Below are 57,671 nucleotides of genomic sequence, written 5' to 3' on the forward strand. Positions count from 1 at the left end.
AGGATAGCGAAGGGAATTTTTGGGTGGCGACATATTATGGGGGCCTAAACCTGTTTGACCCGAAGACACATATTTTTAAGCGGCTCACCAATACGATAAACGACAAAAGCAGCTTATATGGAAATAACATTATTGCGTTAAATGAAGATAAAGAAAAGAATTTGTGGATAGGTACTGATGACGGCGGTCTGAATCGCTATAATCTTATAAAAAAAACATTTACGCACTATTTTATAAGCGGTGATAAAACCCCTGATATAAGGGTAGTATTTACTGACAGCAAAGGCCGAGTATGGGTTGGGCAGGAAGGGTTGTACCTTTTTAACCCAACTACAAATAAGTTTAACATTTATACCAACAAGGGTGGCTTATCAAGCGAGTTTATAAAGGGGATTACAGAGGACAACTTTGGTTTTTTGTGGATCAGTACCTCAAACGGCCTCACTAAATTCAATCCCAATACACGTGAGTTAAAGAAATACAATGTAGCCGATGGTTTACAGGGCCTTGAGTTTGAAGCCGGCGCATACATGAAAACTAAAAGTGGTGAAATGTATTTTGGCGGCATTAACGGCGTAAACCACTTTTATCCGAAGGACATTAGGGTGAATCACTTTGTGGCGCCGGTATATATCACCGGTTTACAGATCTTTAATAAAGACATACTGCCAGGCGATGAGAAATCGCCACTGAAAAGTGATATTAGTTTAACTCATGAAATCAAGCTGGATTACAAGCGGTCTACCTTGTCATTTGACTTTGCCATATTAAGCTACACTGCTTCAGAGAATAACCATTACGCATATAAACTAAAAAACTTTGATCAAGATTGGCAATACACCTCCGAACGGAAAGCCAACTACACCAATTTGAGCCCGGGTAATTACACTTTCTACGTAAAGGCATCAAACAATGATGGGATATGGAATAATAAAAGTGCCTACATTGATATCAGTATTTCGCCTCCGTTTTGGTCAACATGGTGGTTCCGGTTAATTGTTTTGTTTTCAGGTATTACGGCCAGCTATTATTTACTGCGTTTCAAAAAGAACCTCGATTTGCAAAAAATAGAAGAAAACAAACGTGAGGAAATGCACAAAATCCAATTGCAGTTTTTTACAAACATCTCACATGAATTTAGAACACCACTAAGTTTAATACTGGGTCCACTCGAAAAAATAATGAGCGAAGATAAAAGCCAGGTCTTTCGCCTGTATTATGATACGATACACCGTAATGCGAATAGATTGGTTTTATTAATTAACGAGCTTCTCGATTTTAGGAAGGCAGAAAGCGGATCGTTAAAATTGAAGGTAATGCCCGGTAATCTCGACCAGTTTATTTCTGAAGTGGTGGAAGATTTCAAGAGTCTTGCTTCCGAAAAACACATCGCATTGCACCTCACTACCCAACGCAATCTTGGAGAGACATGGTTTGACAGGCAGATAATTGAAAAGATCATTATTAACCTGATCCATAACGCCTATAAATACACCAATATAGGCGGCGAAATAACCATTGAGCTTTATGCCAACCCGGATGGATTTGAAACCGCGTATAAGCACTCCATGATGGTTAACAGTAATTACCGTGCAAAAAAATACATCTACATAAGGGTTTCAGACAACGGTATTGGCATCTCTAATGACTCGATCCATCATTTGTTTGAAAGGTATTATCGCATTACCGATGCGCACATGGGGTCGGGAGTGGGGCTTGCATTTGTAAAAACCCTTATCCTGATACACAAAGGAAGTATAATTGCTTATAGCGAGAAAAATAAAGGCACCGACTTTATAGTAAAAATACCCGTTGATAAAGCGGATTATGCAATTGAGGAAAGATGGATTAACAATGCTGATAACAGCGGGATACAATTGGAAAGCATCAGCACATTTCTGCACCAGAATTACAAAACAGCCGAAACTGATCAGGTAGAAAGGCGGGAAAAGGGGCAGTTGAATAAGATACTTGTAGTTGATGATAATGATGAACTGAGAAATTTTCTTCATCATAGCTTAGATGAGTTTTACGAGGTAATAGAAGCTGTAAACGGCATAGATGGCCTGGAAAAGGTAAAAACTGAATTTCCCGATATGATCATAAGTGATTTGATGATGCCTGGAATGAATGGCATCGATTTTTGCGAGGAAATTAAATCACATCCGGAAACTTGCCAGATACCGTTTATTATCCTTTCTGCAAAAGATGCGCTTGAGTCTAAAATTGAAGGCGCGGAGTCTGGCGCCGATCTTTATTTTCCAAAACCTGTAAGCATAAACCTGTTGTTGCTTTCAATCCATAACATATTCAGACAGCAGAGCACACTCAAAAAAAGTCATATAAAGAACTATTTCATCGAGGCACATGAAGCCACAGATCAGCAAAGCGATAATAGTTTCCTGGATCAACTGGTTCAGGTAATAGAGTCGCAATTAGGCAACCCGGATCTGGATGTGGATCATCTATGCCGTGAAATGGGCATGAGTAAAACAAAGCTCTATAATAAAATAAAGAAGGTATCCGGCTTATCCATCGGCGAATTTGTCAGAACGTTTCGACTAAAAAAAGCGGCTTATATTATCTCGCACGAGGATATTTTGTTAACGGATGTCATGTATCGGGTAGGCATACAAACGCAATCTTATTTTACCAAAGCTTTCAAAAAAGAGTTCGGTAAAACGCCTTCGCAGTTTTTAAGCGAAATTAAAACCGGAAAAAAAATGAATTAAGATTTTTTTGCTGACGATAGCACAATGCGAAAGCCACGCCATGCACTGTCTTCATTAGGCGGATTTGTAGCTCTGTTGGCACTTCGTTCATCATTGCTGCCGCTGCCAAAGCTGCCGCCCCGGTTTACACGGTATATCCCGGCTGCCGGGCCAACAGGATCCTTTACCTGCCCGCCGGGATATGGCCCGTACCAGTCATAACACCATTCCCATAAATTGCCAAGCATATCATACATGCCCCATTTATTCGGCAGCTTTGTGGCAACATTACGCGAGCCGGTAACAGGATTGCCAAACCCTTTGCCCTTATAATCTTTAAAACTATTACCGCCATACCAGGCTATATGATCAGTGGTACTGCCATATATTGCGCTGGTGGTACCAGCCCGGCAGGCATATTCCCATTGGGCCTCTGTTGGCAATGTATATTCATAGCCTGCGGGCAGTCTGTGTGCAGCACGTTCCTGGCTGGTAAGCATCTTGCAAAACTGCATAGCTTCGTTCCAGTTTACAAAATACATTGGTAATTCATCGTTTTCATTAGCCAATACTTTATCCGGATCATTTTTGTCAAAATGCATAAAATCCCTTATCAGCATCCTTTTTCCCATAAAATCATACATCGTTGTATCATTCAGTAGTTTATTAACCTTGTCCCGCACATTCATTCCTGTAACAGACTTCCACTCTCCAATAGTAACTTCGGTATTGCCTATCCAATAACCTTTAGTTAGCGTTACAGTTGTTTGAGGACTTTCATCGGGCTTTCGCCCAGCTTCAGTTTCGGGGCTGCCCATAATAAATGTGCCCGCGGGGATCCAGCTCATCGGTAATATTGCCTTTTCATTCAAAGATAATTGCCAGGCCTTACCGGCAATAGGGCCTTGTGAATCCGTATTTTGCTGCGCCGAAAGGTTGCCGGGATATAAATATAACGTGGCAAAAAATAAAGAGATCAATAATAATGGTTTCATATCAATATTTAAGGTGACTGAAGGCGTTTTATCAAGGCCAATTGCTGGTTAAATATAGAAAACACATTAGGCAAAAATTATCCCTTGAATTGCCGGTAAGTTTTCGGCAGGCGGGTATATCGTTCATTCAAAGCTCTAAATACAGGTATATTATTATGAGATTATAAATTTTAACCTGAAGGTGTTTTATTGAAAGGTTGTTTGATTAAGTTTCTATAAATCAATTTATTATATTTTAGATAGATATCTTGAAGCTAATTGAAATTGTATTTTTTATGCTGACGTTTAGTGAAAATAACACATTAGAAATAATAGCATAGATACACTTGTATTGGGCATTAAATAAAACCGATTGCATTAAAAATATGCACAATTGAACAATCGTTAAAAACCATTTTGGTTGTTATTTGCTTTGCGACCTGATTATAAACCACAGCGATCATTATATGGCGAGAGACGCGCAGGAAATGCTGGAAATAGCCGGATTGAAGCGCCGGTGTAACAAACTATATTCTTGAACAGGAAAATTATATCGATATTGACCCTTATATAAGCATTGCCAAAAGTGCAACCTACATTAAAAATAACTTACTCCGATAAATATCATTTGCAGTGAAAATAAAAAGCTTTGAATTATTCACAGTACCCCCACGCTGGCTATTTCTTAAAATAGAAACCGACGAAGGTATAACGGGTTGGGGCGAACCTGTTATTGAAGGTAAAGCAGCAACGGTTAAAACCGCTGTTGAAGAACTGATGAACTATATTATTGGTAAAGACCCCATGAATATAGAAGACCACTGGAATGTAATGTACAGAGGTGGTTTTTATAGAGGTGGTCCAATTTTAATGAGCGCTATCGCAGGCATTGATCAGGCGCTGTGGGATATTAAGGGGAAATATTACAACGCGCCGGTACATCAATTGCTTGGGGGGAAAGCCAGGGATAAAATGAAAGTTTATTCCTGGATAGGAGGAGACAGGCCTGCTGATGTGGGTAATGCCGCAAAAGAAATGGTTAAAGCCGGTTTTGGCGCGGTAAAAATGAATGCCACCGAAGAATTGCAATACGTGGACTCCTATGAAAAAATTGACCAGGCCATTAGCCGTATAGCAGCGGTACGCGAAGCTGTTGGTAATTATGTGGGCATCGGTATTGATTTTCATGGTCGGGTGCATAAACCTATGGCCAAAATATTAGCTAAGGAGTTGGAAGTATTTCGCCCCATGTTTATTGAAGAGCCGGCCTTACCCGAAAATAACGAGGTAATGCGCGAAATTGCCCGGCATACTGCTATCCCAATAGCCTGCGGCGAGCGGATGTTCTCTAAATGGCAGTTTAAAACACTTTTAAAAGAGGGCTATGTAGATATCATCCAGCCAGATCTGTCACATGCCGGGGGGATAACTGAATGTAAAAAGATCATATCAATGGCCGAGGCATTTGATGTGGCAGCCGCGCCGCATTGCCCGCTTGGCCCCATCGCGCTGGCCGCCTGTTTACAGGTAGATGCCACCTGCCATAATGCTTTTATACAGGAGCAAAGCCTGGGCATACATTATAATAAGGGAAGTGATATTCTGGATTATATCACCAATAAAGATGTATTTAAATATGAAAACGGGTTTGTAAGCATACCGGAAGGCGCAGGTTTGGGCATAGAAATAAATGAAGACCATGTACGCAAAATGGCAGCTATTGGGCATAACTGGACCAACCCGCTGTGGCGTCATGAGGATGGGAGCGTAGCGGAATGGTAACTGCGGTAAATAGCAATAAAAATAGCAAAGTCAGGTTTCGGGTATTGGCTTTTTTATTTGTAAACGTTATTGTCAATTATATGGACCGCAGCAATATTTCAGTCGCGGCCACTGCAATCAGTGCCGACCTGAAATTAAGCACTATACAATTAGGGCTGATATTTTCGGCTTTTGGTTGGATGTACGTCGCCTTCCAAATTCCAGGTGGAATTATTATTGATCGGTTTAGCCCCCGCGTATTATATGCAATAACATTATGCAGTTGGTCTGTTGTAACGTTGTTGCAGGGTATTACCCGTGGATTTTATTCTTTATTGGGCCTCAGGATGGCCACAGGTATGTTCGAGGCGCCTTCATACCCCATAAATAACCGGGTTGTCAGCAACTGGTTTCCTGAAAACGAAAGGGCATCCGCAATAGCTGTTTATACCTCGGGACAATTCATCGGGCTCGCATTTTTAACTCCTCTTTTAGCAGTTATTCAAAGTTACTGGGGCTGGCGTGGCTTATTTATTAGTACCGGCGTAGTTGGCATAATCTGGAGCCTGGTTTGGTATAGCTTTTACCGAGACCCCGTAATAGATGAGGCACTACCTGTTACAAAAAATGATACCCCGGCGGTTAACCTTCCCTCAAAAAAAATCACCCGAAAGGAATTTAAGCAGGTATTAACCAATCGCAAATTATGGGGCATTTATTTAGGCCAGTTTGCGGTTACATCAACCTTATGGTTTTTTCTAACCTGGTTTCCAACTTACCTGGTCAAATATCGCGGCTTTGATTTTTTAAAATCGGGGTTTTTATCTTCAATACCATTTTTGGCCGCATTTGCCGGGGTCATATTATCCGGTTTAATTTCCGACCGTTTAATAAAAAAAGGCATCTCATTCAATAAAGCACGCAAAACGCCTGTAATAATTGGTTTGCTGCTATCAACCTTTATTATTGGGGCAAACTATGTTAACAATACCACACTTGTAATTTTATTCATGACTATCGCCTTTTTTGGGAACGGCCTGGCATCTATAGCATGGGTGTTTGTATCCTTACTTGCACCCAAAAACCTTATCGGCCTTACGGGAGGTGTTTTTAATTTTATGGGCGGCTTGTCGTCAATAATAGTTCCGCTGGTTATCGGTTATTTAGCTAAAGACGGTAGTTTTACATCTTCCATACTATTTATAGGAATATTAGCCTTTGCAGGTGTGCTATCATACTTGTTTTTAGTTGGTAATGTCAACAATCCCGATCAGGAGAATCCAAATTTAAAATTACTGCATAATGAAACAGTTTCTTAGCTGCGATTGGGGAACTTCCAGCTTCAGGCTGCGGCTGGTTGATGTGAACGAATATCAAATATTAGCCGAAGAAACAGATAACAACGGCATTGCAGCCACTTTTGCTTTATGGAAACAAAGTGGGCAACCCGAAGAAAAACGACGTTCATTTTATCTGGATGTAATAAATAAATACATCAAAAAAATTGAAAGTAAAACAAGCTGGTCCCTAAGTGGTGTGCAACTCATCATTTCGGGGATGGCATCTTCGACGATAGGTTTTATTGACATTCCTTATAGTCAGCTGCCTGTTGGTACAGATGGAACGAATATTAAAACACAATCTATTTCTGCAGATGGGCATTTTGCGCATGATGTGATGGTTATTTCGGGTTTGCGGTCTGATGATGATGTAGTTAGGGGTGAAGAAACCCAGCTGATTGGTTGTATTGATCCATCACACGGAAAAATCGATGATGAATTGTTCATTTTCCCAGGCACGCATTCAAAACATATTTTTGTATCAAATGATCAAATAACTGGCATCAGGACCTATATGACCGGGGAGTTTTTTGAACTGCTGTCGCAAAAAAGTATATTGAAGCTAAGCGTTGAAAATAATGATGAGCAAACAGATCCACAAACTTCGGGCAGCTTTAGGATGGGAGTTAATGATGCGATTGATGCTAACTTACTAAACGCTGCTTTTAAAGTAAGAACAAATAGCCTGCTGAACAAGCTATCAAACAGGGAGAACTATAATTACCTGAGCGGTTTATTGATAGCAACTGAACTAAAGGATTTAAAAACCTCCGGCATACAAAAAATAAACCTCCTTGGCGGCTCAAATTTGGGTGAGTATTACCGGTGCGCCCTGGAAGAATTGGGCCTTTCATCAAAAATACGGGTAGTGAATTCAATCTGGGCTGATGAAGCGGTTGTGCGCGGTCAACATAAAATTTATAAAACAACAATGCAATGAACAACAAATTTTCATGGGAGCTTTTTAACCGGATGCCCATTATCGGTATTATGAGGAATATTCCCAGGGAATATATAGAAAGCATCGGCCATGTTTATCAGCAGTCGGGCTTAACCTGCCTTGAAGTTACAATGAATTCTGCCGGTGCGGATGAAACTATCGCATCATTAGTTAATACATATGGCGATAAATTAAATATTGGAGCCGGAACGGTTTGTACCGTTCAGGATCTGGAAAAGGCATTAAATGCCGGGGCTCAATTTATTGTTACGCCAATTGTAAACGAAGATGTCATCAGTACCTGTGCAGCTCAAAAAGTACCTGTTTTTCCGGGGGCTTATACGCCTACCGAAATATATAAAGCCTGGAGCCTGGGTGCAACAATGGTAAAGGTTTTCCCGGCGACTACTTTAGGCACAGGATATATCCGGGAAGTATTAGGCCCGTTAAATCATATAAGCCTGGTGCCAACCGGCGGAATAAATCTTGAAAATTTTACCGGCTACCTGGCAGCAGGGGCAAAGGCTGTTGGAATAGGCAGCCACCTGTTCCCAAAAGATATCCTGGAAAGTGAAGACTGGGATAAACTGCAGGAAATTTATGTTTTATACACGGAGCGATATAAAGCATACGCCAATACTAAAGCGGTATAGGTTAGTAACTGATTTATTACATTGATAAATCAATAGCACCAAAATGATAATCAATAGCACAATAAAATAGGGTTTATTTACAGTTATTTAGCTTTGCAAATCATCAAAACCAATTTATAAAGTTAATGCCTTACTGTTATGAGATATAAAGTGCTATTGCAATCAGTTTTTACATTTTTTTTATTCTGTGCTATGGTCGCAGTTACCGATGAGCCGAAAGAGATTTTACTTTGGCCCAATGGCGCCCCGGGATCAGAGGGAAAAACAGCCCCTCAAAAAACGCGCGTAACCGACCAGGGTGATATCGTAATTTCAAGTGTGCATAAACCTTCTTTAACACCCTATTTGCCCGACGCTGGTAAAGCTACCGGAACTGCTATTATAGTTGCACCCGGCGGAGGCCACAGTGAGCTGTGGATAAGTCACGAAGGCTATAGCCCGGCAAAATGGTTCAGGGATCATGGCATTGCTGCGTTTGTTTTAAAATACCGCCTGGCGCGCGATACCAATTCAACTTATACGGTTGATAAGGAAGAGGTGGCTGATATTCAACGTGCTATCAGATTAGTAAGAAGCCGGGCGAAAGAATGGGGAATTGATACCGCCAGGATAGGAGTTATGGGATTTTCTGCTGGTGGCGAACTTGCAGCATTAGCGGCAATGCGCTATACAACAAAAGATCAAAGCGCTAAAGATCCTATTGATCGTGAAAGCGATAAGCCTGATTTTCAGTGTTTAATTTATCCCGGCAATATTAACAGGCTTTCTGTAAGCCCGGCAGTTCCCCCTGTATTCATTGCCGGTGGTTATAAAGATAGGAAGGATATATCCGAGGGGGTAGCTCAACTGTACCTTAAATATAAAGAAGCAGGAGTACCAGCAGAGTTGCATATTTACTCAAGCGTGGGTCATGGCTTTGGCATCCGTGAAACAAATAAAGGTTCTTACACAGAGTGGCCCGGACAAGTACGGCTTTGGTTGGTGGACAATGGTTTTTTAAAGGGAAAAGAATAAATGAAAGTACTGTATCAGATATTCCGTGAGGCCTGGAATTGTAGGCGATAACCCGTTTTTGATATCCTGTTGTTTCAAACCTAAAGATCCTCGGTCATCTGTGATCAACTTGAGCGATTGGTCGGTAATACTGCGCAAGTCGATATTCATATTCATTTCCTGATTTTTACCATTAATCCCGGTTGGGGTGGTGTTGATATAAACAACAAAGCCTGATATTTTCATACCAGGCTTTGTGTCGATTCTAAAGTACTCAGAGCGGGAATCGAACCCGCACTCCGTTTACGGGAACAGGATTTTAAGTCCTGCGTGTCTACCAGTTCCACCATCTGAGCAGGTGATTAACCTTTTAAAAATAAAACCCTTCTTTTAACAGAAGGGCTTTGAGCGAAAGACGAGATTCGAACTCGCGACCCCGACCTTGGCAAGGTCGTGCTCTACCAACTGAGCTACTTTCGCGTTGGTGCTTCCCTGCTTTGAGTTGCTTTGCGGTTAACCGTGTGCCTATCTCGTTTGCGGGAGTGCAAATATAGACAGAAAAGTAAACTCTGCAAGCAAAATTCTTACTTTTTTTCAAATAGTTTATAACTCACTGGCTTTCAAAACGTCAGAGATGAGGTCGGTCTCATATCCCCGGCTCATGGCATACTGTTGAAGCTTGTATCTACGTTTCAGGTGATTTTTCTCGGTAAGGGTGTTCGCTTTTCTATCTAATAACCTGGTTAAGGCTGCCACGTAGTCATCTGCATCAATAGTTAAAAGCGCTTTTTTTATCAATATCTCCGGTACCCGTTTTAGTTTAAGGCCTTGTTTTATCTTTATTTTGCCCCAGGCCTTCTGGCTAAATTTACCTTTAGTATATGCTTTAGCAAACCTGTCCTCGTTTAAAAAGTTGCCTTCTATCAGCTGGCTTATTATTTGCTCCACGGCATCGGGCCATAATCCCCATTCATAAAGCCTGTCGCGTACTTCCTGTTGTGATCGTTCCTGGTAGGCGCAAAAATGCTCGGCTTTAGCCAAAGCTACCTTAGGGTCGGTGATCTTGATTTTTTTAGGGGCATCCATCTGAAAACCAAAATTCGGTAAAAAATCTTCTATTGTTAGATTAATATAAGCAAATTCGTACCATGTTTAGCAACCAATACTCCATAACGCAAGTAAAGCAAATTATTAATGCCGAGGGTAATATTGTAAAAGAATATACCATTAGTATATTGTTTACCGATAGCCGAAGGATAAATAACCCTGCCGAGGGGTTGTTTTTTGCTTTGAGCGGCAGGCGCAACGGGCATGAATTTGTTGCCGAGGCATACGCCAGTGGTGTCCGTAATTTTGTGGTGGAGCATGGCCCGGAGTTTAACCTGCCCGACGCTAATTTTTTGATAGTGGCCGATCCCTTAAGCGCTTTGCAGGTTTTAGCGGCCTATCATCGTAACAAATTTAACTTGCAGGTTATAGGCATAACCGGTAGCAACGGCAAAACCATAGTGAAGGAATGGCTATACCAGTTACTGGTAGCCGATAAAAATATTGTACGCAATCCTAAAAGTTATAACTCTCAAATTGGAGTACCGCTTTCGGTATGGCAGATTAATAGCCATAACAATCTTGGTATTTTTGAGGCCGGTATATCTACCATTAATGAAATGGATAAACTGGAGGCAATTATTAAACCACAGATAGGTGTACTAACCCACATCGGTACCGCGCATGATGAGGGTTTCAGCAGTCCCCGGCAAAAGGTATTGGAAAAGCTCCGGTTGTTTAAAAACAGCAATAAGCTTATTTATAATTATGATCAGCTCATAGATTACCAGGATGATATTACTGCTAAAGAGACATTTACCTGGAGTCGTAAATTTAGCCAGGCCGATTTGTATGTATTTAGCGAGACGGCGATATCAAAAAACTATTACCTGCGGGCTTACTACCAAAGCAAAGAAATAGAATGCCTGATCCCTTTTTCTGACCAGGCATCCATTGAAAACGCTATTGTTTGCTGGGCAACCATGCTGGCCCTGGGTTATACCGCGATTGATGCTGATAAAAGAATAGAGCGCCTTAGCCCGGTTAGCATGCGCCTGGAGCTGAAGAACGGAGTAAATAACTGTTCAGTAATTGATGACTCCTACAATTCCGATCTGCAATCTCTGGAAATTGCACTCAATTTTTTAGGGCAGCAAAATCAACACCAAAAGAAAACCTTGATCCTGTCTGATATCTATCAGTCTGGTTTATCACAGGATGTTTTGTATCGCCAGGTGGCTGATCTTATCAGCAATAAAGAGGTTGATAAATTTATTGGAGTGGGTGAGGCGTTGATGGCCCATCAAAGCATTTTCAATATTACCGAGCAGCACTTTTTTGAGGATACCGCAACGATGTTGCTGCAATTAAAGCAACTTAATTTTAAGGAAGAAACTATCCTGATCAAAGGCTCACGCAGTTTTGAATTTGAGCGCATTAGCCGTGCACTGGCGCAAAAGGCCCACGAAACGGTGCTGGAGATTAACCTGAATACATTGCTTAGTAATCTTAATTTTTATAAAACTAAAATAAAGCCGGGTGTAAAGGTAATGGCCATGGTGAAGGCATTTAGCTATGGCAGCGGCACTTTTGAGGTGGCCAATATGCTGCAATACAACAAGGTTGATTATTTGGCTGTGGCCTATATTGATGAAGGTGTTGCCCTGCGGCAGGCCGGGATTAATTTACCGGTGATGGTACTTAACCCCGAAGCCACTGCATTTGATAAGTTAACGGAGTATAAGCTGGAGCCGGTAATTTATAGTTTTGGCTTGCTTGATGATTTTGTAGAATACGCGTTAGCCCGAAATATTATAAATTACCCGGTACACATTAAAATTGATACCGGCATGCATAGGCTGGGTTTCGAAAATCATGAGATTGAAACCCTTTGCGATTTGTTGGAAGAGAACCGTTATGTGCATATCCAGTCGGTATTTTCACATCTTGTAGCGAGCGAAGCTGCCATACACGATGAATTTACCCAAACCCAGATAAAACGATTTGAAAAAGCCTTTAAAGAGATTGAGAAAACGCTGCGCTATAAGGTGATTAAACACTTATGTAATACTGCCGGTATCATTCGGTGGCCTGCGGCGCAATATGATATGGTTAGGCTGGGGATTGGCTTATACGGAATAGATTCGGCCGTACCTGCTGCGGATAATGCCTTACAGCCTATTGCCAGTTTAAAAACAAGTATAGCCCAGGTTAAAAAAATTAAAGGAGGGGATACCATTAGCTATAGCAGGAGCGGTATGCTGGCAAAAGATGGTAAAATAGCCACCGTACGTATTGGTTATGCTGACGGCTATCTGCGCGCATTTGGAAACGGGATAGGTAAAATGTTGGTAAAAGGCAGTTTGGTGCCAACCATTGGTAACATTACCATGGATATGTGTATGCTTGATGTAACCGGCCTTGATGTAAAGGAAGGCGATGAGGTAATTATATTTGATGGGCAACACCAGCGCATAGAGGAACTGGCCAGGCAAATAGGCACCATCCCTTATGAAATATTAACTAATGTTTCGCAACGGGTAAAAAGAGTATACTTTTACGAGTAGGCATTGAACGCGCTTTAAAGGCGATTTTTATAAAAAATGGACAAAAACATTGCTGTGTTTGTGTTAAGAATATATGGTAAATTTTACATTCAAACCCGCAAACTGATAATATCAGTTATGATGAACATCCTTATTCATCAAGTTTTGGAAATGAGTTTTTCTAATTTTTTGTTTTAAGAAAGTCGACGCATGGAAGCATTTGGGAAATATTTAGTCCTCTACGGGAAGTTTTTTTTTGATATCATTCAATAATTCTATTGGAATATCGTCCTTAATAATTTTAATCGTCATTTGTTCATTCCACTCAATTTTAACGATATCCATAATTGTTTTTTTTATGGAATCTAAATATTCAGAGTGGGTTTCTTGAACGGATATTAAGGCATTGAAAATTTCTGTCCTTGTCATTAATTAATTAGAATAATTTGTACAAACGATAATAGTTGCATCTACCAACTAATTTAAGGCTTAAATCGTTGTAAATTTTTCACATTCCTTTACCATTTTTTTGACTTTTTGAGCCTATTTTCCGGTTAATGAGAATAGATGCTGCCGGAAGGGATTTAATATACAAACAGGAAAGGGTAAGGCTTAAAGTCTATTACGATGTTGCCGAAGTAGCAACAATTGGGGTAGGTTATGACTTATTACCCGGCAATTGGTAAGTAAGGACGTTGAAATTGGGGATACAATCAGTTTAGAGCATTGCGATTCAATGTTTACCGCTATGGTAAATTCAATTATTGAATGAAACTAAAAAAGGAGGTTAAATAAAAAAGCCCTTTTTAAGTGGCTTTGCTTAAAATAAATAACTCTCACGTTATTTTATAGTACTCTTTATATAACTTAAACGGTAAGATTTTACGATTATTCAACCGACTTTGTTAACGGTACTTTTAAAAAACAGGTTGGTTTGAACCAAAACCAACCTGTCAGAAATATGGATTTAATCAATAGTTGGTTTTTGTACGTAAACCTGCTGCAGGTTTGTTACGTAATTCGGCATAAAAAAGGGGTTCACACTCGCTGTTTACCCCTTACTATTGATTAAAATGCCAATATTCCCATATAGGCACGAAATATTTGCAATAATTGTGCCAGTGTAATTAATAGTTAAATATTTCATTTGTTTAAACTTGGTATGGGAATCATCGTTTAATGTATTGTTAATGATTCTGGCATTTAATAATTTATTCGAAAATAGGGGTAACGGTGAATTAAAGGTTATCTTACATACTTACCGTTGCTAAACGTTGTTATTATGTCAGATATTAATAATCATACACATAAAGATATCCATTGTCCTAAATGTTCAACCGTATCATATCATAGAGTTTCACGAAGTAATTTAATTAAGTTGTTTTTCTTTTGGTTACCATTGCATAGATATAGCTGCTATAAATGTATGAGCAAATTTTATGTCAGAATCTAAAAAGCTCTAAGATTGATTTAAAGTTGAAATTCATCAAGATTTCACACCTCATTTTGTCCCTTTTGTCTCTTTTTATTTTTTGTCCATTTTTGCCTTTGGAAGCATTAATTTCACTCCGAATCAACCCAAAAACTCCGTTTGTCTCCACAGTAAAAGTTCATTAAATGCGGAGTTTTTACGGTTTTTTTACCCGTTTCTGCGGGGACAAAAACAAGAATATAAAAGGTCAAAAAGGGATAAAATTTGAAAAATAAAAAAGTGCCTCTACGCTCTGGAAACGCACTTTTAAAATATTTTTTTGCCAATTTAAAAGGGTGTACTTTTACGAGTAGAAATAAATAGGGTTTTATGAACAGGTTTGCGCGGGGTTTAGTCACATATTTTGCAAAGGGGCTGTTGGTGGTTGTGCCCATAGGCGCTGCAATTTTTTTGATTTACTGGGGGGTATCAACCATTGATAAGGCTTTGAATTTGAGCGATCTGTTGGTTGATAAATCTGGCAAGCATCTTTATATTCCGGGCCTGGGCATATTAAATGTGATTGTGGTAATCATGGTGGCAGGGATATTGGTTACCAACGTAATTACCGACCCCATAAAACGCTGGTTTAAGCGTTGGTTTAACCGTTTACCCATTTTTGCTTTCCTGTACTCCTCTATAAAAGACCTTACCGAAGCCTTTGTGGGCGAAGAAAAGAAATTTAACGAGCCTGTTTTGGTTGAAGTAAATGAATTCGGTCTTAAAAAAATCGGATTTCTTGTTCAAAAAGATCTCGCGGTTTTGGGCTTGCCCGGCGAGGTTGCCGTGTATTTTCCATACTCTTATTCTTTTGCTGGCCAGGTTATTATTATTGATGCCAGCAAGGTAAAGCCAATTGACAAAAGTGCCGCCGATATTATGAAATTCGTGATCTCGGGCGGGGTAAGCGGGCTGGATTAAACCGCTTTTGCCGTAGATACTTTTTTAAAACTCTTTATAGTCAAAAATACACTGATCAGCATCAAAAACGCCCCAAGTATATATGGCGCGCCCGGGAAATAGGTACTGGTATTACGGTGTGTAAAAATGTGAAATACCGAACTCATTAACAATGGCCCTATAATTACCGCTACGCTGGTTAAACTTGTTAAGGAACCCTGCAACTCGCCCTGCTCTTTTGGAGACACCGTGCCGGTGATAAGCCCCTGCAATGCCGGGCCGGAGATACCGCCAAGGCAGTAAGGAATTATATACAGATACATCATCCAGCCACGACTAACAAAAGCAATAAGCGTCAAACCAACGGTATAAAATAGCAACCCGGCTACAATGTTTTTTTTCTGGCCAAATTTAGGTATTGTGTACCTGATGAGGCCGCCCTGTATAGCTACCAGTACCACACCAATGAAAATGCCCAGGCTGCTGATGCTGCTTAACGACCAGTTGAATTTTTCGATCAAAAAGAACGACAAAACGTATTCAACCGCTTTTTGAGCAACATATACTAAAGCGAACGCGCCAACCAGGCCGCTAAGTGCAGGATACCTGGTAAGGCTGCGCAATGAACTGATGGGATTTGATTTTTTCCACTCAAACCTGCGGCGGTTTTTGAGAGCCAGAGATTCTGGGAGTACAAAGTATCCATAAGTTGCATTGATGAGGGCAAATGCTGCCGCTGCCATAAACGGAAGCTTAACATTCAAGTCGCCCAAGTAGCCGCCAATGGCAATTCCTATAATAAAGCCTAAGCCTGATGCCGCACCTACCAGTCCAAAGTTTGCGGCCCGGTTTTTCCCGGTACTTATATCGGCAATATATGCGGTTGCGGTCGAGGTACTTGCCCCGGTAATACCAGCAATGGTTCGGCCAACAAAAAGCCAGCCTATAGTGGGGGCAAAGGCCATGAAAATATAATCGATACCAAAACCAAGTAATGAGCTTAATAATATCGGGCGGCGGCCATACTGATCGCTCAAATTACCCAGTACCGAGGAGAATAGGAATTGCATGGAAGCATATGTAAAAGTTAAATAACCACTGTATTGTGTGGCCAGGCTCACGTCTACATGCCCCAATGTTTCCAGCAGTTTGGGCATAACCGGTATTATAATACCTAAACCAAGCACATCAATAAACAGCGTAACAAATATAAAGCCCAGCGCTGCCGAGTGCTTCTTTTTAGGTTTTTCAGTCATTAATTTGATAAAGGATAAATTATTATAAAAGTTTTGGAATAAGTAAAATAAATAAGATACAAAGGTTCAATATGCTGATTTAAAAAGAAAATATCATCTCTTTTTGAAACTCCTGATAGCCAATACCGCACTCAATAGCATCAATACCGCACCTAAAATAAACGGCGCGCCGGGTATATAAAGGTGATTTTTAAAATTGGTGAAATAATAAAACAGGGTGGTCATTATCCAGGGGCCAAATATGGAGCTTAAACTCATGAGGCTGGTTAGTCCGCCCTGTAATTCGCCCTGTTCATTGGCGGGCACCTGGTTGGTCATTAAACCCTGTAATGCAGGGCCTGCAATACCGCCAAGAGCATAGGGTATCATAAAAACAAACATCATCCAGCTTTTGCTGGCCAGGGCAAATAGTGTTAAGCCCAAACTGTAAAAGAGCAATCCTATCCAGATGCTTCGTTCTAATCCCAATTTGGGCAAGGCTATTCGGATGAGCCCGCCCTGCACCATGGCTATCATCAGGCCGATAAAGCCTAATGAGTATCCAATCAGATCCTCGCTCCATTTAAATCTTTCAATGGTAAAAAATGTCCAGATACTTTGTACTGATTGCGCGGCAAAGTAAAGCAGGAACAATGAAATGGCCAGTCCAATTACCGATGGATATTTTTTGAGTTGTAATAATGACCCAAGCGGGTTAGCTCTTTTCCACTCAAACGGACGGCGATGATCTACCGAAAGTGACTCTGGCAGTATGAAAAATCCATAGGCCGCGTTTAACAAAGCCAATCCTGCTGCTGCAAAAAATGGGTAATGAACATTCCATTTACCTAAAATCCCACCTAAAACCGGGCCGATGATAAAGCCGAGCCCAAAGGCAACGCCGATCAATCCGAAATTTTGAGCACGTTTTTCGGGCGTGCTGATATCTGCAATGTATGCTGACGCTGTAGTAAAGCTTGCGCCGGTAATACCAGCGATGGTACGGCCCACAAATAACCAGCCTATAGATGGGGCAAAGGCCAGGAAAAGATAATCTATCCCAAAACCTAAAAGCGAGGTTAACAAAATTGGCCTGCGTCCATATTTATCGCTGAGGTTTCCAATTACCGGCGAAAACAGGAATTGCATTACAGAATATGCCAGCAGCATCAATCCCGAGTAGAGTGAGGCTTCGCTTAATGACCCATGTATAAGTTTTTCTATCAGTGCGGGCATTACCGGTATAATGATGCCGAAACCGATAACATCTATCAGCATGGTAACAAAAATAAAGCCTAATGCAGCCTGTGGTTTAAGTTTGGCAGGTTGATCCATAGGCGCAAAATAATCATAAAATGTTAGCGGGATATCATGACATTCAAAATTCATTGAAATGTCTAAAATCTGTCATTCAATTTTTTATTCAATAAAAAGCTTAAAAAAATATGCAATTTGCAATACAATTTCTAACAGAAGCAGTGTAAACTCCAATTAGTAAAAATACCTGCCTAAACCTCTGAACAAAGCAAAATGATAACAACTATTAAAAACAGGATAACATCTATTGATTTTCTTCGTGGTACAATTATGATTATCATGGCGCTTGACCATGTGAGGGATTATCTGTATTCCGGATCGTTTTTATTTGACCCGCTCGATTTGGATAAAACAAACGGACTGCTGTTTTTTACCCGTTGGATAACGCACTTTTGCGCACCCATATTTATGCTGCTTGCAGGTACATCTGCATTTTTAATGAGCCGTAAGAAAACCCAAAAGGAATTATCGGTTTTCCTGGTAAAACGTGGCCTGTGGCTGGTTTTCCTGGAGCTGGTGGTAGTAAACTTTGGCTGGAATTTTAATATAGCTTTCCCAATGCTTTTATTTATCACTATTTGGGCGCTGGGGATAAGCATGATCGTACTTGCCGCATTGATCCATCTGCCTAAGAAACTCATCCTCGTTTGTTGCCTCGTAGTAATATTTGGCCATAATTTGTTTGATGGTTTTCATGTAAATGGCAACACCTTATCCGCTTTTGGCTGGGCGATGCTTCATGATCAGCGGCCTTTTATGTGGCATAATGAAATACTTTTGGTAGGCTATCCTATTATTCCGCTGGTTGCTATAATGCCCCTTGGTTATTGCCTTGGTCAGTTGTACACACCGGAATATAGCGTTGAGAAAAGAAAGAAGACATTGTTCCTCTTGGGCGCTTCTTCAATTGTTTTATTTATTGTGATCAGGTACATTAACGTTTACGGCGACCCGGTAAAATGGAGCATGCAAAAAGATGCTTTTTTTACTTTCCTATCCTTTATAAAAGTCAACAAGTATCCACCTTCGTTACTATATGTATTATTAACATTGGGTGGAGCCTCTTTATTCCTTGCCTTTACAGAAAAGGTTCAAAATGGACTTGTAAAAGTAGTTTCTGTTTACGGCAGGGTGCCCATGTTTTACTATATCATTCATATTTACATTATTCACCTGATAGCTATGGTTGCCTCGGCATTTACGCCGGGTCAAAACTGGAAGATTTGGATATTGGATAAACCTATATGGTTTACATCTGATCTTAAAGGCTATGGGTTTTCGTTGCCGGTTGCGTACCTGGTGTGGGTGATTATCGTGGTAGGGCTGTATCCGCTATGCAAACGTTATGATGCTTATAAACAAGCCCATAAAGAAAAATGGTGGTTAAGCTATTTGTAGTAGTTTAGCAACGCAACTTCCATCATGATTTGCCGATAATAGTAAACCATGATGGGAGTTAAAGCAATTCTAAAAGTTTGGTTTCAATACGTATTTATTGTAGAACCGTGTAATGTGTTCAACCGCTTCTTCGGCTGTATCAACCACGCGGTAAAGCATCAGGTCATCGGGGTTAATGTTGTGCTGATCATCCAGCATTTTTTCTTCAACCCAGCTAAACAAGCCTTTCCAATAATCAACACCCACAAATATAATAGGGAACCGGGCAATTTTGCCGGTTTGTATCAGCGTAATGGCTTCAAATGATTCGTCCATAGTGCCAAAGCCGCCGGGCAATATAATAAAGCCCTGGGAGTATTTCATGAACATTACCTTGCGGATAAAGAAGTAATCAAACTCCATGATCTTATCCCTGTCAATATATCTGTTATGGAACTGCTCAAAAGGTAATTCGATGTTTAAGCCTACCGATTTACCTCCGTTTTCGTAAGCGCCTTTATTAGCCGCTTCCATAATACCGGGGCCACCGCCGGAGATTACGCCATAGCCATGCTCGGTAAGCAAGCGGGCTGTTTCCTCGGCCATTTTGTAGTACTTGTTGTCGTTATGGGTACGTGCCGATCCGAATATGGATACGCAGGGGCCAATTTTTGCCAGTTTTTCAAACCCGTCAACAAACTCGGCCATTATTTTAAATATTTGCCAGGAGTCGGTAACCTTAATTTCCTGCCAGTTTTTATTCTCGAATGCTTGTCTTATTTTATCGTCTCCGGTCATATATCAGTAGAATTAGTAACTATAACACTGCCACTTTTGTTTTTGATGTTGAAGTGAGCAATAAGCCGACAAATGTAATTAATCCGTTTACAATGATCAGCTCATTGCTGAAAACATATCCGCCTAACAGCGTTTTTGATTCCGCATTTAAAAAATAACAGATGGCTGGTGACGCCATGCAAATAAAGGGTACCAGTTTATCCCTAACCTGCCTGTTGCTCATAAATAGGCCAAACGAATAAAGCCCCAGCAATGGCCCGTAAGTATAGGATGCAACCTGGAAGATGGCGCTCACTACAGCGTCGTTGTTTATGGCATTAAATATAATAATGGTTAAAAACATCAACCCCGAAAAGGCAATGTGTACAGCATGCCGGGTACTTACTTTCTTTTTGCTGTTTAAGTCATTGCTTTTGTTAAAGTCTAAAAAATCAACGCAAAAAGAAGTGGTCAATGCGGTTAAGGCCGAATCTGTTGTGGCAAAAGTGGCTGCAGTTAAGCCAAGCATAAATACCATGGCCGGCACAATACCCAGGTATTGCAGAGCGATGGTAGGATACAGGTAATCTGTTTTATCAACATGAATGCCGTATTTATTAGCATACAACCAAAGCAAGGCGCCCACGCTTAAAAAGAAGATATTGATTACCACAAATACCGCCGTAAAGCTGAACATGTTTTTCTGCGCTTCTTTGATGTTTTTAAGGCTGAGGTTTTTTTGCATCAGGTCCTGGTCTAAACCGGTCATGCCTACAGTGATAAATAATCCGCCTAAAAATGCTTTAGTGAAGTGGAACTTGCTGCTTAAGAAATCATTAAAGAAAAATATTTTAGAGTAACTGCTGTTTTTGATAGCATCGGCAGCTTCAAAAATATTCATGTGGAGGCTGTCGCAAATAAAATAGATGGATAGAAACACCGATAGTACCAGGAAAAACGTTTGCAAGCTATCGGTAATGATAATGGTTTTTAGTCCCCCTTTAAAGGTGTACGACCAAATGAGCGCCAAACAAATAAGCACCGTTACCGCGAAAGGGATATGGTAACTATCAAAAATGAATTTCTGCAATACGATAACCACCAGGTAAAGCCTGAAAGCCGAACCGATAACCCGGCTGATAAGAAAAATCCCCGCTGCGGTTTTATAGCTCCAGGTACCTAAAGCGCCTTCGATATAGCTATAAATAGAGGTAAGCTTTAGCCGGTAGTAAAGGGGAAGTAATACGGTAGCGATGATGATAAACCCCGCGGCATTACCCAGCACAAACTGGAAATAGGAGAACTGATCGCCGGATGGGGCGCCTACTTTGCCTGGTACGGATATAAAAGTTACCCCACTCAAAGCGGTACCGATCATCCCAAATGCAACCAAATACCATTTGGAATTGCGGTTAGCCACAAAAAAAGTATCATTGTCAGATGCCTTGCGCGAAGTAAGCCATGATATAACCAGTAACACCAAAAAATAACCAATAATAAAAGAAAGTAATACTCCGGGCGACATATGTTTTATTTATTCCGAATGAGCCAATTTGGCTAATCCGGGTTGTTTTTTTTAAAGGTGCTTATAATATGCAAAATACGCAAGGGGAGAGGAGTATTATTGAGGGAGAAATCTGATTTTGAAATGAAGTGTTTACTGGTATACCGGGCAATCGGCTCTGTATGCTGGCTACGACTCACCCGACCATCGCTACGCTGGGTCACCCTCTCTTCTGCTGCGCAGGAAAGAGGGGGTTTTACTGTTGAGAACAGGAAAAATAAACAAAAATTGTCCTGCCCCTCTTTCCTGCGCAGCAGAAGAGAGGGGACGACGAGCGCAGCGATGTCAGGGGTGAGTCGTAGCCTTGGTTAGTTTGCGTCATTCCATTTGTTAAACCTCCACAAAATCTTACCAAACTCAATGGCAAAGCAAATCATACTACTTACCAATAACCACCTTTTTCATCCCCTCTCTGCCATAAAATACCGGAAAATACATCATCTCGGCTTTGGCCGGATTTAGGTTGTACTTGCCATCATAGCGGGGGATGAGCTTGATACTGAAAGTGTATGTACCTTGTTTTAGCTTGCGGCAAAATATGCTCACTTTTTCTTTAAAATATTCGCGGTGAACCTCGTTGTTGCTCCATGGCTGATCCTTGCTTTCGTAAGAGCATCCGGCTGGGATAGGTATTTCTATCATTACAAAATCGGCATCGCCTTTTGCGGTGACTTCAGCCTGCAATACTACCGGTTCGCCACCCTTTAACTGGGCTATAGGTTTATCATTCCGCTCGAACCAGGTATTCACCGTAAAATCTTTGTTCACCTTTTCGGGCTTAGCGTTCCAGAATTGCTGGTAGCCGGTAATATAAACAGGTAAGCTGCCGGTTTTGCTGATACTTAAGTTGTTGGCTGTAAGTGTGGCCGAGTAGGGGAATTTATTAATGGTCTCCGTTGTTGGGCCTTTAATGGTTATAGCAGATGGTTTTACCTGTTTATCGGTAACCAGCAAATCGGGTAGTATGGTTTCCAGTATCAGGGCCGATTCATAGGTGTTGCGCCATTCGCCATGGCTGCGTTGTTCTAAAAAGTAACCACGAATCTTTTGAAGCAGCTCGGGGTGTTTACCGTCATTTTTAACTATGTGGTAGGCCATCACGCTTAACTGGATAGAATTATCAAAGAAGCGATAATTGTTTTCGCCCCAATAGATATTGCCAAATAGGGTGTGGCGCTCTTTTGTCCATAAGCTGTCAAGTTTAACAACCTCGCCGGTTTCCTGCTTCACCAGCATCAACCTTAATTTATCGTAGGCAAATAATTGGAAGCCGTAATTTAATTTGATCGCTTTGTTTTCCTTTTCAACTATATCAATATATTTTCGATAATCCACCTTAGCATCCAGTTTATGCAATAACTCCAGGCAGGTTAATTTATCAGCGCCATGGTAGCTTTCCAGTTGATACACCAGGTAATCGGTAAGTTTTTGCTTATCCAGCTGAACAAGATAACCCTCTTTTTGCGCATCCAGCAAAGCCTCAACAGCATGCAGGCTGATCCAGAGCTCTTCGTCGGTATCTTTCCACCAGCCCCAGGCACCATTACTTTTACGGTTTTCCTGCAGTTTTTTAATTACCTCCAATATGTTTTTACCGTATTTAAATTCTTCGCCCATGAATTTTTTAATGCGGCGTTCGGCTAACAGGCCTTTTAATTTTGAGGCCAGCTGTTCGTTACATAAATATTTATACTCCCTTAGTTTACGCGATTCCTCTATCAGCGTAGGCAACACCGAGGCTTCGGCCCTGAACTTTACAGGTCCCATAGCCGGATCAAATTTCAGGCTCACAGTAGTATCGCCATTTAATGTTTCAAATATGCCTTTGGTTTCCTCCACACCCTGTTTTATCACCGGGATCTTGCGGCGCTCGCCATCAAAGTAGCCATTATCGCGTTTTATAGTGTACTCGAAAGCCAGGCTGTCAGTGGCCTCGGCAGTAATCGCTAAGGTGTCTATTGTTGAGTTTTTAATGGCAAGCGCATCCTGTTTAATTACTTTACCATTATAGGTGAAGTTGCGGTTAACGCTTACAGCCTGTGAGTTATAGTTCATCACTTTGCCTATCAGTTTCATTTCATCGCCGGCTACGGCAAACTGTGGCGCAATAAAGTTGGCGCTTAATGCTTTAAATGATTTGATCTGGCTTTCGACTAATCCGGTTTGCTGGTGGTTGGTTATTCCCGCCACAAAGGTTCGCCAGTTGGTAATATCATCGGGAAAGGTTGTTGTGAAGCTGGCCTGGCCCTGGGCATCTGTAGTTAACTTGGGCTGCCAATAGGCATAGTCGGCAAAGTTTTTACGGAGGGTTAGCTCGTCTCCGGGCGTGGTGCCATTGACAGGTGCCGGGTCGTTTTTCTTTTTAGTGTTGATGATGATTACACCATTTGCAGCGCGCGACCCATATAAAGCAACAGCGGCAGTCGCTTTTAAAACACTTATATCGCCAATATCTGCTGTATTTATGCCGGCAATACTTTCAACAACATTTCCATCAACAATGTAAAGCGGGGTTTGGCCCGGTACCGTTGCTGTGCCCCTGATTAAGATAGTTCCATTAGCTCCGGGCGCAGTTTCAACTATACTTATACCGGCAACCGAGCCAGCCAGGGCATTCATAACAGTTGTTGAATATCCCAGGGCCATTGATTTTCTTTGTACGCCATAGCCCACTACAACAACCTCATTAAGATGCGCCTCGCTTGCATCAAGCGTAACCTTAATAGTAGCCCCCGGCGATATACTTATCTCTTTAGTTTGGAATCCTATATAGCTAAATATCAATTTGCCGCTATTAGGTACTTTAAGGGTAAAACGACCGCTTGCATTGGTTTGTGTGCCGATTGATGTTCCTTTTACACGTACAGAAACGCCAGGGAGGGTTAGTTTTCCACCTTTTTCAAACACCGTTCCGGTCATCATTTCTGTAAAGTTGGCTGGTTGAATATACTTGTCATTAAATGCTTCTTTAATCCGTAAGGCATCATTTTCTATATTGGAATCCTTATAATTATAACGGCCCGCCCTGCCAATAATAACATTGTTAATCTTGATACTTACCGAATCCCGGGCATGAGTAGGGGTAATATGAACTTTATAGAAATTGATGCCATGAGGTTTTATGCTGATGTTTTCAATAATATCATATTTATCGCCTTTCAATAGATACATAACCCGGTATTTTCCTTTTTCTACCTGGCCAAATTCGGTAGTATTACCCCGAAAGATTTTTATATAGTCAGGATCATTGTAGCGGTATAAGATGATGTTTTTTATGAGATCGGGTTTTTCGCCTTTGTGTGTTTCCGTTTCAATTTTAAGTGCCCCGGTTGCTAATAATGTAGTGTGATCATTTGGAAACAAGTCGAATGTATTGCTACGTACGTCAAGGTAATTCTGCCAAAGGCTATCGGCAGTATTTTGAGTTAATACGTATTGCGTATAGTCGGTTATGGCAGGTGCATTGGATATTTTTGTATTGAAAGGATATTTGGTGGCTATGCTTTTTTGTTTGAGGAGGTTTGGCTCAAACAGGTAAGTAAAATTTGGCTCGGAAAGAAACTGCCTTTGTTTTTCGCCCTTGATATCAAAAATAGTGTAGTCATCTGCCAGTGGACCGGTTAATATTTCTCTATGGCTGTTAGGTACCGGGTTAAGGTAAAATAAACCAACTCTTTGCTTTATAACGGCCATGTTTTGGTCAAAATTGTCAATAACCGTGATGAGGTAACCGTTGATGAGATCGGCTTCATACCTGCTCAATGTATCGGTTAAGGTGTCGCTTTTAAATGCGTTAGCATTAAGGCTCAGAATGAGTTTTTTCGATTGTTCAACACATACGCTATCCAGCTTAATGCTATGATGAGCAGTCCTGAACCTTAACGTGTGGTTGCCAGGCTTTACTGCAAAACTATAACGCTGTAATTGTTGTGCCTGGCTAAAGTAAACAGGCTTTTCATCAATGTACAAAATGTGAACGGGTTCAATATCTCCATCCTGCATTATAAATGGGGCAATCTGTGTAACGGTATCAATGCCCGATTCTTCAATGCTGTATATTTTTGCCGGATGGGTAAATTTGTAGTATTCGATACTATCCAGTCCCATTGCTTTGCTCCAGCGTTTCCAGTTTAGTTTGAGGCTTCCGTTAGGCTCAGCCTTATCTGTTTCATAGTTTTTTCCTGGTTTTCGGTTGCGATAGTACCTACCCATGTATGGCAGCGACGGCGCCCTGTAATTTTCAAACTTGCGGGTTAATGCCCATGCCGTCAAATCTGCATTGGCAACAGGTTTGCCGGTTGCATCGGTAACCACGATATCGGTTTTTACCTGCTGCCCCGGATAAACCGATACGGGCTGCTTAACATTTATTGTAAGAAGATCTTTACGGTAAACTACTACGGCCTGCACATTTTTGCTTATGCCGCCCCATATGTAATTAACCCAGAATGTTACTTTTTTTTGCTCACGATAGGGCTTTTTGTAAAATAGATTGTTGGCTTCACCTTCATCTATCAACTTATCGTCAGCGAAAACAGAATACCAGAAATGCAGCTTACGCGGATTGTTAACTTTTATCAAAAGGGAATCTGCACTCCGTTCGCCAGCCACTGATAGATCGGCCTCAAAATCTTTCAATTCAATATCCGTATCGGTACTATCTGTTTCAATATTATAGGTAGCCGCATTGGGGTTAATGAGGGTTTTTGCCGGGAGGGTTACTTTTATCTTTGAAATTGTATCATCATCGGCATTTAAGGCACTGATGGTAGCGAGGCCTTTAATGTCTTTCCCAAACTGCTGGTAATTGGCTTTTAGGGTATCGCCGACTAACTCGGTAATAATGTTAAACTTATCATTATTGAAGTTGATGTATTCGCTTTTGGAGCGTTCCTCATTGTTTGAGTTCAAAAATTGAGCGTCTATGTTGTAGTAGATATTGGCTGCCGGAAAAATGGAATCGGGAATGATCACTTTTGTTTCCCCAAGCGGGTCAAGTGTTACATCATGCACCCATAGGGTATCAGGTACAAAAACGCGTTTACTGGCATAGGAGTTAACCGAACTGGTGGTGAGTGTAAGTGTAACGCGTCCATCGGGTACGGGCAGGTCATTTTCATCAGTAGCCTTCAGGTAAACGGCAAGCGGCGTACCCCGCCAGTGTTCCTTTTTATCGGTACGCATATCAAACTTAGTTGATTTTAACTCATACTCCTCGTACCTGAAACCGCTGAATATCAATACAGACGGATCGTTATAGATGTTGTAATTGCCCTCTTTACCCACAGCTGTTTTTTTTGCATCGGGATCAACCAGTGCGATTGAATAATTTTCATCCAGTGTAAGGGTGTCACTTAAAGGAAAACTATATTCAAAACCGCCATCACGGTAGCTGCTTACTACGCCAATGGTTTTTCCTTCGCTTTGGCGGCCATCATACAGTTTAACCAATAATTTTTTCTGAGTTACCGGTGACTTAGTTTTAACATTTAATATAAATGCCTTAAATTTTACAGTATCATTTGGTTTATAAAGGGGTTTGTTAAATACTACAAAACCGATGTAAGGCTGGGGTTTTTGTTTATACCGATAATGACTGTACTTATAATTGTCGTCCTTTTCAAAGATTTTTTTGATAGATGCCCATAAAGTTGCGAACCAGTTTTGGTCATTGGCATGGAGATCGTAACGCTCTTCTTTCACTATAAAAAAGTTGGAAACGCCCGCGTAATCTGCCTGTACCATGTTTGCTTTTTTTGATCTTTTAACATGCCAGGTACTGCTTTTGTCATCAAACCTGAGGGCTTTACCATTAAAACGGATAGCGGCGTTGACAATGTTATTGCCCTGTTTATCCTGCAATACAAAACGCTGGTCGTAATCATTATGCAACACCTTTATAAATACTGAATGGTTCTCGATAAGGGAATAGCTTAAGCGGGTTTTTTCGGCATAAACTTTTAAATAATTACCGGCTGGCAGAGTGTTTTCCCAGTATGAGCCTGTTTTAAGGGAATCGATAGGGTGCTGAAGTATACGCTCGTCCAGTTTTTTATCGGAGTACTTATAGAAATTCAACACATCGGCCGTCGTGAGCTTATATATATAGGTATAATAACTGCGTTCTTTACTTAGGGTTAGCGGCCTTTGAGCAAAAGTAGCTCTTGAACAAAAGATTAACAATAATAAAAGAATGGCTGCTTTTTTATAAAGTGATAACATGTTATAGGTTGTGTTATGGGGCCGGGACTCCTGGTTTAAATATAATGTTTGTGCATCTACTTTTATAAGATGCACATCTATTTACTTTTCCATAAAGAAATATCACTTTATAAAAACTATTTTTGACAAATAATCCCGCTTAACACACCGGGTTAGTAGATTTTAAATTTATGTGGTATAATAACATATTAGAAACCATTGGCAATACGCCACTGGTTAAGTTAAATAAGGTAACAAAAGATATACCTGCAACAGTTTTAGCCAAGATTGAAACAACCAATCCGGGTAACTCCATAAAAGACCGCATGGCCCTTAAAATGATTGAGGATGCCGAAAAAAGCGGTAAGCTTAAGCCCGGCGGTACCATTATTGAAGGTACATCGGGCAATACAGGTATGGGGCTGGCCATTGCGGCGGTAATAAAAGGGTACAAGTGTATTTTTACAAGTACCGATAAACAATCAAAAGAAAAGTTTGATGCCCTGCGTGCTTTTGGCGCAGAGGTAATTGTATGCCCAACCAATGTGGAGCCCGAAGATCCACGCTCATACTATTCGGTTTCGTCGCGCCTGGAGCGTGAGGTGCCAAACTCATGGAAACCCAACCAGTACGATAACCTGAGCAACTCGCAGGCACATTATGAGCAAACCGGTCCAGAGATATGGGAGCAAACCGAAGGTAAGATCACGCACCTGGTAGTAGGAGTGGGCACAGGTGGTACCATATCTGGTACAGCACGTTATTTGAAAGAGAAAAATCCAAACATCCAGGTTTTGGGTATCGATACCTATGGCTCGGTATTTAAAAAATACAAAGAGACCGGAATCATGGATAAAAATGAGATCTATCCATACATCACCGAAGGCATTGGTGAAGACTTTTTGCCCGAGAACGTTGATTTTAGCCTGATTGACCACTTTGAAAAAGTGACCGATAAAGATGCCGCCCTCATGACCCGTGAAATTGCCCGCAAGGAAGGCATCTTCGCCGGTAACTCAACAGGATCAGCAGTGGCGGGTACCATCCAAATGAAGGACAGGTTTAAAGAAGGCGATGTGGTAGTGATCATTTTTCCGGATCATGGTACACGCTACCTGGGCAAAATGTATAACGACGACTGGTTACGCGACCGCGGTTTCCTGAAGGACGAAAAACTAACGGCCCGCGATATTATCAGTAAAAAAGATGTGCAGGAGATAGTTACTATCGATTGCGAAAAATCGGTTTTAGAAGCTATCAATACCATCAAATCGCTCAATATCTCACAAATTCCGGTTACCCAAAAAGGTATGGTGATAGGTAAAATTACGGAGACTGATATTTTAGATTCACTGATAGAAAACCCATCTATCAAATCTCAGCCGATCAAAAACATCACTACAGCACCATTCCCGTTTGTTGACCTAAACACCTCTATCGATAAGATCTCGACTATGATCAATAGAGATAATATCGCGGTATTGGTGGAGAGTGAAAACGGTAAAATTGAGATCATTACTCAGTATGATATTATAAACGCTATTTCGGCTTAGTCTGGAGCAAGGATAAAGGATTTTTGGACAAAGGATAGAAGGTGTTGTGCTGTGGCATGGCACCTTTTTTAGTTTAATCGTACTCAGTAATCTTTCTCCATTGCCAGTTTTTGACGTTTACATCGTAAAAGTTGAAGCCAATGTCAATGGTAATAGGTTTGCCGTTTACGATGAATTTATATAAACGACCGTCGGTGTCAATATCATAATAAGGAAAATCACTAAATTCTACATGGAGTTTATACCGTGATTTGAAATCTGAGTTTGATACTTGTCCATTCCGAAGATAATCAAACAATAAAAAAGTTTCAGACTCTGTCATAACTGCAATGCTGCCATTTAATCGAAAGTCGGATCCTCTAAGTTCATTAAAACGGGGAAAAAATGTTGGCTGGGAGATAGCCTTTAAAGCCATATGTTGGTATAAATACCGTATGGGGATATAAGCCCATGTGAACAAGTAGGGGGCCTGTCTGCCATAATCATGAACCGTTTTATATATTTTATCATTCTTAATAAAAGTAGTACTAATAGTTTCGTCATCAGTCCAACTACCGCGATAACTGTTTTGTAATGAATCGAAATTTGTCGTAAAGAAATCATTTTGTAATCGTTGAAATTGCTCCCTTGTGATTTTTCCAATAAATGATCCTTTTTTCCCAGTATGCCCCATTCCCTTAAATACCACACTTCCATCATTATTTAATATTATGCTCATAATTGGACAGCTTCCATAGCAACCCGAAGTGGACAAAACTATTTTGTCAAAATCGATATTACTGTACTTTTTTATGTTGTAATGTTTGAAAGTAGAAAGCCTATTCCACAACCTGAATTGTAATGTGTCAGGTGTTAATTTAATAAGTTTATAACTTTCCCACCTATTACTATCTTGATTTAGAAGCTTTAAACTATCGGAGGTGATCTTATATGTTGATTTGGTTCCTAAGTATACAGTGGTGCTATCCGTGCGTTTTAAATAGCCTGTTTTATTATCAAATGTGTGATCTGTGTAAAAGGAAAAGCCTGATCTTCTAATATCAGGTAATTCTAAAATTATACTGTCTTTATTTATAGGAACTGGATTGCTAACTCTAACCCAATCGCCAAGTATGTTTTTTTCATTTGCCGATTGCACCAAATGCTCTTTGCAGGAGCAAATTAGCAAGCAAATAAGTAAAATGCAATTTGGGAAAGGTTTCATAATACATAAGGTTTAAGATAGGATTCGAACGGTACTGGCCGATGGTTTATTGTTTGGGCATTGCATATTACTATTTGTATTAACTGTTGGTAATATTGCTGAAAAGCGGCATTTATAGCACAAATGTATCGGTTTTTGAAGAAGTTTAAGCTATTGATTATCAGTAGTTATGACGTTTCATGCTGTGTTTTTATAAAAACGTAAAGTGTTGGTGTTCAGTGCTAAGGTGTTCAGAAGCGTTCCACGTGCTCCACGCGTTCCGGTGGAACACTGACTTGATTTTATTCCATCCTTTTCCGCATCAACTCTTTCCGGTACCTTTCCTGCAGCGGAAACTTGATGTCGGTAAGGAGGTATATGCTTGTGCCTTTTTCACGGGCAAGGTAGTATTCAACTTCGCCTAACTTTTTGTAGGAGCCTATCATGTTGCCGGCTACAAATTCCCGTATGTTTCTGCCGCCACTGTCATCTACATAAATCAAGTACTTGCAATTTAGAGAGTCGGGTGCCCAAAGCGTAAAACTGCTGCTTAGGGACGCTACATCGGGGTAATTATATTGCTTGTGATAATGGTGCAGTGCACCTGCCTCGCCGTAATTATCGGCATAAACGAAGGTTTGTTTTTGTTGTTCGGGCGTAAGGCTCTGGTAAGCGGCGCCTACTTTTTGGGCCATTTCATCCCAACCAAACATGTCGCCATAATCCTGTGTAGTGGCATGCACTTTTTGATCTTCCCAGGTTACGGCAAATTGTAAGGCAGGCAGGTTTCTGTGGGCAAACCTAAAAAATGCCAGTGTTTGCTCCAACGGTAAAACAGGTAATACCAATGGAAACAAGATCATATTAGGAAGGGTAAAGCAAATTATGGTTAAGGTACGCAAGGCTAAACCACTTGTTTTTAACCAACGTTCGAATCCAAAACCGCCCGCGGCGAAAAGCATAGGATAGGCACCAAACAGGTAATAGTTTTTGCCATCCATCTGCAGTAAAAATAGGAAGATGAGCACATAAGCAATAGCCAAAAATTGGAAATTACGCAGCCTGAACGAGAAGATGAGGAATACAAAACCGGTAAGCCAAACAAACAGTGCGATACCATTAACGGTAAGCTGCTGCTTAATGAAATTGCCGGGCGTAATGTAGTCGAGTTGCTCTTTGCGTAAAGCTTTCATATGGGTGATCACCGGGAAATGATGCGTTATCTGCCATATAAAGTTTGGAAGAAATATGAGCATCGCCAGGCCCATTGCACCCAATATATGCCGGTTAAACAGTAGTTTGCGCTGCTTACTAAGCAGGATGCCAACAATAAGGGCAATGGTAAAAAACAACATGGTATACTTGGTAAGCATACCCAGGCCAACGGTAGCGCCCAGCCAGTAGAGGTACCTTACGTCGGTTGTGTTGAGGTATTTGATAAAGAGCCAAACGGTTAAAACCCACCAGAACTGATCAAATACCACAGGCTGAAAAAGGTAGTCGCTGGCTGCAAATGCCGGTGCAAATATTAATGCCAAACAAGCCAGCGTAATGGCAAACCTGCGTCCGCCAAACTCAACCACAATACGGCCGGTGAACCAGATAATCAAACCGCCAAAAATGGTAGGGAAGATCCGGGCCGCGAATACAGAGTTACCAAATAACGTTATGGATAACTTGGCCAGTAAAGCTATAAAAGGAGGGACTTCTTTATAGCCCCAATCCAAATGATCGGCCAGTACGAGGTGCAAAAATTCATCCCTGTGAAATCCGAAATGCCCGATAGCAAAAAGGTTTAAAATAACCTTAATAAATACAAAAATCAATATGAAATAAACGTATGTCGACTTCCGGTTTTTGTAGGGCATGTTCAGGAGCTTAAGGCTGAAAGCATAGAGCTGAAGGCTCAATGCTGGAGGGTAAAGCTAAAAAATATTTAGGAAAGCAAAAAGCCTAAAGCAAAAGGCCAAAAGCTTTATGCTTTCAGCCTTTTGCTTTTAACTTAAATACGGGTTATATCTGCACCCAAAGCCTTTAAACGGGTATCAATATGTTGATAGCCACGCTCAATTTGCTCTATGTTGTAGATGGTTGATTTGCCTTGTGCCGATAGGGCAGCGATTAGCAGGGAAACCCCGGCGCGGATATCAGGCGATGTCATGGAGATACCACGAAGCTGTACCTGCTTATCGAGCCCGATAACGGTTGCGCGGTGCGGATCGCAAAGGATGATCTGCGCGCCCATATCCAATAGTTTATCCACGAAGAACAAACGGCTCTCGAACATTTTTTGATGAATCAATACCGAGCCTTTAGCCTGTATCGCTACTACCAAGCAAATGCTCAGCAGGTCGGGCGTAAAGCCTGGCCACGGTGCATCGGCGATGGTCATGATGGAGCCATCGATAAAGGTTTCTATTTCGTAATGATCCTGTGCCGGGATGTAGATATCATCTCCGCGCAGTTCAAGCTTAATACCCAGGCGTTTAAATACGTCTGGAATCATGCCCAGTTCTTTATAATTAACATCTTTTATTGTGATCTCTGATCCTGTCATGGCTGCCAGGCCAATGAAAGAGCCAATCTCGATCATATCCGGCAGTAAACGATGGTCGGTACCACCAAGTTTGGTAACACCTTCAATGGTTAACAGGTTTGAGCCTATTCCGCTAATTTTCGCGCCCATGCGGTTAAGCATCTTGCACAGCTGTTGCAGGTATGGCTCGCATGCAGCATTGTAAATGGTGGTTATACCTTTTGATAGTACAGCCGTCATCACAATGTTTGCAGTACCGGTTACCGAAGCCTCATCCAGCAGGATATAAGTTCCCTGCAAATTAGAGGCATCTACATTAAAAAAGCCATCCTCGGGGTTATAGTCAAACCGTGCGCCCAGCTTCTCGAACCCTAAAAAGTGGGTATCCAGCCTCCTGCGGCCTATTTTATCGCCACCTGGCTTAGGTATCGATGCCTTGCCAAACCTGGCCAGCAGTGGACCAACGATCATGATAGAGCCACGCAAACCGCCGCCTTTGGATTTAAAGGCATCCGACTGGAAAAAATCCTGATCGATATCTTTGGCAATAAAGGTATAGGTATCGGGAGCTGTTTTCTCGGTAATAACACCCATATCGCCCAGGAGCTCAATAAGTTTATTAACATCCTTAATATCAGGTATATTGCTGATGGTAACCTTTTCTTCGGTAAGCAATACCGCCGAAATTACCTGTAGTGCCTCGTTTTTTGCTCCCTGTGGAGTAATCTCGCCCTTTAGCGGCTTCCCGCCGTTTATCACAAATGCGTTAGTCATAGGTGTTTATAATTGATAGATCAATGATTCCATGTATTGCACACCTAACCCGGTTAAATGTGTTTTATTCCCGGCAAAGATTATAAAATTTCCTGACTGTTCATCAGTTCATTACTGCGCTTGTTGATAAGTCTTGCCTGTTGAATTTTCGCGATGTGATAATTAGCGCTTAAAACTTCTTAAAGTGCCATTTTGGATTAAAAATCAATGCTTAAATGATCATAAAACAGTTCAAAATGCGCGATAGTTTCCGATAAACAGTCTATAATGGTCAATAAATTCCCGCTTTTTTGGGGTTTAAAAAGTCCTGGGCATGTGCAAAAAAAATAGCCTGGTTTTTCGTTATGAAAAACCGGGCTATTTTATATTGGAAATTGATTTGAGTGGACTAATTACTTCATAACCCGTTAAACTAAAACCTTGAACTAATATTTCTTAGCTCCGGGATTACGGTTACGATTATTTTGGTTGTTATTGTTACGTGGACCACTGTTTTGGTTATTGTTGGTACGCCCGCGGTTGTTATTGTTGTTTTGGTTATTGTTGGTACGCCCGCGATTATTATTATTGTTGTTGTGTTGAGGCTGGTTGTTAGGGCGGAATTCAACACGGTTAAGGTTGATGTTTTCTTCCAGTTTCAAGGTGCCGCCTGATAAGGCGTACAGGTCCGAAAGGATACTTTCGTCGGTTACCGAATCCTTGTTCCATTGAACGTAGGCCATTTTCATGAAGTTTGCCACGGCCTGCACCATGTGGCGTTTGCGTTCTGGCTCTTCAATAGCTTTGGCCTTTTCAATCATTAGCTCAATGGTTTTACCATAGTGCTTGTATTTAATACGCTGGTGAGGGTATCTTAAAGGTTGTGGTTTAAGATGGATAGCCTCCGGCGTTGGTTTTGGGTAGGGCGCGTCAACATCTATCTGGAAATCAGATATAATATGCAAGTGATCCCAAAGCTTGTGTTTAAAATCGGCCACATCACGCAAATGTGGGTTTAAAAAACCCATCAGGTCTATCACAACCTGTGCGTAACGGTTACGTTCTTCTTTTGTGGGCAGCGCTACAATATATTTAACCATATTTTGTACGTTGCGGCCATATTCTGACAGGATGAGTTTATTCCTGGTTGAGTTATAATCAAATGTTGCAGGCGTGTTTTCTTGTGCCATGTAATTGTAGTATTAAGAAAGTGTTAAGTTAGCCATGCGTCTTTTCCCTGCATAATTGAGGGCCCAGGAGGCTAAAATTGAATTGATATTGTATAGTAGTAACGCAAATATAATGTAATAGTATCAATGTGCAAATAAATGACTGAAAATGTTACTTTAACATTAAAGTATTATCTTAGAGGCTGTCTGAATTTAAAAACCAGGTCGTCATTGCGAGGTACGAAGCAATCTCTACATAGGCAGATCGACCTTCTAGAGCCCCTCTGTACAGTTTAGAGATTGCTTCGTACCTCGCAATGACGATTTGTTTATTTTTCAGACAACCTCTTATAATATTTTGTCCATGAAAAATAAACTACCCATCACCCATATAGATATTTATCGTTTCAGCATTCCGATGGAGCCTTTTACTATTGCCACCGGCACCATGGATCATGCGCAGAATGTATTTATCAGGGTACATACCAACGCGGGTTTCTATGGTGTGGGCGAGTGTTCGGCCTTCCCGATGATTGTTGGCGAAACGCAGGATACCTGCCTGGTAATGGGCCGTGAGTTTGCGAAATTATGGATAGGGCAGGATGCGCTGGATATTCCCGCCCGGCTGCAGCAACTGCATAATTTCACCGCTGGTAATACTACCATTAAAAGCGCGTTTGATATAGCTTTGCATGATATAGCCTCTAAAAACGCCGGTTTGCCTTTATACCAGTTTTTATCGGGTAAAAGGCGCGAGGTTGAATCAGATATTACGATAGGTATTGCCGGGCCTGCTACCATGGCATTGAAGGCTTTGGATTTTAAAGCCTCGGGAGCAAATATACTGAAAGTGAAACTTGGTAAAAATGCAATTGAGGATGTGGAGCGCATCAGGCAGATCCGCGATGCCGTTGGTCCCGAAATGAAGATTCGCATTGATGCCAACCAGGGCTGGAGTTTTGGTGATGCTGTTTTTGCACTGGAAGCTTTAGGCGATTATGATATTGAGTTTTGTGAACAGCCCATGCGTACCTGGTATGATGATCTGCTGCCCGAGTTGATGCAGCTATCGCCGGTGAAAATTATGGCCGATGAAAGTGTATATAACCATCATGATGCCCGCCGGCAAATCAATAGCGGGAGTTGCCATTTCATCAATATAAAAATGTCAAAATCGGGCGGCTTATTTGAGGCCCGGAAAATTCATGATGAAGCGGCATCCCATAGCATTGCCTGTATGATGGGTGGTATGTTGGAAAGTCGTATTGCTTTGAGTGCCTTTTTGCATTTTGTGTATGCCAGCCCCAATATCCGGTTTTATGATATGGATACCTGCATGCTTGGTCATCTGCAGGATCCCTGTGTTGGCGGCGTTACCTATGACGGGTACAAGCTGGATATTGATGATACCCCTGGCGTTGGGGCCGATGCCGACGAAGAGTTTTTGAAAACCTGCGAACATTTTCGCGTTTAATTTTAATATAGAATAACCCATGTTGATAAGACAAGCCAATTTAAACGATATGCCCGTGCTATTGCAATTTGAACAGGGCGTGATTACTGCCGAACGCCCATTTGATAGCACGCTTGTTCCCGGTTCAATTAAATACTATGACCTGGAAATGTTTATCAATTCGCCCGATGTGGAAATTTTGGTGGCCGAGCTGGATGGTAAACTGGTTGGCAGCGGCTATGCCCGCATCAAAAAAAGTGAGAAGCCGTATTTTAATTTTTTGAATTATGCCTACCTGGGTTTTATGTATGTATCGCCACAGCATAGGGGAAAAGGGATTAATCAACTAATAATTGAGGAATTAAAACTATGGACACGCAGGCAGGGTTTAACCGAATTGCGATTGCAGGTGTATAACGATAATGAAGGCGCGATAAAAGCGTATGAAAAAGTTGGTTTTAAAAAGCACATGATTGAGATGCGCATGAATTTGGAATAATTATTTGTGAAAACGATCATCACACTCCACGTGCAGGGTATGATGATCGTGGTAACAGGAAACGCGATGCCCTTTGCCGTTGTAGCATTAAAAAAAAAGTAAGGGCGTGATAAAGTTTTTTAACAGTATTTTGTTAAATATCTTTCACAGAAGAGGTCTTTTCTTCCATTTGTTAATAACTTTTACGGTTTCGGGGTTGTCCTGCTTTTTAGTCTTAGAACTGAGCATTTCTTTGACTGACTCGTCTTTTGTTTTTTCCTTATTTTTCATAATAGTAAGCTTAGGTGCTCCTTTTATACGTTGCGTAAGGGTTAATTTGTTTTAATTTTTGGGATAAAATTGCTCTTTTTTATAGGTAATATTCATTTTTTTTGATTTGGGTGCCGGTACTACGCCCAGATCAAAAAAAGCAGGATCTTTATTTTATTTACCGGGAGGATGCCGGTGTGGGCTGTGTATTATTGTAAAGATACCTCCGGACTTTTGTTTGAGTTTAATAGCTGCAATTAGCAAATACTTTGAGGTGATTGGCATGGCAGACGTAAATATGTGTCTCTAAAAAAAAGTCCGCTGAGATAATTACTCAGCGGACTTTTAGCTTGGGCTTAAATTTCTTTATAATAGCGGCTTTCTTTTTCTCTTGGCCACAGTTTTTGTGCTGTCACCTTTTTCCTGTTTGGTTACTTTGGGGGCGCTCAAATCTTTGGCTGCCTCACCTTTTGATTTCTCCCTGGTTTCCATAATAATAGGTTCTAAGTTATTATTATAAGTTACCTGGCTATCAATTTGTTTGGATAAAATGTAAAAAAAAACTTTTTAGTAAAACAAATTATCGGGATGATGCCTTTTTACCTTTTATCCAATTTCTTTTGGTTTCTACAGCCTCGATTTACAAGCTCAACTCAGCAAAGTACTTATGAAACAACGGTATAGTTTCAATTCCCTTGTAATAGTTGAAAATATCATATTTTTCATTTGGCGAGTGCAGTGCGTCACTATCAAGTCCAAAACCCATCAATACAGTTTTAAGGCCAAGCTCGGCTTCAAACAGGGCTACTATCGGGATGCTGCCACCACCGCGGGTTGGGATAGGCTCCTTGCCAAACGACTCGGCAATGGCTTTTTGGGCCGCACGGTAAGCAATACTATCTGTTGGTGTTACCGCCGGTTCGCCACCATGGTGTGGGGTTACTTTTACCTTCACGTTTGCGGGTGCTATACTCAGGAAATGTTTGGTAAAAATTTCTGTTATGGCATCTGATGTTTGGTTGGGCACCAAACGCATCGAAATTTTGGCATGAGCCTTTGATGGTAATACGGTTTTAGCGCCTTCGCCAATGTAGCCACCCCATATACCATTAACCTCAAGGGTAGGGCGGGTGCCGGTGCGTTCAAAGGTGGTATATCCTTTTTCGCCCCAAAGCTCGGCTACATCCAGGTCTGATTTGTATGCTGCCTCATCGTATGGCGCATTGTTAAGCGCGGTACGTTCGGTAGGAGTAAGCTCAATTACACTATCATAAAAACCGGGAATGGTGATGTGGTTATTTTCATCATGAAGTGAGGCTATCATTTTGGTTAAAATGGTGATGGGGTTGGCCACTGCTCCACCATAAACACCAGAATGCAGATCGCGATTGGGGCCGGTTACTTCAACCTCCAGGTATGATAAACCGCGTAAGCCGGTTTCTAAAGATGGATGTTCCATGCTGATCATCGATGTATCGGATATCAGCACAACATCGGCCTTTAGCTTCTCTTTATTTGCTTTTACAAAAATAGCAAGGTTAGATGAGCCAACTTCTTCCTCACCTTCAATCATGAATTTGATATTGCAGGGGAGTGTATCGGTTTGCATCATCAGTTCAAATGCTTTTACGTGCATGTAAAACTGACCCTTATCATCGCAGGCGCCGCGCGCGTAAATTTTGCCATCGCGAATGGTAGGCTCAAAAGGCGGTGTTTTCCATAACTCCAGCGGATCTGCCGGTTGTACATCATAATGGCCGTAAACCAAAACTGTGGGTTTGCCGGCATCAATTATTTTTTCGCCATAAACTATAGGATAGCCTGCTGTTTGGCAAATCTCCACATTGTCGGCACCGGCATCGCGCAGTTTTTGCGCCACATAGTCGGCTGTATGGAGTACATCTGTTTTGTATTTTGGATCGGCGCTAACTGAGGGGAAACGCAAGAGGGCAAATAATTCGTCGAGTAAACGTTGCCTGTGCTCATCAACATATTGCTTTATGTGCTGCATATTATCAAGTTTGCAGCAAATATATTGATGTTTATTGATTTGGGGCGGCTTAATTGCGGGGCGGCTTTGTAAAGTTTAAGATCACTCTTTTTAAAATTACTATCACCATGATAGCGGCAGTAAACTAATCAATTATTGAAAAAAGAAAGTGAAATTTTACAACGACTTTTTGCCGGCCTAAAGCCCTGAAACGGTAATTAACAGAAGCTACATTATTATATGGTGAATGTAACTGAAGTTCCCTGAATCCGATAGGGATGAACATGCGGTTTTTATATTTACCAGCGCGTGTAAAAAGGTTGAAGAGCACATCAACCTGCAAGCGGTTAAATGGTAGTAATTAATCCGCAGTAGCAAGATCAGCCTTGGGGCCGTGGCCTGCTTTGGCAGTAAATGAGGCTGTTTCTGGTTTTGTCTTTAAGTTGGTATTGGTGTTTTCTTTAGTGCTTAATGAATAAGCAGTTATGCCCGAAGTTAATATGATGGCTATAGCGATAATTATCTTTTTCATGTTGTTGTTGCGTTAGAACGTTGTTTAATTTGTTTTGCTGCAGATGATTTGATTATGCTGCAAAGTCAGCAGTAGCTAAATCTTTTTTAGGACCGCCAGTGAAAGCAAAATCAGCAGTAGCTAAATCTTTTTTAGGACCGCCAGTGAAAGCAAAATCAGCAGTAGCTAAGTCTTTTTTCGGACCGCCAGTGAAAGCAAAGTCAGCAGTAGCTAAATCTTTTTTAGGACCGCCAGTGAAAGCGAAGTCAGCAGTAGCTAAATCTTTTTTAGGACCGCCAGTGAAAGCAAAATCAGCAGTAGCTAAATCTTTTTTAGGACCGCCAGTGAAAGCGAAGTCAGCAGTAGCTAAATCTTTTTTCGGACCGCCAGTGAAAGCGAAGTCAGCAGTAGCTAAATCTTTTTTCGGACCGCCAGTGAAAGCAAAGTCAGCAGTAGCTAAATCTTTTTTAGGACCGCCAGTGAAAGCAAAGTCAGCAGTAGCTAAATCTTTTTTCGGACCGCCAGTGAAAGCGAAGTCAGCAGTAGCTAAGTCTTTTTTCGGACCACCAGTGAAAGCGAAGTCAGCAGTAGCTAAATCTTTTTTAGGACCGCCAGTGAAAGCGAAGTCAGCAGTAGCTAAATCTTTTTTAGGACCGCCAGTGAAAGCAAAGTCAGCAGTAGCTAAATCTTTTTTCGGACCACCAGTGAAAGCGAAATCAGCAGTAGCTAAATCTTTTTTCGGACCGCCAGTGAAAGCGAAGTCGGCAGTAGCTAAATCTTTTTTCGGACCGCCAGTGAAAGCAAAGTCAGCAGTAGCTAAATCTTTTTTCGGACCACCAGTGAAAGCGAAGTCAGCAGTAGCTAAATCTTTTTTCGGACCACCAGTGAAAGCGAAGTCAGCAGTAGCTAAGTCTTTTTTCGGACCACCAGTGAAAGCAAAGTCAGCAGTAGCTAAATCTTTTTTCGGACCGCCAGTGAAAGCAAAATCAGCAGTAGCTAAGTCTTTTTTAGGGCCGCCAGTGAAAGCGAAGTCGGCAGTAGCTAAGTCTTTTTTCGGACCGCCAGTGAAAGCAAAGTCAGCAGTAGCTAAATCTTTTTTCGGACCACCAGTGAAAGCAAAGTCAGCAGTAGCTAAATCTTTTTTAGGACCGCCAGTGAAAGCGAAATCGGCAGTAGCTAAATCTTTTTTCGGACCGCCAGTGAAAGCTGTATTTTGAGTTGGTGGAGTTTTAGTTTTTGCAGGAGTTGTTTCTGCGTTTACAAATGACGTTAAAAAAGTGCTTAATGCTAATGCTGCTATGATTGATGATTTTTTCATGATTATTATATGTTGTGAGAGAGTTTTGATTAATATTTTTTGTTTATAAATGATTGTTGTTTGTTAATTAGTCGGCCTGACCTAAATCTTTTCTAAATGCTGTTGATGACGAAGCAAAGGTTGTGGCTTCGGGTTTTACAGTTTGTTTAGTTGTGGTTTGTGATGATAAAATACCAGTAGCTACTGTTAAGCTTACAATGGTTATGATGATAAATTTTTTCATGTCGTTTTTAATTTTTTAAATGTTTTTATAAATCATGTTTAAGATTAATCAGCTGTACCAAGGTCTCTTCTTGCACTTGAGCCAAATGAATGTAATGCTGCAGTTTCAGGGGCAACCCTTTCTTTTTGGCATGAGGAGATGGCGCCGGTGAATAAAATAGCCAAGATGATTGTGATTAACTTTTTCATGATCGTTAAATAATATTTTGAATACTGGACTGTCTTAATTTTTAATGTTTGTTGTGGATTTATAAAAGATTAGTCGGCAAAAGCCAGGTCTTTTTTAAACCCATGGTCGTTTTTTATAAAGCTGGTGGCTATAGGCTGTTCGGCTTTTTTTGGCGATAATAAAACCGCTGATGATAAAACTCCTGTGCCTGATGCAAGCAACGCTAAAAGGATGATTTTTTTCATATATATAAATATTTTATATTAGTATTCTAAATTGTTAAGTAATAATTAACCATATGTGCCCAATAATACGTTGCGGTAAATTTACCGGTCTGTAAAAATTGTTTTAGATTATGATTTACTCTCTTTTTTGTGAAAAAAACTGATCAAAATATGGTAAGATATTTACAGTTTTATTCATATTTTTTTTTACATTTTTGTTGAAATAAATTGTTATTTTTAAACACTATACCCAATTGTTAAGAAAAAAGAATTGTTATACTTTTAATTTTATTCATCATTAGGTAGCATATTGGTAAACTAAGTAACATATTAATGCCGTTTGATTTTTTTCACTACTTTAAATCGTAGTTTGAAACGTTATTTTTATGTCAAAAAATATTACAAAATACACAATAATACTCAATTAATTAACTGTATATCAGTTATTTAACAATGCAAATATAAATATGTTTTTTAATTTTCTATTAATAAATATAAAATAATTTTCAACAATGTTTTTACTGATGTTTTAGGTATATATCAGTATAATTTATAACTTTCACATTCAATATAACGTAACAGTGTTTTAATGAAAAAAGCCTTTGTATTTCTTTTATTTTTTTGTACGGCGGTTACTTTACATGCGAAAGATTTAGGTGAGGCAATTACAGGAGATACAAGTGAGGTTATACGCATTAATAAGCAAGCGTATGATAACCGCTTAACCCAGCCTCAGCAAACGCTTTCAGATGCAAACAGGGCAATGGTTCTGGCTCGCAAAATAAACTATAACAACGGTATAGCCGAGGCGTACAGGGTTACCGGCTTGGCCATGTTTTACATGGACCAGGCAGAAAAGGCATTTAGCAATTATTTAAACGCGGTGGCTTTTTTTACAAAGGCTAATAATTTGGGTGGTGAGGCAAAGGTTTACAATAACATGGGTAATATTTACCGTGACCATGATACCAACAAATCACTGGATTATTTTTTTAAATCGTTGGCTATCGCCAATAAAATTAATAATGTAAGCTTAATTGCGGCGCTCAATTTAAATATAGGAAACGTTTATACACGCAGAAATAGTTATACCCAGGCTTTAAAATACTATGGCCAAAGCAAAGCGATATTTTCCAAGCTAAAAGATTCTGTAAACTTAATTCAATGCGGACAGAATATTGGAGTAGTTTATTTTAAGTTGAACCAATACGATAAAGCTTTAGCCATGCTACTGGAGGCTAACGCGGCCGCCAAGCACCTTGATTTGAACGAGCCGATTGCAAGTATCGACCTTACGCTGGCCTCATTATATATGAACCAGCAAAAATTCGATGAGGCAGAAAAGATTGTTAAAGAAGGCGTTGCTTATACCCAACTGATTAATGACCCTAAGCTTGAGTATGATTATAAGCACACCAATTATGAATTGGCTTATAATCGTAAAAACTATAATGAGGCGCTGTTTTATTTGCGGGAGATTTACCGGGTTGATAGTGCAACTTTCAAGACCAATACTTCGGTGCAAATGAAACTGATTGAGGCTACCCGCAAGCAGGAAGAGCAGATAAAAGAAAATGAGCGCGTAGCCGAGCGGCAGGCGTATGATCGTACCAAGTTTTGGGCCGTAACTATAGTTGCAGGCCTTTTGCTTGTTGTAATAGGGCTATTGGTTGGTAATGTAAAACGCAAAGCTAAAACCAATTCGCAGCTTACTTTGCTTAATGGGGAAGTATCCCGGCAGAAGGACAACCTCGACCGCATTAACCACCACCTGGAAGAGATCATTGATGAGCGTACCAAAGATCTCCAGATTAAGAACAGAAAGCTGTCAGAGCACTCCTCATACCTCTCGCACCAGATAAGGGGCCCTATAGCCACGCTACGCGGCCTTATCAACCTAGAAAAGGAAGGTTTGGTAGATCAACATGAATGTATCTCAATGATGGATAAATGCGTATCAGAGATTGATGAAAAGATCATTGATATGAGCGACATGCTACATAACCCATCGCGTACTACCACTACGTAGATTTTTGGAGCAAGGTTTTTTTTGGAGCAAAGAGCAAGGATTTTTGGACGAAGGACTTTTAGACGACGGATTTTTGGACAAAAGACTTTCGGACAAAGGACTTTCAGACAAAAGATAAAGGGGGATTTCGGATTCTATGATTTATCTTGAAGGGTTAAGCCGATATGCTTTGAGCTTTCATGATGGCTAAACAAAAAACGGACGGTATACACCGGCCGTTTTTTTATATTTCATAMTTTATTTTTTCGTCTTTCGTCCTTTCTCTGAAAGTCCTTTGGTTCTTGCTCTAAGAATCCTTGTTCCTTGCTCTAAAAGTCCTTCGTCCGAAAATCCTTTGTCCAAAAATCCTTGCTCCTTACTCCAAAAAGACTAATTCAGATTAAAAGCTATAGGAAAAGTAGAGTGTATTTGGGCTTCAAAAAGGCCAAGGTAAATACAATACCATGATATCATTTGTAAGATAAGCAACTGGCGGTGCTTTTTGTTGTAGCCCTGGGTTTCAAAAGCGATAGTTTCATCGCCTGCAGTGACAAAAAACCTTACTTCGCCTTTACAGGGTTTAAACTTTGATTTCAGCATATCATAGGCCTTCACCTTAAGCTTGCTGTTAGGATCATGAATAGTTCCGTCCTTTAGCGCCTCGTTTTTTGAAATAGATATCAGGTAATTTGACATAAGTACATGTTTTTCTGGGTGAAAAGCATGTAACAATTTTTACTCCAAAAAGTTAAATAATAATGGTATTAACCTTTAAAGTTTAATACAACCACTAAATTTTACAAAAGTTTCTTCTCGTTAAATAATATTAATCAATATTTAACAAGAAAAATAATGCCATTAAAATAAATGTAGCAATTAGTATATCAAGTATGTGTAAATGTAAGTTTTACAACACACATTACTAAAACTAAACAGCTAAAGCGCTTTTACCACGCAGTTCTTCATAAAGTAAAATCACTTTACGCTGCAGGTTTGCAATTTCCGATTCGCGGTCAACCAGCTTCTTTTGGGCGATACTGAGGTTTGATGGAGTAAGATCAATTTCCCCTGCATCGAGTGCAAGAAGGTTCACCACGTTAAGCTCAAAAATGTTTGCAATTTGTTCCAACCGCGATAAGTTAATATCCGTTACACCTGTTTCAATTTTTGAAAATGCAGGGATAGAAATACCTAAACGGTTTGCCACATCTTCCTGGCTCCAACCGTGCTGATGACGCAAGGTTCTGATGTTTTTACCTACAAATTTGTTGGTCTTTTTTTTAGTGATGTCGCTCATGTTCGGTTATCTATAATTAATCAGTTAATAAAAGATATCCAAACGTTATGCCATTATTAATTTAGCTTTAAATATATGTCTTCAAAGCACAATTATTCCAAAACGGGGAAAAAAATACACGAAAATTGGGGCGGCTTTCTAAGCCATATTATTGATAATACTCAACTTTGCAAATTTAAGTAGCAGTTGCTTTTGACCAATTTCTTTAAAAAATATAGTAGCCTTAATATCGGGCTTCGTTCCCTCCAGGCTTTGCACCTTGCCAAAACCAAAACGCTCGTGCTCAACTTCCATACCCACCTGCAGGTTTGATGTATCAGACGGTTTAAAATCTGGCGATACTACGTGCGCTTTTGCCAAAATTGATGTGGTTTTTACAGGCGCGGATGTTGCCGGTTTTGGTTTTGAAAAAGCATCAGCTTGTTTACCACTGGTCCAGGCCTTGCGGTCGTCATCAAAAAACGGATTGTTGCTTGTAGTTGTTTTGGCGCTATAATCCAGTTCAAGGTATTTGGCATCTATTTCATCCAAAAAACGGCTTGGTTCGCAGCTAATGAGTGTGCCAAATTTAAAACGCGAAGTAGCATAGCTTATAGTAAGCTTAGTTTCGGCACGGGTTACAGCCACGTAAAACAGTCGTCGTTCTTCTTCCAGATCACTGCGGGAGTTGAGCGACATCTGGGATGGGAAAAGATTTTCTTCTAAACCTACAACATGCACCTGCGAAAACTCTAATCCCTTACTACTGTGAATGGTCATGAGCGATACTGTATCAGCATCTTTATTCTTGTCCTTATCATCATTAGTGAGCAGGGCAATATCCTGCATAAATATGTCCAGACCTTTTTCTTCTATGTCTTCGCGCTCGCTAAACTCCTTGATACCATTCAGCAATTCCTGTATGTTCTCATAGCGGTTTAACCCCTCTACAGATTTATCCTCGTAAAGATCTTTAAGCAGGCCCGAGTGCTGGGCTATGTACAATGCCGATTCATATGCCGATTTTGTTTTTGTCAGCACCTGGAAACTTTGAATCATGGTGGCAAAGTTGCTCAGTGATGGAGACGCTTTCCCGTCGAAATATTGAACCGGATCCACAATCACTTCCCAGGGGGTAACTTTGTGATGATCGGCACTTACAATGATCTTGTCAACCGTGGTATCGCCTATGCCCCTTTTAGGGTAGTTGATAACGCGTTTAAGCGCTTCCTCATCATTGGGGTTAAAAGTAAGGCGGAAGTAGCCGATCAGATCCTTGATCTCTTTACGTTGATAAAAGGACAAGCCACCGTATATTTTATAAGGAATCCCCAGCTTGCGCAGAGCCTCCTCCATGGAACGCGACTGCGCGTTGGTACGGTAAAGAATGGCAAAATTATTCCAGTTTTTACCCTTCAGGCTTCTGTCCTGCATAATGGCCTCGGCCACCATTTTGCCTTCTTCGTTATCGCTGAAGGCGCGCATTATCTTTATTTTATCTCCGGCTTCCTTTTCGCTGAAAACGTTCTTTTTAAGTTGCTCCTTATTGTTGCTGATGATACTGTTGGCCACATGCACAATATTTTGTGTCGACCGGTAGTTTTGCTCCAGCTTAAATACCTTCAAATCCGGGTAATCCTTTTCAAAGTTGAGGATGTTTTGGATGTTGGCTCCACGAAAGGCGTAAATACTTTGCGCGTCATCACCTACAACGCATAGATTTTCGTTAACGGCGGCCAGTTTTTTCACAATAAGGTATTGCGAAAAGTTGGTATCCTGGTACTCATCCACCATCAGGTATTTAAACTTGTGCTGGTATTTGTTCAGTACTTCGGGATGCAGTTTAAGTAGCTCATTGGTTTTGTACAGTAAATCGTCAAAATCCATAGCGCCGGCACGGAAACAACGGGTGGCATACATTTCGTAAATTTTGCCCAGTTGCCCGCGGCCTGTCGACATATCATCAGCCTGGATCTGCTCATTTTTATTATATTCCCTAAACGAGATCAGATTATTTTTTGATGCAGAGATACGGTTAAGTACAAAGTTTACTGCGTATAGCTTATCATCAAGGTTTAATTCTTTGATAATGGCACGCAATACGCTTTTGCTATCGTCGGTATCATAAATAGTAAAGTTACTTGGGTAGCCAATTTTTTCGGCTTCTACACGTAACAGCTTGGCAAAAACCGAGTGGAAGGTACCCATCCAGATGTTTTTAGCTTCGCCACCAACTACATGGGTAATACGTTCGCGCATTTCGCGCGCGGCTTTATTGGTAAATGTTAAAACCAGTATATTAAATGAATCCACACCTTTACGAATAAGGTGGGCCACTCTGTAGGTAATTACCCTTGTTTTGCCAGATCCGGCACCGGCAATGATCATCACCGGTCCTTCAGTTTGTTCTACCGCTGCCCGTTGTTCGGGGTTTAAACCCTGTAAATAATCCAAAATCTTTTCCTCTTTTCTTGAAACAGCGAAATTAAGGTTTTGCGACGAAAGGGGAAAGTAAGATTGCCGGTGGACGTGATAAAAATATTAACAATGGTGATTTAAAGGTGGATAAAAGAAAATTTGACTTTTTAGCCAATCGGGAAGTCTGAAATTTAAACTTGTCTAAAATCCTCGTTATCAATATTAAATATTTGCCCTTGGTAGTTAAATTGTCCATGAAAGGCAATGTGTATTTCAAGTTCACTCGAGCTTGAAAATTGTTTTAAATGCAGCATGTCAAATTCCCTGTAAAATTCAAATACAGTGTCATTGTCAATATTATAAAAGTTAATAGTGAAGTATGGAAATGAATTGATTTGATGATATTTTACAAAAAACAAAAGCTTCAAATCTTCTTTGAAAATAAAGTTATCAGCAATACAATTGTCTGATATCAGCTTATCACCCATGTAAACATCAACTGTATATGGAGCTCCTATACTCAGTATTTCTTGAGCATTGGTTAAGGTTAGTTCAATCCCTGAAACTATTTCTTTATGTACCATTTTGTTATTTTACTAAATAACAAACAAATATTGATGAGGCATAAAGTTTATGTCTATTTAATAAAAGGGGCTAACGGTTTTATACGGTAATACCTATAATCGGCATCCAACTCAGCCCATCACCATTTTTACATCCCATGAAATACAATCTATACCAAATTTACTATCTTCACGCATCAACCATATACATTGTCATGAAGAAAACCCTTACTCTTGGTTTACTGGCGCTTTCTGCCACTGCTTTCGCGCAGCAAAAAACATTAATCGGCTTCACCCCGGCATCGTCGGCCAAACAATTGGCTGCCGAAAAATCATTTGATGCATCCCTGAGCGCGCAACGTATTGGCGAAACCATTAAAACGCTTTCGGCATTTCCGCATAATATAGGTTCGCCGGGCAGCAAGGCCGTAGCCGAAAAAATATTGGCCATGTATAAAAGCAATGGGCTTGATGCACATATAGAAACCTATACTGTACTTTACCCTACGCCCAAAACAAGGGTGCTGGAGCTTTCCGGCCCGGCAAGCTATACCGCTTTATTAAAAGAGCCCGCGCTGGCAGAGGATGGAACATCGGGGCAAACCAACCAGTTGCCAACCTATAATGCCTGGAGTGCTGATGGTGATGTGAATGGTGAGCTGGTGTTTGTAAACTATGGGCTGCCCGATGATTACGAGAAGCTGGCTGCCATGGGCATTGATGTAAAAGGTAAAATAGTAATTGCCAAATATGGCCGCTCATGGCGTGGCATAAAGCCAAAGGTAGCCTATGAGCATGGGGCCATTGGCTGTATCATTTATTCAGATCCTGCTGATGATGGTTACTCGGCGGGAGATGTGTACCCAAAGGGTGCCTATAAAAATGAATTTGGCGTGCAGCGTGGTTCCGTGATGGATATGGTGATCTATCCCGGCGATCCGCTTACACCGGGTGTTGGTGCTACCAAAGATGCCAAACGCCTGGATAGGAAAGATGCCACCACAATATTGAAAATACCAGTGCTGCCCATCAGTTATCATGATGCACAACCTTTACTGGCCGCTTTGGATGGGCCGGTTGCGCCTGCAGGCTGGGCCGGTTCCCTGCCTATAACTTACCATATTGGTGGGGGTAAAGCCACGGTACACCTTAAAATGGAATTTAACTGGGATATGGTACCGGCCTATGATGTAATAGCCCAAATTAAAGGCTCGACTTATCCTGATGAGTGGGTAATGCGCGGGAATCACCATGATGCCTGGGTAAACGGAGCCAACGACCCTATAAGCGGCCAGGCCGCCATGATTGAGGAAACAAAAGCCCTTGGCGACCTGCTTAAAACCGGCTGGAAACCAAAGCGCAGCATTATTTATTGCTCATGGGACGGGGAAGAACCCGGTTTATTAGGCTCTACCGAGTTTGCAGAAGATCATGATAAGGAATTGCAGCAAAAGGCTGTGGTTTATATCAACTCAGATAGTAATGGTCGCGGGTTTTTAGGTGCAGGCGGTTCGCAGGCATTGGAAAGCTTTATTGACGAGATAACCCGCGGCATAACCGATCCACAAACCAAAGTGAGTGTGTTTGATCGCAAAAAGGCGATGGAATTGGTTAACGCCAAATCAACCAGTGATAAAAAAGAAATTTTGGAACGTAAGGGCGAGAAGCTGGAAGCGCTGGGTTCAGGATCAGATTTCTCATCGTTCCTGCAGCATCTGGGTATCCCTACGCTTGATTTTGGTTTCGGTGGCGAGGATGGCGGTGGCGAATATCACTCCATCTATGATTCTTTTGATGATTACAAACGCTTTAAAGATCCTGATTTTGCTTATGGCGTGGCGCTATCACAAACTGCCGGTCACTCGGTATTGCGTATGGCAGATGCCGATGTACTGCCATTTGATTTCAGGAGTTTGCAAACTACCATCAGTAAGTATGCCACCGAATTAACAAAACTGGCAAACGATACCCGCGAAGCCACTGTTATAGATAACCAACTGATAAAAGCCAACGACTATACCCTGGCTGCCGACCCAACACACCTGTACAAGGCCCCGGCAGCTAAAAGCGAAGTGCCGCAAATAGATTTTAAACCACTAACCGGTGCCCTGGATTCATTAAAGAAAAGCGCGGATAAACTGGCCACTTATTGGACCGCTGCTACACTTAAAAACGGCGACCATGATAAGCTAAACAAGTTACTTTACCAGGCCGAGCAGCAATTACTTTCGGTAGATGGTTTGCCGCGTCGTAGCTGGTATCGCCACACCATTTATGCTCCGGGCTTTTACACCGGCTATGGTGTTAAAACGCTCCCCGGCATCCGCGAAGCTATTGAGCAACGTAACTGGGATGAAGTTAAGCAGCAGATAGGGGTTGTAGCCGGGAGGATTAACGCATTGGCCGGGTATTTGGCGATGGGGGCGAAGTAAGGAAATTTAGCATACTTACTAATGGCTTTAGATTGTTATCACTTAGCTGATGTTCGTCATCAATATTTACTGTTTCAAATAGATGAACAGGAACTTGTGGAAATAGAAGAAATACTGATTGAATTTAAAAGACTGACAGGAATCTATATAGATCCCTATGGAACAACGCGAATACATCAGGAGTTTATCGAACTACTTCTATCAAAAATTAATAAAAGCTTAGATACGGTTAGGGATAAAACTAAAAATAGCTCACGTTTAAAACTATTGGATAAGTTAACAGGAGTAAAAGAAGGATTATTTATTGTGGGTGATTAATAAAACAAACCAAAGCTAATAGTGGAATTTATATAGAAAGTTGTTTTAATAAGCCTTTCTTAACCGGTCGGCAAATTCATCGGGTAATGGGCTTTGTTCAATAGCCATTGCTGCTTGTTCAACATCGTAAGCAACTCTTATAAATTCCACTGTAATGCTATTCCTGTCAGTTATCGAACTGGTCATATCCAGGTTTAATATTACATAGCATCCGGCTGGGTTGCCATCTTTTGGTTTGCCTACAGAGCCGATATTGATAACGTGCCTGAATTGTTGGTTGCCGGCTTTGACGATACGATGATAAGGTTTATGCGAATGACCGATACACAGGATATCGGCATTCGCTTCTTCCATCATTTCAAGTACATATGTTTCATCCAAATCTTCCAAAACGTATTCATCAACGCTCCGGGTACTGCCATGGGCCAGTACAATATTTACGGCCTCATCTATCATTTTAAATTCAAGGCGAATATGTGCAGGCAGGGTTGATAGATACTGACGACCTGCCTCATCAATCAAATGATAGGCATAGGTTTTTCCCGGTTCACAAAGGCTTTGATCGGTGGTAACCAATTTCTTCACTTTCAGATCATGGTTACCGGCGAGGGTAGCGATGCCTCGTTTACGGATTTCGGCAATTACCTCGTTAGGCCAAATGTGGTAACCAACCAGATCGCCAAGGCAATAAATAGCATCAGTATTCCTGGTTGCTACATCAGCAAAGAATGCCTCCAACGCCGGCAGATTTGCGTGAATATCCGAAAAAAGGGCAATTCTCATTATTGTACAGCAGTTTGAGTTTTAGAGGTATAATATTTTTTACGGAAATAAAAAGCAAGGTTAACCAAAGCGATCAATGCGGGCACTTCCACTAAGGGGCCAATAACCCCTGCAAAGGCTTCTCCCGAATTAATACCAAAAACGCCAATGGCTACTGCAATAGCTAATTCAAAGTTGTTACCGGTGGCCGTGAATGCAATAGAAGTACTTTTGGAGTAATCGGCACCAAACGATTTACCGATAAAGAAACTCAAGATGAACATGATGGTAAAGTAAATTACCAACGGGATGGCGATGCGCAGCACATCAAAAGGGATTTGAACAATTAAGTTACCTTTTAAACTAAACATTACCACAATAGTAAAGAGCAAGGCAATTAAGGTTATTGGAGAAATAAAAGGGACATATTTAGTTTGGAACCATTGCTCTCCCTTAATTTTAATTAAAGCATATCGGCTGATAACACCCGCTGCAAAAGGGATGCCCAGGTAAATACCAACGCTTTTTGCAATTTCAGATATGGTTATATTAACCGCTAATCCTTTCAAGCCAAAAAGAGGCGGCAAAACGGTTATAAATACATAAGCGTAAACGCTGTAAAGCAATACCTGGAAAATACTGTTTAAGGCAATTAACCCGGCTGCATATTCACGGTTGCCCTCTGCCAATTCGTTCCATACCACCACCATCGCAATACAGCGCGCAAGGCCTATCAAAATCAGACCTACCATATAAGCAGGATGATCACGTAAAAGCGTTATTGCTAATATAAACATCAGGATAGGGCCAATTATCCAGTTTAATACCAGTGATGCGCTCAATACTTTTGTATCCTTAAATACTTCGCCCATGTTCTCATATCTCACTTTGGCAAGCGGTGGGTACATCATCAGGATCAGGCCTATTGCCAGGGGGATATTGGTAGTTCCGCTGGAAAAAGAATTTATAAAACCAGATGATGATGGAATAAAATAGCCTACAGCTACCCCAATAGCCATGGCAAGGAAGATCCACAAAGTAAGGTATCGGTCAAGAAAACTTAATTGTTTTCGTTCGGCCACCGGGGCACAGTTATTTGCTGCCATATATTAAAGTATAATTCGTGTTTTAATGAAGCGTGTTTAGATCTTCTATAAGATTCGTTTTTATCTAATTATTATATTGCAATATTACGATTAATGTTTGAATAAAAAAGGTATGTTTTTTAAAAGAGAGAGCAAAGTGATATGAGGGTGTCACATCTCCCAGCCACATATAACTCACCTCTCTCCAAAAGAACGAGTTGATATCACAAAAAAATAGCGATGAGCCTCAACCCATCGCTATTTAAAATGCCCATCAGGCAAATCACTAATTCACTAAATCAGCAAATCACTAATTAGAATTACTCGCCGTAGTAAACGTTGTTTTTTAAATTAACATCGGGCAGTTCGTGATTAGGGTCAATCACCATTGATTTTATTGTTGAGGTTGACTGATATTTAAACGTCCACACACCGCCGCGTTGCCAAACGTTTACAGGTAAATGTAAAGTTTCGGTTTTACCGTTGGCCTGGGTAATTTTCAAATCAACAGGCATCGCCATTTTTTCGTTATTGGTAATGGTGATCAGCGCGCCGTTAGCCGCATTATCATCTATGTATTTAACATTGCTTATAGCCTGATCAAGCTTCCATGTAGTAGTAAACCAAGCTTTCCAAAACCAGTTAAGGTCTTCGCCGCTGGCATCATTCATGGCACGGAAAAGGTCGGCAGGTAGTGGGTGTTTAAATGCCCAGTTTTTGATATATTCATGGAATGCATAGTCAAAACGTTCTGGTCCTAATACCACATTGCGCAGCATATCCATACCCAAAGCGGTTTTTACATAGTATTGGCCATAATCATTCAGGCCAATAGCTTCCGGAGCAGTCATCAGCGGATCTTTGCTGTTGCGGAACATGCCCAAAATACGCTGAGCCATTTTGGTGGTATCGTTATACTCGCCTTTATTAAATTGCTGTGAAGCATATTCATTGATGAAAGTGTTAAAGCCTTCATCCATCCACATATATTTACGCTCGTTTGAGCCCACTATCATCGGGAACCAGTTGTGGCCTATTTCGTGCGTAACGTCACCCCAAAGCTGTCCTTTCTTTAAATTGCTCAGGCAAAATATAGCGCCCGGATACTCCATACCCAGGGCCACGCCCGATACGTTTACGGCAGAGTTCCATGGATATTCAAAATAAGCTTTTGAGTAAATTTCCATGCTGTTTTTCAGGTACTCGGTTGAGCGGCCCCAGCCATCTACGCCGGCACTCTCCACGGGATAGGCAGACATGGCAATACCTTTACGGCCCGATGGGAAATTAACCTTAGCGGCATCCCATATAAACGCGTTTGATGCACCAAATGCCACATCGCGGCTATTCTCCATTTTATAATGCCAGGTTAAAGTACCTTTAAACGGGCGGGTTGATGATTTGCCAACTTCGTTTTCTTTAATCAGCATTACAGTTTTATCGCTGGTTTTGGCATCGGCCAAACGGCTCAATTGGGCCGGTGATAAAACCTCTTCGGGGTTTTGTAAATCGCCCGATCCTACAACCACCATATTGGCAGGTGCGGTTATGTAATAATCAAAATTGCCGTATTCGCAATAAAACTCGCCCAGGCCCATGTAGGGTAGGGTGTTCCAGCCTTCCACGTCATCGTAAACGCACATGCGCGGGTACCATTGGGCAATTTCGTAAACGTAGCCTTGTTTAAACTTTTTGCGGCCCATGCGGTCGGCGCCATAAAAAGGGATAGCAAAATCATAGTTGATCTTAACCTGTATTTTTTCGCCTTTGCCATCCATTGGCGCGTTTAGGCGTAACTGCATGCGGGCATCAGTAATTACGGGAATAACTTTATAAGTTTGACCTTTGTAAGTAACATCAACCGAGCCTATATGATAGCCTCCGCGGCTAAAACCACGCACATCAAAACGATCGCCCGTAACAGGGGTAACGGCGGCGCCGCGCGAATCGGGTTTAAACAGGTTTTGGTCCAGTTGTAACCACAAGTAATCCAGCTGATCGGGGCTGTTGTTGGTGTAGGTAATAGTTACTTCGCCGGTAATAGTAGTGTCCTTGCCTTCGTTAAGAGCAGCTTTGATCTGGTAATCGGCACGGTTTTGCCAATAGGTTGGCGAAGGCTTGCCGCTGTTTGAGCGTGTTCCCTGCCCGGTAACCGGCCAGGTGATAGGGCCAAAAAGGTCCTGGTGGTCATACTTTATAGAGTCTGTTTGTGCCGATGCCGGGTTTGCCATTGCAAACAAGCCAAAGGCGCCTAAAATGTTGATCAGTTTAAAATAGCGCATTTTTGAATTTGATAATAAAGGCGCAAAGAAAGGGAAATAATTTGTGAAATTGGCAATGGGAGTACTTATAGTGCTGTGATTGTGGTTGATTGGTGAAGTTGTAATGGTAATGTTACGGGGCGACGCGGGCATTGCTAGGGTAGACCGACCCCGACCTGCGCCATGCAATAACACTGTGGGGTAAAACTTTTCAAATTAAAACCTATTTAACCTGCAGGTACATTTATATTCGCATTTGCAAAGCATTATCCCTGTTACCATGAACAAACTGGCAAATTCCACATCCCCATATTTATTGCAGCACGCCAATAATCCTGTAAACTGGTACCCATGGGGTAAAGAGGCGCTTGATAAGGCTAAAGCCGAAAACAAGCTGATATTGGTGAGCATTGGTTATTCTGCCTGCCACTGGTGCCACGTAATGGAGCACGAAAGCTTTGAGGACGAAGCCGTGGCCACCGTAATGAACGAATATTTTGTTTGTATTAAGGTGGATAGGGAAGAGCGCCCCGATGTAGACCAGATATACATGAGCGCCGTGCAGCTGATGAGTGGCCGTGGCGGCTGGCCGCTAAACTGTATCTGCCTGCCAGATCAAAGACCCATTTATGGCGGCACTTACTTTCGTAAAAACGACTGGACATCGCTGCTCTTTAACCTGGCCGATTTCTACAAACAAAAACCAGAAGAAGCCGAAGAATATGCGGTACGATTAACTGAGGGAATCCAGAAATATGAGTCGGTACAATTTATAGCCGAACAGCCTGCGTATACTAAAGACGATTTAAAGTTGATAGCCGACACCTGGAAACGATATTTTGATAAATACGAAGGCGGCACAGGCAATGCACCCAAATTTCCGATGCCCAATAACTGGTTGCTGCTAATGCGTTACGCGCATTTGATGCAGGATGAGGAAATTGCCAAACAGGTAAAACTCACGCTGCATAAAATGGCCTATGGTGGAATTTATGATCATATAGGCGGCGGTTTTGCCCGTTATTCGGTTGATGGCAGGTGGCATGTACCACATTTCGAGAAAATGCTTTATGATAATGCCCAACTCATTAGTTTATATGCCGAAGCTTATACCTGGCAGCCCGATGAGCTTTACGAAAGGGTAGTTGATGAGATCATCCATTTTGCCACTAAAGAATTGGCCTCGCCAGATCTTGGCTTTTACTCGGCGCTTGATGCCGATAGCGAAGGGGTAGAGGGTAAGTTTTATATTTTTACTAAAACACAGATAGAAGAGGTCCTGGGCGATGATGCCGACCTGTTCTGTATTTACTACCATATTACAGAAGATGGCAACTGGGAGGAGGAGCAGTCAAACGTATTGTTCCGCAAGGAAACTGATGAGCAATTGGCCAAAAAATTGGGGTTGGGAGTTGATGATCTGCTATCGCAGGTAAAAGCATCCCGCAAAAAAGTTTTCGAGGCCCGTCGTCACCGCATCAGGCCGGGTTTGGATAACAAGATACTGGCCTCATGGAATGGTTTGATGTTAAAGGGGCTTTGTGAAGCTTACCGGGCATTTGAAAAGCCCGAATATCTGGAGCTTGTTTTAAAGAATGCTAATTTCATCCTGGATAATCTATTAGGTCAAAATGGCAGACTATCACGGGTTTACAATAGCAATACGGCAGGAGGAATTCCGGTAGCGTTTTTGGATGATTATGCCAACATTATTGATGGGTTGATAGCCACTTACGAGGTTACCTTTGATGAGCATTGGCTGCAACAGGCAAAAGCCCTTGCAGATACCGCTATAACCCATTATTATGATGAGCAGAACGGTATTTTCTTTTATACCGCCGATGATGATGAACAGCTGATAGCCCGCAAATCTGAAATTATGGATGGTGTTACACCGGCCAGTAATTCGGCTATGGCGCGTGTTCTGAAAAAATTAGGCCTGCTTTTTGATGATGAAAGTTATGCAGCGGTTTCGGCACAGCTGTTACGCAACATTATGCCGCAGCTGGCAAAATATGGTACGGCCTATTCAAACTGGACTATGTTATTGCTTGATGAAGTTTTTGGTATATATGAAGTTGCAGTAACCGGCCCCGAAGCTGAACCTGTAAGAAAGGAACTTGAAAATAATTACTTCCCCAATAAAATAATCTTGGGGGGTACAAAAGGAAGTTTACCTTTGTTACAGGATAAGTTTGGTAAATCAACACAAATTTTTGTTTGTAAAGATAAAACCTGCGGATTACCTGCTAATAACACGGCCGACGCATTAAAACAAATGCAGGCTTGATTGCTTATTTATAAAAATACTTTACAATGAAGATTGAACCACAGCACGTAGTGTCATTAACTTACGATTTGTATGTTGACCAGGATGGTACCGAAACGTTAACGGAAAGTGCCACACAAGAACAACCTTTAACCTTTTTGTTTGGTGCCGGCCAGATGCTGCCCAAATTTGAAGAAAATTTAAGCACCCTATCAACTGGTGATGCTTATGAATTTCGTCTGTCAGCTCAGGATGCTTACGGCGAATATGATGAAGAAGCAGTAGCCAACCTGCCTAAAGAAATGTTCCAGGGAACTGAAGTTCCTGAAATTGGCAGCATTTTGCCTTTACAGGATAATAATGGCAACCGTTTCCAGGCACAGGTAGTATCAATTGCCGAAGATTCGGTAATTGTTGACCTTAACCACCCTATGGCTGGCCAGGAATTGCATTTTAAAGGCAGTATCCTTAATGTACGCCCCGCCACACCAGAAGAATTATCACATGGCCATGCACATGGCGCTGATGGTCACCACGCTCACTAATTTTAGCGAACGTATAATATTTGAAAAGCCCGTTATGCAAATAGCGGGCTTTTTTTTGTGCAAAAAACAAACTGCCGCGAGGTTCTAACTCGTGGCCT

General features: G+C 41.2%; 46 protein-coding genes and 2 tRNA genes (1 of these 48 running past the window's edge). 18 read left to right on the forward strand and 30 right to left on the reverse strand.

Features of this window, described 5'->3' with window-relative positions; genetic code table 11:
- Positions 1–2,732: the 3' portion of a hybrid sensor histidine kinase/response regulator transcription factor gene (locus tag AC1DYB_RS00770; protein WP_477431593.1), read on the forward strand. The gene continues 1,453 nt to the left of window position 1, outside the view; 2,732 of the gene's 4,185 nt are visible here — the last part of the coding sequence; its start codon lies beyond the left edge, outside the window; it ends in the stop codon at positions 2,730–2,732.
- Here the strand turns inward: AC1DYB_RS00770 and AC1DYB_RS00775 are convergent.
- On the reverse strand, positions 2,729–3,706 hold the full coding sequence (locus AC1DYB_RS00775; protein WP_477431595.1) for a formylglycine-generating enzyme family protein: 978 nt from the start codon (positions 3,704–3,706) through the stop codon (positions 2,729–2,731). The genes AC1DYB_RS00770 and AC1DYB_RS00775 overlap by 4 nt on opposite strands.
- Positions 3,707–4,318: 612 nt before the next feature.
- Between AC1DYB_RS00775 and dgoD the strand changes: the two genes are divergently transcribed.
- From dgoD to AC1DYB_RS00800, 5 genes are all read left to right on the forward strand, one after another.
- On the forward strand, positions 4,319–5,467 hold the full coding sequence (gene dgoD, locus AC1DYB_RS00780; RefSeq protein ID WP_477431597.1) for a galactonate dehydratase: 1,149 nt from the start codon (positions 4,319–4,321) through the stop codon (positions 5,465–5,467).
- On the forward strand, positions 5,461–6,765 hold the full coding sequence (locus AC1DYB_RS00785) for an MFS transporter (protein WP_477431599.1): 1,305 nt from the start codon (positions 5,461–5,463) through the stop codon (positions 6,763–6,765). Before dgoD ends, AC1DYB_RS00785 begins: the two co-directional genes overlap by 7 nt.
- Positions 6,749–7,726 carry a 2-dehydro-3-deoxygalactonokinase gene (locus tag AC1DYB_RS00790; RefSeq protein ID WP_477431601.1) on the forward strand — a complete coding sequence of 326 codons (978 nt, stop codon included), beginning with the start codon at positions 6,749–6,751 and terminating at the stop codon, positions 7,724–7,726. Before AC1DYB_RS00785 ends, AC1DYB_RS00790 begins: the two co-directional genes overlap by 17 nt.
- Positions 7,723–8,379: a bifunctional 4-hydroxy-2-oxoglutarate aldolase/2-dehydro-3-deoxy-phosphogluconate aldolase gene (locus AC1DYB_RS00795; RefSeq protein ID WP_477431603.1), complete on the forward strand. Its 657-nt coding sequence runs from the start codon at positions 7,723–7,725 to the stop codon at positions 8,377–8,379. The genes AC1DYB_RS00790 and AC1DYB_RS00795 overlap by 4 nt, the downstream gene beginning before the upstream one ends.
- Positions 8,380–8,571: 192 nt before the next feature.
- A complete protein-coding gene (locus tag AC1DYB_RS00800) occupies positions 8,572–9,393 on the forward strand; it encodes an alpha/beta hydrolase (RefSeq protein WP_477431605.1) in 822 nt (273 codons plus the stop codon).
- Here AC1DYB_RS00800 and AC1DYB_RS00805 read toward each other — a convergent pair.
- From AC1DYB_RS00805 to AC1DYB_RS00820, 4 genes are all read right to left on the reverse strand, one after another.
- Entirely contained in the window at positions 9,376–9,618 is a 243-nt protein-coding gene (locus tag AC1DYB_RS00805) for a hypothetical protein (RefSeq protein ID WP_477431607.1), read from the reverse strand. The genes AC1DYB_RS00800 and AC1DYB_RS00805 overlap by 18 nt on opposite strands.
- A 25-nt stretch (positions 9,619–9,643) precedes the next feature.
- Positions 9,644–9,728 (reverse strand) — tRNA-Leu (locus tag AC1DYB_RS00810).
- Positions 9,729–9,779: 51 nt separating this feature from the next.
- Positions 9,780–9,852: transfer RNA gene (locus AC1DYB_RS00815), tRNA-Gly, on the reverse strand.
- Between the two features lie 123 nt (positions 9,853–9,975).
- Positions 9,976–10,458 (reverse strand): regulatory protein RecX, encoded by a 483-nt coding sequence (locus tag AC1DYB_RS00820; RefSeq protein ID WP_477431609.1) that lies wholly within the window; start codon positions 10,456–10,458, stop codon positions 9,976–9,978.
- Between the two features lie 62 nt (positions 10,459–10,520).
- On the opposite strand from AC1DYB_RS00820, the gene AC1DYB_RS00825 reads away from it, so the two are divergent.
- Complete coding sequence (locus tag AC1DYB_RS00825; protein WP_477431611.1) at positions 10,521–12,986, forward strand: bifunctional UDP-N-acetylmuramoyl-tripeptide:D-alanyl-D-alanine ligase/alanine racemase; 2,466 nt, start codon at positions 10,521–10,523, stop codon at positions 12,984–12,986.
- 210 nt (positions 12,987–13,196) lie between these two features.
- Here the strand turns inward: AC1DYB_RS00825 and AC1DYB_RS00830 are convergent, their stop codons facing one another.
- Entirely contained in the window at positions 13,197–13,394 is a 198-nt protein-coding gene (locus AC1DYB_RS00830) for a hypothetical protein (protein WP_477395226.1), read from the reverse strand.
- Positions 13,395–13,522: 128 nt separating this feature from the next.
- Between AC1DYB_RS00830 and AC1DYB_RS00835 the strand changes: the two genes are divergently transcribed.
- Both AC1DYB_RS00835 and AC1DYB_RS00840 read left to right on the forward strand, forming a co-directional pair.
- Positions 13,523–13,651: a hypothetical protein gene (locus tag AC1DYB_RS00835; RefSeq protein ID WP_477395224.1), complete on the forward strand. Its 129-nt coding sequence runs from the start codon at positions 13,523–13,525 to the stop codon at positions 13,649–13,651.
- 1,115 nt (positions 13,652–14,766) lie between these two features.
- Positions 14,767–15,357 carry a DUF502 domain-containing protein gene (locus AC1DYB_RS00840; protein ID WP_477431613.1) on the forward strand — a complete coding sequence of 197 codons (591 nt, stop codon included), beginning with the start codon at positions 14,767–14,769 and terminating at the stop codon, positions 15,355–15,357.
- Here the strand turns inward: AC1DYB_RS00840 and AC1DYB_RS00845 are convergent.
- Together AC1DYB_RS00845 and AC1DYB_RS00850 are read right to left on the reverse strand one after the other, a co-directional pair.
- Entirely contained in the window at positions 15,354–16,592 is a 1,239-nt protein-coding gene (locus AC1DYB_RS00845) for a TCR/Tet family MFS transporter (protein ID WP_477395220.1), read from the reverse strand. The two genes, AC1DYB_RS00840 and AC1DYB_RS00845, sit on opposite strands and share 4 nt — an antisense overlap.
- Positions 16,593–16,685: 93 nt before the next feature.
- Positions 16,686–17,960 (reverse strand): TCR/Tet family MFS transporter, encoded by a 1,275-nt coding sequence (locus AC1DYB_RS00850; protein WP_477431615.1) that lies wholly within the window; start codon positions 17,958–17,960, stop codon positions 16,686–16,688.
- 141 nt (positions 17,961–18,101) lie between these two features.
- Between AC1DYB_RS00850 and AC1DYB_RS00855 the strand changes: the two genes are divergently transcribed.
- Positions 18,102–19,286 carry an acetyltransferase domain-containing protein gene (locus tag AC1DYB_RS00855; protein WP_477431617.1) on the forward strand — a complete coding sequence of 395 codons (1,185 nt, stop codon included), beginning with the start codon at positions 18,102–18,104 and terminating at the stop codon, positions 19,284–19,286.
- A 69-nt stretch (positions 19,287–19,355) separates the two neighbouring features.
- Here the strand turns inward: AC1DYB_RS00855 and AC1DYB_RS00860 are convergent, their stop codons facing one another.
- The 3 genes from AC1DYB_RS00860 to AC1DYB_RS00870 all read right to left on the reverse strand — a co-directional run bounded on the left by AC1DYB_RS00860 (position 19,356) and on the right by AC1DYB_RS00870 (position 27,828).
- Complete coding sequence (locus AC1DYB_RS00860; RefSeq protein ID WP_295715012.1) at positions 19,356–20,063, reverse strand: LOG family protein; 708 nt, start codon at positions 20,061–20,063, stop codon at positions 19,356–19,358.
- 19 nt (positions 20,064–20,082) lie between these two features.
- The gene (locus AC1DYB_RS00865; RefSeq protein ID WP_477431619.1) at positions 20,083–21,567 is read right to left on the reverse strand and encodes a sodium:solute symporter; all 1,485 of its coding nucleotides are present in this window, start codon (positions 21,565–21,567) and stop codon (positions 20,083–20,085) included.
- Between the two features lie 417 nt (positions 21,568–21,984).
- Positions 21,985–27,828 (reverse strand): carboxypeptidase-like regulatory domain-containing protein, encoded by a 5,844-nt coding sequence (locus AC1DYB_RS00870; RefSeq protein WP_477431621.1) that lies wholly within the window; start codon positions 27,826–27,828, stop codon positions 21,985–21,987.
- Between the two features lie 170 nt (positions 27,829–27,998).
- Between AC1DYB_RS00870 and AC1DYB_RS00875 the strand changes: the two genes are divergently transcribed.
- Positions 27,999–29,360 carry a pyridoxal-phosphate dependent enzyme gene (locus tag AC1DYB_RS00875; protein WP_295715005.1) on the forward strand — a complete coding sequence of 454 codons (1,362 nt, stop codon included), beginning with the start codon at positions 27,999–28,001 and terminating at the stop codon, positions 29,358–29,360.
- 73 nt (positions 29,361–29,433) lie between these two features.
- Here AC1DYB_RS00875 and AC1DYB_RS00880 read toward each other — a convergent pair whose 3' ends face one another.
- From AC1DYB_RS00880 to AC1DYB_RS00895, 4 genes are all read right to left on the reverse strand, one after another.
- Complete coding sequence (locus AC1DYB_RS00880; protein ID WP_477431623.1) at positions 29,434–30,564, reverse strand: DUF6438 domain-containing protein; 1,131 nt, start codon at positions 30,562–30,564, stop codon at positions 29,434–29,436.
- Positions 30,565–30,845: 281 nt separating this feature from the next.
- Positions 30,846–32,411 (reverse strand): ArnT family glycosyltransferase, encoded by a 1,566-nt coding sequence (locus AC1DYB_RS00885; RefSeq protein ID WP_477431625.1) that lies wholly within the window; start codon positions 32,409–32,411, stop codon positions 30,846–30,848.
- 134 nt (positions 32,412–32,545) lie between these two features.
- A complete protein-coding gene (gene murA, locus AC1DYB_RS00890) occupies positions 32,546–33,853 on the reverse strand; it encodes a UDP-N-acetylglucosamine 1-carboxyvinyltransferase (RefSeq protein ID WP_477431627.1) in 1,308 nt (435 codons plus the stop codon).
- Positions 33,854–34,278: 425 nt separating this feature from the next.
- A complete protein-coding gene (locus tag AC1DYB_RS00895) occupies positions 34,279–35,022 on the reverse strand; it encodes a DUF4290 domain-containing protein (protein ID WP_477431629.1) in 744 nt (247 codons plus the stop codon).
- A gap of 343 nt (positions 35,023–35,365) precedes the next feature.
- Here AC1DYB_RS00895 and AC1DYB_RS00900 point away from each other — a divergent pair, with 343 nt between their 5' ends.
- Together AC1DYB_RS00900 and AC1DYB_RS00905 are read left to right on the forward strand one after the other, a co-directional pair.
- Positions 35,366–36,475, forward strand: a complete 1,110-nt coding sequence (locus tag AC1DYB_RS00900) for a mandelate racemase/muconate lactonizing enzyme family protein (RefSeq protein WP_477431631.1) — start codon at positions 35,366–35,368, stop codon at positions 36,473–36,475.
- A gap of 19 nt (positions 36,476–36,494) precedes the next feature.
- Complete coding sequence (locus AC1DYB_RS00905; protein ID WP_477431633.1) at positions 36,495–36,953, forward strand: GNAT family N-acetyltransferase; 459 nt, start codon at positions 36,495–36,497, stop codon at positions 36,951–36,953.
- Between the two features lie 144 nt (positions 36,954–37,097).
- Here AC1DYB_RS00905 and AC1DYB_RS00910 read toward each other — a convergent pair whose 3' ends face one another.
- From AC1DYB_RS00910 to AC1DYB_RS00945, 8 genes are all read right to left on the reverse strand, one after another.
- Positions 37,098–37,223, reverse strand: a complete 126-nt coding sequence (locus tag AC1DYB_RS00910) for a hypothetical protein (RefSeq protein ID WP_295714989.1) — start codon at positions 37,221–37,223, stop codon at positions 37,098–37,100.
- Positions 37,224–37,568: 345 nt separating this feature from the next.
- Positions 37,569–37,694, reverse strand: a complete 126-nt coding sequence (locus AC1DYB_RS00915; RefSeq protein WP_295714987.1) for a hypothetical protein — start codon at positions 37,692–37,694, stop codon at positions 37,569–37,571.
- A gap of 148 nt (positions 37,695–37,842) precedes the next feature.
- Entirely contained in the window at positions 37,843–39,213 is a 1,371-nt protein-coding gene (locus tag AC1DYB_RS00920) for a dipeptidase (protein ID WP_477431635.1), read from the reverse strand.
- Positions 39,214–39,553: 340 nt separating this feature from the next.
- On the reverse strand, positions 39,554–39,724 hold the full coding sequence (locus AC1DYB_RS00925) for a hypothetical protein (protein ID WP_295714981.1): 171 nt from the start codon (positions 39,722–39,724) through the stop codon (positions 39,554–39,556).
- A 52-nt stretch (positions 39,725–39,776) separates the two neighbouring features.
- Entirely contained in the window at positions 39,777–41,021 is a 1,245-nt protein-coding gene (locus tag AC1DYB_RS00930) for a hypothetical protein (protein WP_477431637.1), read from the reverse strand.
- A gap of 67 nt (positions 41,022–41,088) precedes the next feature.
- On the reverse strand, positions 41,089–41,244 hold the full coding sequence (locus tag AC1DYB_RS00935) for a hypothetical protein (RefSeq protein WP_295714975.1): 156 nt from the start codon (positions 41,242–41,244) through the stop codon (positions 41,089–41,091).
- A gap of 44 nt (positions 41,245–41,288) precedes the next feature.
- On the reverse strand, positions 41,289–41,432 hold the full coding sequence (locus tag AC1DYB_RS00940; RefSeq protein WP_295714972.1) for a hypothetical protein: 144 nt from the start codon (positions 41,430–41,432) through the stop codon (positions 41,289–41,291).
- A 69-nt stretch (positions 41,433–41,501) separates the two neighbouring features.
- The gene (locus tag AC1DYB_RS00945) at positions 41,502–41,657 is read right to left on the reverse strand and encodes a hypothetical protein (RefSeq protein ID WP_477431639.1); all 156 of its coding nucleotides are present in this window, start codon (positions 41,655–41,657) and stop codon (positions 41,502–41,504) included.
- A gap of 568 nt (positions 41,658–42,225) precedes the next feature.
- On the opposite strand from AC1DYB_RS00945, the gene AC1DYB_RS00950 reads away from it, so the two are divergent.
- Positions 42,226–43,665: a tetratricopeptide repeat protein gene (locus AC1DYB_RS00950; protein WP_295714967.1), complete on the forward strand. Its 1,440-nt coding sequence runs from the start codon at positions 42,226–42,228 to the stop codon at positions 43,663–43,665.
- 369 nt (positions 43,666–44,034) lie between these two features.
- Here the strand turns inward: AC1DYB_RS00950 and AC1DYB_RS00955 are convergent, their stop codons facing one another.
- The 4 genes from AC1DYB_RS00955 to AC1DYB_RS00970 form a co-directional block, all read right to left on the reverse strand.
- Positions 44,035–44,340 (reverse strand): hypothetical protein, encoded by a 306-nt coding sequence (locus AC1DYB_RS00955; protein WP_477397184.1) that lies wholly within the window; start codon positions 44,338–44,340, stop codon positions 44,035–44,037.
- Between the two features lie 232 nt (positions 44,341–44,572).
- Positions 44,573–44,941, reverse strand: coding sequence for a helix-turn-helix domain-containing protein (locus AC1DYB_RS00960; RefSeq protein WP_295714961.1), 369 nt, complete (start codon positions 44,939–44,941; stop codon positions 44,573–44,575).
- A 138-nt stretch (positions 44,942–45,079) separates the two neighbouring features.
- Entirely contained in the window at positions 45,080–47,374 is a 2,295-nt protein-coding gene (locus AC1DYB_RS00965) for an ATP-dependent helicase (RefSeq protein ID WP_477431641.1), read from the reverse strand.
- A 155-nt stretch (positions 47,375–47,529) separates the two neighbouring features.
- Complete coding sequence (locus tag AC1DYB_RS00970) at positions 47,530–47,922, reverse strand: hypothetical protein (RefSeq protein ID WP_477431643.1); 393 nt, start codon at positions 47,920–47,922, stop codon at positions 47,530–47,532.
- A gap of 194 nt (positions 47,923–48,116) precedes the next feature.
- Between AC1DYB_RS00970 and AC1DYB_RS00975 the strand changes: the two genes are divergently transcribed.
- Positions 48,117–50,333 (forward strand): transferrin receptor-like dimerization domain-containing protein, encoded by a 2,217-nt coding sequence (locus tag AC1DYB_RS00975; RefSeq protein WP_477431645.1) that lies wholly within the window; start codon positions 48,117–48,119, stop codon positions 50,331–50,333.
- A gap of 21 nt (positions 50,334–50,354) precedes the next feature.
- Positions 50,355–50,651, forward strand: a complete 297-nt coding sequence (locus AC1DYB_RS00980) for a hypothetical protein (protein WP_477431647.1) — start codon at positions 50,355–50,357, stop codon at positions 50,649–50,651.
- A gap of 45 nt (positions 50,652–50,696) precedes the next feature.
- Here the strand turns inward: AC1DYB_RS00980 and AC1DYB_RS00985 are convergent, their stop codons facing one another.
- The 3 genes from AC1DYB_RS00985 to AC1DYB_RS00995 all read right to left on the reverse strand — a co-directional run bounded on the left by AC1DYB_RS00985 (position 50,697) and on the right by AC1DYB_RS00995 (position 54,780).
- On the reverse strand, positions 50,697–51,434 hold the full coding sequence (locus tag AC1DYB_RS00985) for a metallophosphoesterase family protein (RefSeq protein ID WP_477431649.1): 738 nt from the start codon (positions 51,432–51,434) through the stop codon (positions 50,697–50,699).
- The gene (gene arsB / locus AC1DYB_RS00990; RefSeq protein WP_477431651.1) at positions 51,434–52,519 is read right to left on the reverse strand and encodes an ACR3 family arsenite efflux transporter; all 1,086 of its coding nucleotides are present in this window, start codon (positions 52,517–52,519) and stop codon (positions 51,434–51,436) included. The genes AC1DYB_RS00985 and arsB overlap by 1 nt, the downstream gene beginning before the upstream one ends.
- Positions 52,520–52,818: 299 nt before the next feature.
- Positions 52,819–54,780, reverse strand: a complete 1,962-nt coding sequence (locus tag AC1DYB_RS00995) for a M1 family metallopeptidase (protein ID WP_477431653.1) — start codon at positions 54,778–54,780, stop codon at positions 52,819–52,821.
- A 259-nt stretch (positions 54,781–55,039) separates the two neighbouring features.
- On the opposite strand from AC1DYB_RS00995, the gene AC1DYB_RS01000 reads away from it, so the two are divergent.
- Positions 55,040–57,049 carry a thioredoxin domain-containing protein gene (locus AC1DYB_RS01000; protein ID WP_477431655.1) on the forward strand — a complete coding sequence of 670 codons (2,010 nt, stop codon included), beginning with the start codon at positions 55,040–55,042 and terminating at the stop codon, positions 57,047–57,049.
- Between the two features lie 26 nt (positions 57,050–57,075).
- The gene (locus tag AC1DYB_RS01005) at positions 57,076–57,573 is read left to right on the forward strand and encodes an FKBP-type peptidyl-prolyl cis-trans isomerase (RefSeq protein ID WP_295714936.1); all 498 of its coding nucleotides are present in this window, start codon (positions 57,076–57,078) and stop codon (positions 57,571–57,573) included.
- The last annotated feature ends 98 nt before the right edge of the window (positions 57,574–57,671 follow it).

It is taken from the genome of Mucilaginibacter sp. P2_A4, from assembly GCF_056405015.1.

What these genes read in the sequence shown, in the direction of transcription:
- AC1DYB_RS00955 (WP_477397184.1), bottom strand. Translation starts at nt 44,340, where the DNA reads ATGTCAAATTACCTGATATCTATTTCAAAAAACGAGGCGCTAAAGGAC.
- AC1DYB_RS00885 (WP_477431625.1), bottom strand. Translation starts at nt 32,411, where the DNA reads ATGCCCTACAAAAACCGGAAGTCGACATACGTTTATTTCATATTGATT.
- AC1DYB_RS00915 (WP_295714987.1), bottom strand. Translation starts at nt 37,694, where the DNA reads ATGGAAACCAGGGAGAAATCAAAAGGTGAGGCAGCCAAAGATTTGAGC.
- AC1DYB_RS00840 (WP_477431613.1), top strand. Translation starts at nt 14,767, where the DNA reads ATGAACAGGTTTGCGCGGGGTTTAGTCACATATTTTGCAAAGGGGCTG.
- AC1DYB_RS00835 (WP_477395224.1), top strand. Translation starts at nt 13,523, where the DNA reads ATGAGAATAGATGCTGCCGGAAGGGATTTAATATACAAACAGGAAAGG.
- AC1DYB_RS00910 (WP_295714989.1), bottom strand. Translation starts at nt 37,223, where the DNA reads ATGAAAAATAAGGAAAAAACAAAAGACGAGTCAGTCAAAGAAATGCTC.
- AC1DYB_RS01005 (WP_295714936.1), top strand. Translation starts at nt 57,076, where the DNA reads ATGAAGATTGAACCACAGCACGTAGTGTCATTAACTTACGATTTGTAT.
- AC1DYB_RS00945 (WP_477431639.1), bottom strand. Translation starts at nt 41,657, where the DNA reads ATGAAAAAAATCATCCTTTTAGCGTTGCTTGCATCAGGCACAGGAGTT.
- AC1DYB_RS00785 (WP_477431599.1), top strand. Translation starts at nt 5,461, where the DNA reads ATGGTAACTGCGGTAAATAGCAATAAAAATAGCAAAGTCAGGTTTCGG.
- AC1DYB_RS00820 (WP_477431609.1), bottom strand. Translation starts at nt 10,458, where the DNA reads ATGGATGCCCCTAAAAAAATCAAGATCACCGACCCTAAGGTAGCTTTG.
- AC1DYB_RS00860 (WP_295715012.1), bottom strand. Translation starts at nt 20,063, where the DNA reads ATGACCGGAGACGATAAAATAAGACAAGCATTCGAGAATAAAAACTGG.
- AC1DYB_RS00855 (WP_477431617.1), top strand. Translation starts at nt 18,102, where the DNA reads ATGATAACAACTATTAAAAACAGGATAACATCTATTGATTTTCTTCGT.
- AC1DYB_RS00940 (WP_295714972.1), bottom strand. Translation starts at nt 41,432, where the DNA reads ATGAAAAAGTTAATCACAATCATCTTGGCTATTTTATTCACCGGCGCC.
- AC1DYB_RS00870 (WP_477431621.1), bottom strand. Translation starts at nt 27,828, where the DNA reads ATGTTATCACTTTATAAAAAAGCAGCCATTCTTTTATTATTGTTAATC.
- AC1DYB_RS00975 (WP_477431645.1), top strand. Translation starts at nt 48,117, where the DNA reads ATGAAGAAAACCCTTACTCTTGGTTTACTGGCGCTTTCTGCCACTGCT.
- AC1DYB_RS00775 (WP_477431595.1), bottom strand. Translation starts at nt 3,706, where the DNA reads ATGAAACCATTATTATTGATCTCTTTATTTTTTGCCACGTTATATTTA.
- AC1DYB_RS00900 (WP_477431631.1), top strand. Translation starts at nt 35,366, where the DNA reads ATGAAAAATAAACTACCCATCACCCATATAGATATTTATCGTTTCAGC.
- arsB (WP_477431651.1), bottom strand. Translation starts at nt 52,519, where the DNA reads ATGGCAGCAAATAACTGTGCCCCGGTGGCCGAACGAAAACAATTAAGT.
- AC1DYB_RS00865 (WP_477431619.1), bottom strand. Translation starts at nt 21,567, where the DNA reads ATGTCGCCCGGAGTATTACTTTCTTTTATTATTGGTTATTTTTTGGTG.
- AC1DYB_RS00995 (WP_477431653.1), bottom strand. Translation starts at nt 54,780, where the DNA reads ATGCGCTATTTTAAACTGATCAACATTTTAGGCGCCTTTGGCTTGTTT.
- AC1DYB_RS00980 (WP_477431647.1), top strand. Translation starts at nt 50,355, where the DNA reads ATGGCTTTAGATTGTTATCACTTAGCTGATGTTCGTCATCAATATTTA.
- AC1DYB_RS00850 (WP_477431615.1), bottom strand. Translation starts at nt 17,960, where the DNA reads ATGAATTTTGAATGTCATGATATCCCGCTAACATTTTATGATTATTTT.
- AC1DYB_RS00905 (WP_477431633.1), top strand. Translation starts at nt 36,495, where the DNA reads ATGTTGATAAGACAAGCCAATTTAAACGATATGCCCGTGCTATTGCAA.
- AC1DYB_RS00880 (WP_477431623.1), bottom strand. Translation starts at nt 30,564, where the DNA reads ATGAAACCTTTCCCAAATTGCATTTTACTTATTTGCTTGCTAATTTGC.
- AC1DYB_RS00925 (WP_295714981.1), bottom strand. Translation starts at nt 39,724, where the DNA reads ATGAAAAAGATAATTATCGCTATAGCCATCATATTAACTTCGGGCATA.
- AC1DYB_RS00875 (WP_295715005.1), top strand. Translation starts at nt 27,999, where the DNA reads ATGTGGTATAATAACATATTAGAAACCATTGGCAATACGCCACTGGTT.
- AC1DYB_RS00895 (WP_477431629.1), bottom strand. Translation starts at nt 35,022, where the DNA reads ATGGCACAAGAAAACACGCCTGCAACATTTGATTATAACTCAACCAGG.
- AC1DYB_RS00970 (WP_477431643.1), bottom strand. Translation starts at nt 47,922, where the DNA reads ATGGTACATAAAGAAATAGTTTCAGGGATTGAACTAACCTTAACCAAT.
- murA (WP_477431627.1), bottom strand. Translation starts at nt 33,853, where the DNA reads ATGACTAACGCATTTGTGATAAACGGCGGGAAGCCGCTAAAGGGCGAG.
- AC1DYB_RS00790 (WP_477431601.1), top strand. Translation starts at nt 6,749, where the DNA reads ATGAAACAGTTTCTTAGCTGCGATTGGGGAACTTCCAGCTTCAGGCTG.
- AC1DYB_RS00950 (WP_295714967.1), top strand. Translation starts at nt 42,226, where the DNA reads ATGAAAAAAGCCTTTGTATTTCTTTTATTTTTTTGTACGGCGGTTACT.
- AC1DYB_RS00800 (WP_477431605.1), top strand. Translation starts at nt 8,572, where the DNA reads ATGGTCGCAGTTACCGATGAGCCGAAAGAGATTTTACTTTGGCCCAAT.
- AC1DYB_RS00825 (WP_477431611.1), top strand. Translation starts at nt 10,521, where the DNA reads ATGTTTAGCAACCAATACTCCATAACGCAAGTAAAGCAAATTATTAAT.
- AC1DYB_RS00845 (WP_477395220.1), bottom strand. Translation starts at nt 16,592, where the DNA reads ATGACTGAAAAACCTAAAAAGAAGCACTCGGCAGCGCTGGGCTTTATA.
- AC1DYB_RS00935 (WP_295714975.1), bottom strand. Translation starts at nt 41,244, where the DNA reads ATGAAAAAATTTATCATCATAACCATTGTAAGCTTAACAGTAGCTACT.
- AC1DYB_RS00830 (WP_477395226.1), bottom strand. Translation starts at nt 13,394, where the DNA reads ATGACAAGGACAGAAATTTTCAATGCCTTAATATCCGTTCAAGAAACC.
- AC1DYB_RS00795 (WP_477431603.1), top strand. Translation starts at nt 7,723, where the DNA reads ATGAACAACAAATTTTCATGGGAGCTTTTTAACCGGATGCCCATTATC.
- AC1DYB_RS00920 (WP_477431635.1), bottom strand. Translation starts at nt 39,213, where the DNA reads ATGCAGCACATAAAGCAATATGTTGATGAGCACAGGCAACGTTTACTC.
- AC1DYB_RS00985 (WP_477431649.1), bottom strand. Translation starts at nt 51,434, where the DNA reads ATGAGAATTGCCCTTTTTTCGGATATTCACGCAAATCTGCCGGCGTTG.
- AC1DYB_RS01000 (WP_477431655.1), top strand. Translation starts at nt 55,040, where the DNA reads ATGAACAAACTGGCAAATTCCACATCCCCATATTTATTGCAGCACGCC.
- AC1DYB_RS00960 (WP_295714961.1), bottom strand. Translation starts at nt 44,941, where the DNA reads ATGAGCGACATCACTAAAAAAAAGACCAACAAATTTGTAGGTAAAAAC.
- AC1DYB_RS00930 (WP_477431637.1), bottom strand. Translation starts at nt 41,021, where the DNA reads ATGAAAAAATCATCAATCATAGCAGCATTAGCATTAAGCACTTTTTTA.
- AC1DYB_RS00805 (WP_477431607.1), bottom strand. Translation starts at nt 9,618, where the DNA reads ATGAAAATATCAGGCTTTGTTGTTTATATCAACACCACCCCAACCGGG.